This is a genomic window from Microlunatus sp. YIM B11417 (genome assembly GCF_059617205.1).
Genome location: NZ_JCAMPJ010000001.1, coordinates 446522 through 502219 on the forward strand (window position 1 = coordinate 446522; position 55698 = coordinate 502219).

Here is a 55698-nt window from a genome sequence, read left to right on the forward strand (position 1 = left end):
TGGCCGATCCGCGCGCGACCGCCGAAGCCGTCGTGGTCGGCGAGGCCGCCGGCAGCGGCACGGTCAGGTTCCGCACCCGCACCGGCAACGCCGAGGTCGCGCTCCGGGTGCACGGCCCGATGACCAGGCTGGAACCCTTCGCGACCGTGGTGGCCCTGCCCGACGCCGAGTCGACGGCGACGATCACCCTGTCCGCGGTCGACGCGGACGGACACCGGGTGCCGGTCGAGGCGCGCGACGTCAAGATCACCACCGGCGACGGGGTCCGGGTCACGCCCGGCGACGCCGGCGCGTTCCTGATCACCCCGACCATCGGGACCGGGGCCAGCAAGATCACCTTCATCGTGCAGGGGCACCAGGTCACGGTGCCGGTCACCATCGGCTACACCGAGACCGCGCTGGCCGACTTCGCCGATCCGACCGCCTGGAAGGCCCAGACCGCCCGGGCCACCGGGACGCTGTCCGCGGCCACCGGGCCGGAGGGCGGCCCGGCGCTCGCCCTCGACTTCGACTTCACCCAGTCGACTGCGACCCGTGGCATGTACGCGGTGCCGGTGCAGCCGATCCCGGTCGCCGGGCAGCCGCAGGCGCTGACGCTGTGGATCAAGGGCACCGGCAAGGAGGAGTGGCCGCGGATCCAGGTCACCCGCGGTGACGGCACCTCGACCAACCTGGACGGGCCCAACATCGACTGGACCGGCTGGCGGCAGGTGCGGTTCCCGGTCCCGGCCGGCACCGCCTTCCCGCTGACCGTGACGGCGCTGCGCTTCATGGAGATCCGCTCCGACGCCTCGTACCAGGACCGGTTGGAGATCGCCGGGCTGGCCGCCCAGGTGCCGCCGGAGGTGGACCTGCCCGAGCAGCCCGCCCTGCGTGACCCGGTGATCATCAGCCAGGGTTCTGTGGCCGGCCGGCCGCAGCGGATCGCCGTGATGAGTGACAGCCAGTTCGTCGGCCGCGACCCGGACAGCGACCTGGTCGCCGCGGCCCGCCGCACGCTGCGCGAGATCGTGGCAGCCGAGCCGGACCTGCTGGTGATCAACGGTGATTTCGTCGACGAGGCGGCCATGATCGACTTCCAGCTGGCCGAGCGGATCCTGGACGAGGAGGTCGGCACGAAGGTGCCGTACGTCTACGTACCGGGGAATCACGAGATCATGGGCGGCCCGATCGGCAACTTCGAGTCGATCTTCGGTTCCTCGTCCACCCATCGCGACCTCGGCCCGACCAAGATCATCACCTTGAACACGAGCACCGGCACGCTGCACCCGGGTGGCAGCACCGAGCAGCTGCGGATGCTCGAGGCCCAGCTCGCCGAGGCCGCCGGCGACCCGGAGATCACCGGCGTGGTGATCTTCCAGCACCACCCGATCGACGACCCGCACCCCGATCGGGCGAGCCAGCTCGGCGATCGGCACGAGGCCGCGGCGCTGGACCGGCTGCTGGCCCGCTTCCAAGCGGAACAAGGGAAATCGGTGGCCCTGATCAACGGCCACGTCGGCACCTTCTACGCCGAGGCCTCCGGCGGCGTGTCCCGACTGATCAACGGCAACTCCGGCAAGAGCCCGTCCGGTGCGCCGGACCGGGGCGGCTTCACCGGCTGGTCCATGCTCGGCATCGACCCGGCGAAGGGCCCGGTCGCCGGGAGTCATGACCGGCTGGACTGGCTGCGCGTGGAGACCCGGGCCCGGGTGGACGACATCGACCTGACCGTGCCCGGCACGCTGACGGTCGGCGAGACCGCGGCCGCCGGCGCCTCGATCGTTCAGGACGGCGACCGCCGGGTCCCGGTGGCCTGGCCGGTCAGCGCGGCGTGGGGCGGGTCCGGCGTCTGGATCGGCGATCCCCAACGGCGCCGGCCGGACCCGAAGGCGATCGTCGCCTACGATCCGGGCACCGGCCGGCTGACCGCTCTCCGGCCCGGTCTTGCCGAGTTGGTGATCACCGTCAATGGCGTCACGGCGCGGGAGACGATCTCCGTCGACTAGCCTGCGGCCGCACCGGGGATCTCGTCGAGCGAGTGGTACACCGGGATGCCGCGGCCCTCGGCGATCGCGACGTCCTGGTCGGCGCCGCGGGACTCGCCCGGCAGACGGAGCACGGCGTCGCAATGCTGCAGCAGTCGCTCGGCGGTCGGGTACATCACCTCGGCCGCCAGCGGATCGGCCGGTCCGCTCGCTCCCGCGCTCGCCAGCACCGGCAGCGCGACCCATTCACCGATCATGGGCACGTGCCCGGCCCGGAAGATGGGCCACGCCGCTTCCTCCAGCCGCTTCAGGTTCCGAGCCATCAACTCGGGATCCCCTCCCGTACCGGAGGCGTACGGGCCGGCGATCAGGATCAACATAGGCTTGGTCACCATCGGCACAATACAGCAGAAACGTGCAATAACAGGAAGGATTGCGGATGCTGGCTGCGGCACGCAAGGACCTGCTTCTGGAACGCCTGCACCGTGACGGCCGCATCGTCGCGAAGGAGATCGCCGCCGAGCTGGGCCTGTCCGAGGACAGCATCCGCCGCGATCTGCGCGAACTCGACGCCCAGGGCCTGGCCGTTCGTGTGTACGGCGGCGCGCTGCCCGCCTCGCCGGCCGTCGCCGACTACGCCACCCGCGGCTCCGTGGCGCCGGAGAGCAAGCGGCGGGTGGCCGCCGCCGCGGTCGCGCTGATCGAACCCGGCTCCACCGTCATCCTCGACGGCGGCACCACGACCCTCGCGATGGTCCAGGCGCTCCCGAAGACCTTCCGGGGCATGATCATCACGCACGCCCCGACCATCGCCGCGGCCCTCCTCGATCACGAGGCCGAGGTCTTCCTGATCGGCGGGCGGCTCTTCAAGCACTCCGCCGTCGCCTGCGGTGCCGCCGCCGTCGAGGCCGCGGGCCGGGTCAGTGCCGACCTCTTCTTCCTCGGTGTCACCGGCATCCATGCCACGGCGGGCCTGACCACCGGTGACGCGGAGGAGGCCGCCATGAAACGTGCCCTGGCCGCGCGCGCCGCGGCGACCTACGTGCTCGGCAGTGACGAGAAGATCGGCGCCGCCTCGCGCTACGCCGTCCTCCCGCTCGACGCGGTTGCCGGGGTGATCACCGACCTGGCCAGGACCGCGCCCGCCTCACGAGCCCTGGCCAAGGCCGGTGCCGCCCTGGTCCACGCCGGTTAGCCTGCGTGCCCGAAGTACGTGAAGCGATTGAGCTTGTTCCAGTCGACGATCCGCTGCTTGTCCCGCCAGACGCCGGCCCGGTTGGGATTGGCGGGGTCCGCGATCTTGTACTGCCGGTTCGAGTAGCCCACGATCGCGATGTAGTGGCCGGCGTACCGGTTGCTGTCGACCTGGTTCATGTTGATCACGACGGGATGGCCGGCATCGATGCTGGTGCGGACCTTGGCCTGCAGGTCCCGGTAGAGCGTGCCGCTCGGCGAGATCCGAAACAGGTAGCGGTAGGAGAGACCCACATAGCTGAGCCGCCGGTTCAGCACCTTGGCGATCAAGGTCGGGTCCTTGAGGCCCATGTTCTCGCGACTCGGGCCGTCGTACGGATGCAGATTGAGGGACTTGGCCAGGCTGTTCTGGCTGGGAATGGGATCGTTGCGGCGCAGCATCGTCGTGCTGAGGGCGATCCGGGTCGAGGCGGCTGAGCAGTACCAGCTGTTGGGTTGCCGTTGATAGCGGTACGTGACGCCGGCGGCTTCGGCCTCGGTGACCCCGAGGGTCAGGCCGATGCCGGCGGCGGCGCCGCCGATGAGCAGTGATCGACGAGTCAGGTCTGGCATCCGATCCTCCGTTGTCGAGCGATGGGTCGGGAGCCAGCATGGTCGGTTCAGGAGCGGTGGCGTTGCACGATGTTGCAACGGACGGCCCGGTGGCCTGGCGCCGTCAGGATCGGCGCCGAGTTCGATCGAGGAGGAGATCAGGCAGGGCGGCCGGCCACGAGGTTCTCGACCGCCGTCTCGTACGTCTCGTCGAGCTCGAGGCCTGCGTTGGTGTACTCGAACTTGAGCCGGGCACGAACCTCGGGTTCGGGACGGCCGAGGGCGTTCGCTGTCGCGCTGCGGTGCGCTTGCGCGCGTGCCTCGACCTGTTGGTCCTGCTGCCGGGCTCGGGCTTTGGCTTCGGACCGTTTGCTCATCGCCTCACACTACGCTCTCTCGACAAAATCCGGACTCCACGGCTGTCCCCGTCCCGGCGGTGCCCTCCGGTCCGGCAGAATCGGGCCGGACCGATCGACCTGCCTGCGGACGGAGCTGACCGATGAGGACGTACGCCAGACTGCTGGTGCTCGGCGTGGCCGTGGTGGTGACCGGCTGCACGGCCGCACCGCAGTCCGCGCCGACCCCGGGGCCGAGCGCCACCGAACGCCCGGCGCCCAGCGCGAGCCCGACGCCGAGTTCCACGCCGACGCCGACCAAAGCAGCTCCCGCGGCGCCGAAGCTGGATGCCGAGCTGGTGGCGGACGGGTTCGCCGCGGCCGACGACAAGCCGATCGCGGTGACCGAGTCCGGCGTGGTGTTCGCCGGTCCGGACAAGATCGCGTACCTGATGGGAGCCGACGGCACCCAGCAGTGGCGGCTGCCCCGGCAGTTCAACCTGGGCGACGCCGACGAACCCCGGACGATCGATCATGTGGCCGGCTCGTTCGGCGAGGGCCCGGCCGACCTGATCGCGGCCGACTACCGGTGCGACGCCGTCGACTGCATCGGCGAGAACGAGTACGGCGTCGCCGGCTTCTCCACGGAGGACGGCGACCTGCAGTGGTCCCGGTCGATCAGCGGCGACGAGGGACCGATCGCGGTGGCCGACGTGACGGACGACGCGGTGATCGTCGAGCTGCGTACGTCGGACGAGGAGCAGCGAGCGATCACGGCCCTGGACGCCGACTCGGGCGACCGGCTCTGGACGCTGTCCGGTTACGCCGCGAGCTGGGTGAGCGGTGATCATGTCCTGGCCCAGCGGGTGAACGGCCCGGACCTGGAGGACTGGACCCCGGTCGTGGTCGACCTGGAGAGCGGCGAGGTGGTGCTGACCTCGGAGCACCGCGGCACCTGGCGGCGCCCCGAGGTCGACCTCTACGAATCGGCGGAGGATCTCGCCGCCATCGCCGTCCGGCCCGGCGCGGGGGACACGACGAGCCCGCACACCGTGCTGGTTGACCTCGCCCGCGAGCGCCAGTACGAGCTGACCGACGGCTTCCAGGCCCTCGGCTCGCTGGGCCGGGATTCCGACGGCGCCTACTTCGCCTGGCCGGGCCAGGAGAGCGGCACGGTGCTGAGCAGCGGCCTGCCGATCCGCGCCCCGAAGGTCGGCGAGTCGGCCGACCTGGACCAGTTCGGCAACCTGCGCGCCGCCACCGGCCGCTATCTCTGGCTCGATTCCGACACGAGCACGACGGCGATCGACCGCACCGGCGCCCGCCGGCTGGACCCGGTCGAGGGTACGGTCCGCGCCGTCACCGGCGACTGGCTGGTCACCGAGACGGACGGCTTCAACGTCTACCGGCTGACGCCCGACCGCCGCTGATCACGCTGCCGCCGGCCCGGGCAGCGACGATGATCATGATCGCCGATCGCCCGTTGACATGGAACATCATTCTATATATCCCTTGACGCATCCGTGCCGAGAGGGAGTGGACACATGTCGCCACGAAGGATCATCGTCGCCGCCCTTGCCGTCCTGACCGTCCTCGGACTGCTCACCGCGCTGCCGATCCCGGCCGAGGCCGACGACATCCGTACCTTCGACGGCGAGCCACTGGGTGAGCCCCCGTCCGGCTACGTCACGCAGGGCGACGTGACCGTTGCGGCGGCGCCGTTCGGCGCGCCCGGCAACCGGGCGGTGCACCTGGCCGACTACTCCGCCACGCTGCAGACCCGACTGCACCTTCCCGCGGCACCCGCGGCGGCCAGGCATTTCGAGTTCGATCTCGCGATGCACACCACGAAGCAGAATGTGTTCATCGCCGTTCACGCCGACGGCGACAATCCCGCCCTGGGGCTGTACCGGTTCATGATCACGCCGTTGTACGCCTACGGTGGCAGCACCACCGCGCAGGTGCTGGTCTACGACGGCCGGACGTACCTGCGGTTCGCCACCTTCCCGATGCTCACGGCACGTGATCACCCCAGTCGCATCAGCATCGACGCCAGCACCGAGTCAGCCGTCCTCAGCGCCGCGGGCCTGTCGTTCCGGACCACGGTCCGTGCCTCGGGTGGTCGCGCGATCACCAGCCTGGAGCTGGCGTCGAGCGGTTCCGCGGGAGTGGGTTCGGACGCTTACCTGGACAACGTGACGTCGACTGAGCTCGATCCGGACGGACCGGCGCTCGCCGAAGGTGTCCCGGCAACGGGCACGCTCGATTCCTACCTGGCCCAGAGATACCCCGCGTCGACCGTCGTCGCGACGATCGACGCCCCCGGCGTCCGGGCAGCTGACCTGCGGGCCGAGGTGATCGTGGACGGTGTGGCCCGACCGTTCGAAGGCCGCATCTCCGGAACACCGGGACGATTGGAGGTGGCCGCCGCTCTCGAGGCGTACGACATCGGCCTGCACCCGATCACCATCAACGTGACCGATCTGCGAACCGGCGTGATGCGGTCGTCGCAGCTGCGCATCCAGGCCTACGCGCCGAGGCGCGAACGGACGGTCGTCCAGGAGCCGGCCGGAGCAGCCGAGCCACGGTTCCCGGACGCCGTGCGGCTGGCCGACGGGACGATCGTGCTCGCCTACCACCTTGCGGACGGCCATACGAACGCCGACGGCGTGATCAAGGTGGTGCGCTCGTCCGATCAGGGCCGCACCTGGTCGGCGCCGGTGACCGTCGTGGCGACGGAAGGTGCCGACAACCGCGATCCGAAGCTGAGTGTGCTGCGCGACGGGACCGTGCTGCTCACGGTCTTCCGGACCGACTGGTCGACTCAGCCGGCCAGCAACGTCGGCACCTTCGTCTACCGCTCGAGCGACGGTGGGCGCAGCTTTCCCGAGGTCGCCCGGATCGACAGCGCGCAGCCCGGTGCCTGGCAGCACGCGCCGGCCGTGGAACTGCCCAACGGCGACATCCTGCAGCCGCTGTACGGCTGGGGTGCCCGGATCGCCCGGAGCACCGACGGCGGCCGTACCTTCCCGGCGGCGAACGAGACCATGGTGGTCGCGGACGATGATCGCTACGCCAACGGAGAACCCAACCTCGTGCGGTTGCCGAGTGGCGAACTGATCATGCAGATCCGCCGGCACGACAATCTGCTCGGGATCGAGAGCCCGTCCACCATCGTGCGGTCCCACGACGGCGGGACGACCTGGAGCGCACCGGAACCGACCGATCTGCCGGCCTCGTCGGCCCACCTGCTGGTGACCGGCGACGGCTCCGTCCTGGTCACCTACGGCAACTACGAACAGGCGGGCCGGCCGACCTACGGGGTCTTGATCAAGGATCCCTCCGGCCCCTGGACCGGGCTCCGGCCGGTGCCCCTCTACAACTCCGGCTGGGACGACCAGGCCAATCCCAGCACGGTGCACCTGCGCGACGGTGCCTTCCTCACCTTCGGCTTCGACGTCGCTGACCGCACCGTGGTCTCGTTCCGGACGGAGGCCGCCGACTACTCCTGAGCGCATCGGTCCTCAACGGGTTGTGCCACTCGCTGTTCCGGCCAGGAACGTCCGCAATGCTTCTGCGGTCGCGGCCGGTGGCATGGTGTGGTTCTCGCCGCCGGGCACCTCGAGGTGGCGCAGGCCGGGCACCCGGGCCGCCAGCCCGGCCGCCAGTTCGCGCACCTGGGGCCAGGTCTCCTCGCCGTTGATCACGATCATCGGCAGGTCCGCGACCGGGTCCGGCAGGCCGAGCCGGGTGAGGGTCGCGTCGTACACGACCGAGGTCGCCATCGCTTCCAGGTAAGGCCAGCCGGGCGAGGCCTTGATCTGCTCGACCACGGGGGCCGGCAGCCCGATCCCCTCGGTCTGGAACGTGGCGACCGCGTCCCCGCGCCGGCCGGCGATGATCAGCTCGGCCAGCCGGTCCGGCAGGTCGGCCGCCTGGTCCTTGCCGATCGGCGGCTCGTACAGGGCGATCCGGGTGATCGGCAGTCCGGCCGCCGCGGCCCGCAGGGCCAGCACTCCGCCGGACGAGAAGCCGAAGACGGCGGCCGACCCGCCGGCCTCGTCGATCACCGCGGCCAGGTCAGCCAGTTCCCGATCCGTTCCCGCGGCCGGGATGCCGGCCACGGTGCCCTCGTCGGTACTGTCGCCGCGACCGCGCCGGTCATAGCAGATCACCGTGTACGCGTCCTGCAGCAACTCCGCGACCGGGGCGCAGGTGGTCCGATCGTTGAACGCGCCGGAGATGAAGACGATCGGCTCGCCCGAGCCCTTCCGGTCGTACGCGACGATCGTGCCGTCGGCGGACTTCGTGGTTTCCATGATTCCTCCTCATTGGGTGGCTCCAGTAGGGCGACGAGCGGCGACCGGGCCGATGGACCGTGGCCGGAAAACTTCTGTCGACTGTCCATCCGGGCGGTCGGCCGTCCGTCGGTAGGGTGAAGCGATGACTCAGGAGGGTACGATGCGCTACCTGTTGTTGATCAGTGCCGACGAGAGCCGTACCGACGTCCTGGCGACCCCGGAGAAGGGGCGGCAGTTCCACGCCTGGATGGACGACCTCGAGCAGCGTGGCGTGCTGGTGGCCCACGAGGGGCTGCGGCCGAGCCCGCTGGCCACGACGGTACGGGTCCGCGGCGATCAGGTGCTGCTGACCGACGGGCCCTACATCGAGGGCAAGGACCAGATCGGCGGCTTCGCGCTGATCGACGTCGATGATCTTGACGTCGCGATCGAGATCGCCGCCGGACATCCCGCCACCGACTTCGGCCAGGTGGAGATCCGGCCGGTCATCGGCCCGTGACGCAGGAGCCGAGCCCCGCGGTCGCGACCGCGGTGGCCGCGGTCTTCGCGGACGAGTGGGGCCGCATCGTGGCGAGCCTGATCCGGCAGACCGGTGACTGGGATCTCGCCGAGGACTGTGCGCAGGAGGCGTTCGCGCTGGCGCTGCGCACCTGGGACCGGGACGGGATCCCGGACCGGCCGGGCGCCTGGCTGACCACCGCGGCCCGCCGCCGGGCCCTGGACCGGCTCCGCCGGGAACAGGTCGGTCGGACCAAGCTGCGGGAGTTGATCATGACCGAGGGTGACCGCACCGAGGCGTACGACCCGGACCCGGCCGCCTCGCCGCTGACCGACGATCGGCTCCGGCTGATCTTCACCTGCTGCCATCCGGCGCTGGCGTTCGAGGCCCAGGTCGCGCTCGCGCTGCGGACCCTGGCCGGGCTGACCACGGCCGAGATCGCCCGCGCGTTCGGGGTGCCGGAGCCGACGATGGCCAAGCGCCTGGTCCGCGTCAAGGCGAAGATCACTCAGGCCGGGATTCCGTACCGGGTGCCGCCCGATCATCTGCTGCCGGAACGGACCGCGGCCGTGCTCGGGGTGATCTACCTGCTGTTCAACGAGGGCTATGCGGCGACGGCCGGCGACGACCTGACCCGGCCGGACCTGATGGCCGAGGCAATCCGGCTGGCCGACCTCACCGCGACCCTGATGCCGGACGACCCCGAGACCGGCGGGCTGCTCGCCCTGCTCCTGCTGCACCGGGCGCGGCAGGCCGGTCGGATCGGTCCGCACGGCGAGCTGATCGGGCTGGAGGACCAGGACCGGACGCTGTGGGACCAGGCCATGATCGGCGCCGGACTGGACCAGTTGCGCCGGGCGGGCCGCCGGGAGCGCCTCGGTCCGTACCAGCTGCAGGCGATGATCGTCGCCTGTCACGTCACCGCGGCCCGGGCGGCCGACACCGACTGGTCCCGCATCGTCAGCCTGTACGACCACCTGCTCACCCTGGTCCCGTCCCCGACGGTGCGGCTGAACCGTGCGATCGCGGTCGCGATGGCTCAGGGACCGGAGGCCGGGCTGGCCGCGTTGGCGGAGCTGCCGGAGTCCGGCGACCGGGCCTGGACCAAGCAGCACGCGGCGGCCCGGGCGGACCTGCTGCGAAGGGCCGGCCGGACCGAGGAGGCGGCGCTCGCGTACCGCCGGGCGATTGATCACAGCGACAACACAGCTGAACGCGCGTTCCTCACGAAACGCCTTGAAAATTAGGGGATGCGGGGGACCGGCACGCTGCGGGTCATGCGGTCGACCCCGCATCCGTTGGTCAAGACTACCCGCGAATCCTGGCACGCAAGCCGTTACCGGAGATTTGTTCCCGGACCCTCAGCATCGAGGTCGACCCGCCTGGTTTCGGGCAGCGCGAGGACGCAGCCGAGCGAGATCGCGGCGACCACCGCGATGTAGCCGCCGATGGCCCAGGAACCCACCGAGGCCTGTAGCTGAACGGCGATGATCGGGGGCAGTGCGCCGCCCAGCACCCCACCCAGGCTGTACGACAGCGCGGCGCCGCTGTAGCGGTAACGGGTCGGGAACAACTCCGGCAGGAACGCCCCCATCGGCCCGAACGAGAGCCCCATCAGGCAAAGGCAGCCGGCCAGCGCCAGCCAGACCAGAAACAGGTTCCGCGAGTCGACCAGCGGGAAGATCAACAACGCCCAGCCGATCGCGATCGCGGCCGAGATCACCAGCACCCGGCGCCGGCCGACCCGGTCCGAGACGATCGACGAGAACACGGTGGCCAGGCCGAGCACCACCACGGCCAGCAGGACGACGACCAGCATGGTGATCTCGCCGAGCTTCAGCACCTGGGTGCCGTAGTTCAACAGGTACGTCGTCGAGGTGTAGAACAGCGTGTACTGGATCATCATGACGCCGGCGCCGAGCAGCAGGGCGCCCGGCTGGGCGGTGATCAACTGCAGCAGCGGGACCCGGGTCACCTGCTCGGTGGCCACCGCCCGCCGGAACACCGGGGTCTCCGCGATCCGGACCCGGATGTAGAGGCCGATCAGGATCAGGATCGCCGAGGCGATGAACGGGATCCGCCAGCCCCAGGCGGCGAAGTCCTGCTGGCTCATCGACAGCCGGGCGGCCAGGAAGGCGAGGTTGGCCAGGATGAAGCCGACCGCCGGGCCGAGCTGCGGGAACATCGCGTAGAAGCCGCGCTTGTCCGGCGGCGCGTGCTCGGTGGCCAGCAGGGCGGCGCCGCCCCACTCGCCGCCGAGGCCGATGCCCTGGATGAAGCGGAGCACGACCAGCAGGACCGGCGCGAGCACGCCCCAGGTTCCGTAGCCGGGCAGCACCCCGACCAGGAAGGTGCTGCCGCCCATCAGCAGCAGCGAGACGATCAGGATGGTCTTCCGGCCGATCCGGTCGCCGAAGTGGCCGAACAGGGCGGCGCCGAGCGGCCGGGAGACGAACGCGACGGCGTAGGTGGAGAACGCCGCGAGGGTTCCGGTGACCGGGTCCAGGGACGGGAAGAACGCCTGGTTGAGCACCAGGGCCGCAGCGAGGCCGTACGCGTAGAAGTCGAAGAACTCGATCGTGGTGCCGATGAAGCTGGCCACCGCGACCCGACCCATCGGCTCCCGCTCCGCAGAGGGTTCAGACACGGCGGCCACTCTCGCACCGGAACCTGGAGTTGATCAAGACGGGTCCGCGAGCAGCCGGCGGGCCACGGTGCTGTCGGTGATCAACGTCTCGGCCAGTCCGGAGCGCAGCGCGGCGCGGATCGCGGGCATCTTCCACTCGCCACCGGCGACGACGATCACCTGGTCGATCGCCCGCAGCCCCTCCAGTCCGATGCCGAGGGTACGGTCGTCGAAGTCGTGGATCGCCTTGCCGTCGACGTCGAGCAGCGCCCCGCCGACGTCGGCGATCACCCCGCGCCGGAGCAGTTCGGTGCGGTCCGCCTCGCCGATCCCGTCGTGGAACCGCGAGTCCGGCGGCCGCCAGCAGCCGACCGCGGTGACGGCGATCGTGACGGCCGCGAACCGGCCGAAGGCCGAGGCCAGCCGTGGATCGGACCGGAGCGCCTCGGCGGAGTCCGCGGTCGCCACGGTCAACGGCGCGTAGATCGAGTGCGCCTGGCCGCCGGACAGCTCGGCCACCCGGCGCAGCACCTCCACCGGGTTGTCGTTGAGGTTCCCGGGCATCCCGGTGAGCTGGATGATCTCGCAGCCGGCCAGCCTGGTCAGGTGCCGGGCCGCGGCGTCGATCGAGCGTCCGGACGTCACACCGAGGACGTCGTCCTCGGTGACCAGGTCGGTCAGCAACGCCGCCGCGGCCCGGCCGAGCGCGTCCCGGATCCCCTCCGGAGTCTCGTCCCGCGGCGCCGTGACCAGGGCCCGGTCGAGGCCGTATCGCTCCTTCAGTCGCAGCGACAGGTCCGAGTCGACCGCCTCCGGGAGGTCGATCTCGATCCGGACCAGCCCGCTGCTGATCGCCGTCTCCAGCAGCCGGCCCACCTTGAACCGGGACAGGCCCAGCTCCTCGGCGATCTCCACCCGGGTGCGCCCGTTCCAGAAATGCCGCCGGGCGATGTCGGCCATCAACAGCTGCTCGTCCAGGGAGGCCGTCCGCCGCGCCGGCCTGTCTTCCGCCTTGCTCATGTGAGCAGCCTAATGCTTGACGAGTGCTCGAGTGTGAACTATCGTCCGAAATCTCAGGTGAGCGTGATCTCGCTCCTGAATGGCTCATCCGAGCACGATCGACGGAGACAACGTGCGGAGGAGGACGACGTGACCGCTGGTTCCTCGGCGTCGCCGGTGCTGCGGTGCCGGGACGTGACGAAGGGCTTCGGCGGCGTTCCCGTGTTGGCCGGGATCAGCCTGGACCTCGAGCACGGCACCGTCACCGCGTTGGCCGGCGAGAACGGGGCCGGCAAGTCGACGCTGATGAAGATCGCGTCGGGGCAGTACCGGGCGGACCGGGGCAGCGTGATCATCGACGGCCGGGAACTGCATGCCGGCAGCGTCGCCGACGCGCACCGGGCCGGCGTCGCGATCGTCCCGCAGGAACTCGCCTCGATCCCCGAGCTGACCGTGTACGAGAACCTGTTCGTCGGCCGCGAGCTGCGCCGGTTCGGCCTGCTGGACCGCCGGGCGATGATCAAGGAGGCACAGCGGGCGCTGGACGAGTTCGGCGTCGAGCTCCGGGTGACCGCTCGGATGGCCAGCCTGCCGGTCGGCCTGCAGCAGATCGTCGAGATCGTCAAGGCGACCAGGACCGGCGCCAAGGTGCTGCTGCTCGACGAGCCGACCTCGGCGATCTCCGAGCGGGAGGTGGAGCAGCTCTACCGGGTGGTCCGCCGGCTCCGTGATCAAGGTGTCGCGATGGTCTACACGACCCACAAGATGGCCGAGATCCGGGCCCTGGCCGATCGGGTCGTGGTGCTCCGGGACGGCAGCCTGATCCTGGACGAGGCGATCGACGAGGTGTCCGACGCCGACATCGTCACCGCCATGATCGGCCGCGAGCTGGGCACCCTGTTCCCGGAGCTGCCGCCGTCGCCGGCCGCGTCGGATCCCGCCGTCCTGGAACTCTCCGGGCTGCGGGTCGTGGGAGCCTCGGCGCCGGTCGATCTCACCGTACGCAAGGGGGAGATCCTCGGGTTGGCCGGTCTGGTCGGCGCCGGCCGTACCGAACTGCTGGAGGCGATCTTCGGCACCCGGCGGACGCTGGCCGGCCGGATCATGATCAACGGGAACGAGCTGCGCCGCGGCGCTCCGGCCGAGGCGATCCGGCACGGGCTGGCCCTGGTGCCGGAGGACCGCAAGGCCGGTGGCGCGATCCTCGGCATGTCCGTGCTGGACAACGGAAGCCTGCCCCGGCTGAGCCAGTTCTCGATCGCCGGCTGGCTGCGCGGGCGGGACCGGGTCGGCGCGGTCGGCGAGGCCATGCGGTCGGTCCGGCTCCGGTCCCGCGGACTCAGCCAGGAGGTCGGCACGCTGTCCGGCGGCAACCAGCAGAAGGTCGTGTTGGCCCGCTGGCTGACCGGCAAGATCAACGTGCTGCTGCTCGACGAACCGACCCGCGGCGTCGACGTCGGCGCCCGGTCCGAGATCTACCGGATCGTCGCCGACCTGGCCGCCGCCGGCGTCGCCGTGATCATGGCTTCCTCCGACATGCCGGAGATCCTCGGCCTCTCCCATCGGGCGCTGGTGCTGCGGCGCGGCGCAGTCGCCGGTGAGCTGAGCCGGACCGAGCTCTCCGCCCCGGACGCCCAGGCGCGGATCTTCGCGATGGCGGCCGATCTCGACCATCAGCCGATCGAACGAGTCACCGAGGACGTGCGATGAACCAGCCCGCCAAGACCGCGCTCGCCACGGAGCCCGAGGTCGCCGACACGGACACACCGGACACCCTGCTCGGCGGCGAGGCCCGCCGGTTCTCCCGGCAGTGGTGGCTGCAGTTGGCGCTGCGCAACGCGATGCTGATCGTCGTCGTACTGGTGATCTGCTTCTTCAGCTACCGCAGCCTCCGGTTCTCCAGCGTGGACAACGCGGTCACGATCTTGATCGCGGCGGCGCCGTTCGCGTTGATCGCGCTCGGCCAGACCCTGGTGATCCTGACCGGCGGCATCGACCTCTCGGTCGGCAGCGTGATCGCGGTCGCCGCGATGACCGGAGCCGCGGTGGCCAAGGCGAATCCGGGGCAGGTCTGGTTGACGGTGCTGACCGCGGTCGCGGTCGGCCTGCTGGCCGGGGCGATCAACGGGTTCTTCGTGTCGGTGGTCAACGTGCCACCGTTCATCACCACCCTCGGCATGCTCACCGCAGGCTCCGGTGCCGCGTACGCCATCGGCGGCGGCGCCCCGATCAACGGGCTGCCGCCCGAGTTCGGCGCCATCGCCAACACGACGATCCTCGGGCTGCAGGTGCCGGTGCTGGTGATGATCGCCGGGATCGTGATCCTGGCCGTCGTGATGCGGCGGACCGCCTACGGCATGCGGGTGTACGCGGTCGGCGGCAACCGGGTCGCGGCCGAGATCGCCGGCGTGAACACCCGGCGGGTGCTGTTCAGCGTGTACGCGATCTCCGGGGCGCTGGCCGGCCTGTCCGGCGTGATGCTGGCCTCCCGGGTGATCTCCGGCCCGCCGAACCTCGGCCAGGGCTACGAGCTCGACGCCATCGCCGCCGTCGTGATCGGCGGTGCCAGCCTGATGGGCGGCCGCGGCTCGATCTGGGGCACCGCCCTCGGCCTGCTGCTGATCCAGACGCTGAACAACGGGCTGGACATCCTGCTGGTGCCCTCGTACTGGCAGGACGTGATCAAGGGTGTGCTGATCGTCTTCGCCGTCGCGGTGGATGTCTGGACCGCCCGCCGACGCCAGTAACCGTCCCCTGAGCCCGTCGAAGGGCCTGAGCCCGTCGAAGCGCGCTTTCCGTACCGACAAAGGAGTTTCCTCATGCGCAAGCTCGTCCTGGCCGTGATCACCGCGTGTGCGCTGGTGATCGTCTCGGCCTGCGGTCTCGGCGACCCGAACCGTGATCAACAGGGTGGTGCGGACGGGGGCGCCAAGCCGCTCCGGATCGGCGTCACGGTCTACGACATGAGCTCGTTCATCACCGCCGGCAAGGAGGGGATGGAGGCCTACGCGAAGGCCAACAACATCGAGCTGGCCTGGAATGCGGCGAATCTCGACGTGAGCACCCAGGCCAACCAGATGGACCAGTTGATCAGCGCCAAGGTGGACGCGATCGTCGTCGTCCCGGTGCAGGCGGACTCCCTGGAGCCGCAGGTCGCCGCGGCGAAGGCGGCCGGCATCCCGGTGATCGCGGTGAACGCGTCGCTGAACAACCCCGACATCTCCGGCGACGTGCAGCCGGACGACGTGCTGGCCGGCGAGGGCGAGATGCAGATGATGGCCGACGAGCTCGGCGGCAAGGGCAACATCGTCGTGCTGCAGGGCCCGCTCGGGCAGTCCGGCCAGATCAACCGGCAGACCGGGATCGAGAACGTGCTGAAGAAGTACCCGGACATCAAGGTGATCGCTCAGGACACCGCCAACTGGAAGCGGGACGAGGCGGTGAACAAGATGAAGAACTGGATCTCCGCGCACGGCGACAAGATCGACGGCGTCGTCTCGCAGAACGACGACATGGGGCTGGGAGCCCTGCAGGCGTTGAAGGAGGCCGGCATGACCGACACTCCGGTGGTCGGGATCGACGGCATCGAGGACGGGTTGCGCGCGGTGAAGTCCGGCGAGTTCATCGGCACCATGCTGCAGAACGGCACCGTCGAGCTGTCCGCCGGCCTGGCCGTCGCGGCCGCGATCGCGCGCGGTGATCAGGTGGATGCCAAGCCGACGTACATCATGGCCAAGATCACCACCGAGAACGTCGACGTGGCGACGGAGCACGTGGTGACCAAGCGGCAGGAGTTCCTGGCCGGGCTGCCGGAACTGACCGAGAAGAACCTGAAGACCGGAAACATCGCCTACGAAGGAATTCCGGGGCAGAAGGAAGCCGGCCAGTGAGCGGACTGATCACCGACATCGACGTCGACGTCTCCGAACTGCAGGTCCGGCTCACCGGGAAGGTCGCCGTGATCACCGGCGGCGGGTCCGGGATCGGCCGCGCGATCGCCGAACGGTTCGCCGCTTCGGGTGCGCGGGTGGTGCTGCTGGACCGCGATCTGGTGGCCGCCGCCGGGGTGGCCGGCCAGCTCAATGCCGACCGCGCCGAAGATCAGCCGGAGGCGCTGGCGTTGCAGTGCGACGTCGCGTCGAGCGCTTCGGTGGCGACGGCCGTGGCGGCGACGGTCGAGCGGGCCGGGGTGCCGGACATCCTGGTCAACTCGGCCGGGATCGCCCGGCTGGCGCCGGCCGAGCTGCTCGACGACACGGGCTGGGACGCCACTCTGGCGGTGAATCTGACGGGGACGTACCGGATGTGCCGGGAGGTGGGCCGGCGGATGCTGGACCGCGGCCGCGGCAAGATCATCAACCTGGCCTCCCAGGCCGCGTCGGTCGCGATCGCCGAACACGCGGCCTACTGCGCCTCGAAGTTCGGTGTGGTCGGGCTGACCAAGGTGCTCGCCCTGGAATGGGCCGGGCGCGGAGTGACGGCGAACTCGATCTCACCGACCGTGGTGCTGACCCCGCTCGGCATCGACGCCTGGGACAACCCGAAGGGCGAGGCGCACCAGGCCGAGATCCCGGTCGGCCGGTTCGCCAAGCCGGAGGAGATCGCCGCCGTCGCCGCCTTCCTGGCCAGCGGAGCCGCCGACATGATCAACGGTGCCGACCTCGTCGTGGACGGCGGCTTCACCATTCGCTGACCGTACCCACGATCAAGATCAACAAGGCTTCGGCTCCGGGTCAGGGCCGGGATCGGTGACGTAGCTCAACCGGACGGCCAACCGGTGGGCGGCGAAGATCTTGGCTGCCGTACGGCAGGTCCGGTCCGCGTTCGCCGGCGTGGCCCGCAGCGTCACCGAACCGCCGTTCCGCGCAAGAGATGCGTCGGCGAACCGCGGCAGCTCGGCGAGGGCGTCGAAGGCCGCCGGCGGCACGGGCGGACGCGTGATCGCGATCGAGCTCGACGTCGAATGTACGGAAATCAGGTCGGCCTGATCGCCGGCGGCGTTCGCCAGCCCGCGCGTGGCCGGCACCAGGGCGGCTCCGTCGCTCAGCGTGGCCAGGACGGCCACGGACGGGACGGCCTGCAGGGAGAGGAAGACCGACCTGAACCGGGTCAGGTCGGCGGCGTCCAGCCGGAGCAGCACGTCGAGCGGACGGTAGAGACCGGTCGCCGCCTCATAGCCCGATCGGCCCTTGAGGAGTTCCACCGTCAGCACCCCGACGGACAGCTTCCAGCCGGGCGAGCCCGATGATCACGAAGACCGGGATCAGGGCGAGCGGGACGGCGAGCTTCCAGACGAAGCGCTTGAGAAAGCGGCCCAGCGGGCTCTCCTCCGTCGTCGCCAGCAAGTCCTGGAGCTCCGCGCGCTCCGCTGCCGACATCGGGCTCACCGGACTGGTGGTCGGGCTCGTCGGGTCGCTCGGGCAGTGTCGGCCAGGCGTCACCGGGCCGGCGCGGGTGCGGCGTGAGCCGGCCGTCGGCGCCGACGACCCCGCCCGGCTCCTCGCCGCGGTCGCGGTCAGCCATCCGGTCCTCCTGGCATCGACGTGCCCGGCACACTAACCGACGACCGGTCGAGTCCCGCCCCACGGCGGCGTCGACCGGTGGTTGAGCCGCGTGAGAGAATCGAACTCTCGACTTTCGATTTACAAGATCGACGCTCTACCACTGAGCTAACGCGGCCGGCTTTCCCCGGCGAGTCCCGGGGACGGCGCCAAAAGGGTACCTAACCGCTGCCGGACCGCTCAACGCGCGCGGAGGAACAGCTCCAGGCCGTGCAGGTCGTCGGTGTTCACGTGGTCGACGCCGGCGGCGATCAGCTCCCGCCAGAGCGCCTCCCGGGCGGCGCCCGGCTGGTCCGGGGTGGCCCAGAACCGGACCCGGTAGCCGGCCCGGTGGGCGTCGGCGATGATCGTGCGCAGCTTGGTCCGCTCCGCGGCCGGGAAGGTGCCGGTGCCGTCCCAGCGGAAGTGGTTGGTCCAGTTGTCGCTGACCAGCGGCATCAGTTCCGGACCGTAGCCGGAGTCGAGGTCGGACAGTCGGCCGTCGTAGCCGGCGTAACGGTCCGGCTGCTGCTGCATCACGGCCAGCGGCCGATTGCCACTGATCACCGCGGTCACCGCTCGCTCCTCGATGCCGCGCCCGGTGAACCGGCTGAACACCGCGTCGTACTGGCGCAGCGCTCGGTCGATCGCCGCGTACGTCGTCGGGCCGTCGCTCTTGATGTCGATCAACAGCTGGAAGCCGGCGCCCGGTACGGCCGGGTAGATGCTGCCGCGACCCTGTTCGGCCCGCTCGGCCAGCGGATCGAGGTACAGCTTCTCCAGGGTCACGCCCGGCTCGGTCTGATCTTGATCATGGGCGACCCGGAGCTCACCGTCGATCAGCCAGACGTCCGCCTCGACGCTGGTGAAGCCGCGAGCCAGCGCGTCGGTCAGCGGGTTCAGGTGCTCGTAGTCGTTGTGGGCATGGGCCTGCGGCAGCGGCTCGACCTTCGGCGCCCGGTAGCTGCGGGGCAGCCGGATTCCTTGATCATCGAGGACGGTGCGCAGCCGGTCCGGGTAGTCGGTGATGATGCCGTCCACGCCGAGCTTGATCAAGGAGGCCATCGTGGCCGGGTCGTCGACGGTCCACGGAACGATCTTGATCCCGGCCCGGTGCGCCGACCGGACCATGGCCTGATCGACGTACGGCTCGTAGTTCGGATCGCTGATCTTGCCGTTCTGCGGGAAGCCGTGCACGGGCGAGACCGCATCGGCGTCGAACGACTTGACCGCCTTGATGAGGTCACCGTCGAAGTCGTCGATGTCGATCCCGCCGAGCCACGGCGACCTGCCCGGCTGGTCGGTCTGCAGGAAGTCGCGGTTGGTCAGCGCCACGATCGGCAGCGACGGCGCGACCTCGCGCATCCGCATCAGCGCGCCCCAGTCGAAGCTCTGGATCGTCACCTGGCGGGCGATCCGGGCCCGTCGCACCTCGGCGGCGACCACCTGGACGAACTGTTCCCGCGGCGCGGTCTCCTGCGGCGCCCCGGCCTCGACCTTGGTCTCGATGTTGAGCTTGACCTGATGCGCCCGGTAGGCCTTGACCAGCGCGAACACGTCCCGCAACTCCGGCATCCGGGCGCCCGGGTCGAGGGCCTGGCCGGGATGTTCGGCCAGCCGCTGGCTGCCGCAGTCGAGCTGCCGTACCTGCGCCAGGGTGAGGTCCTTGACCCACTTCCCGACGTACGGGAACTCCGGATCCCCCTTCGTGTACGGGGCCGTGTCGCGGCACTTCGTCCCGGACACCTTCCGGTCGTGGGTGACCACGGCGTGCCCGTCCTCGGTGATCTGGACGTCCAGTTCCAGCGTGCTCACGCCGAGCTCGAGGGCCCGGGAGAAGCTCGCGATCGTGCTCTCCACGGTCAGGCCGAGCCCGCCCCGGTGCGCCTGCAGGTCGAACCGACCCGATCTCGGCTCACCGGTCGACGGCCCGATCCCCCACAGGGAAAGGCCTATGGTCATGATCAACACCAGCGCCCCGCGCGCGATCATCGTCACGAGGCCACCGTGACCGGTCCCGGCCACAGCCACCCGAACTCGACATGACGGCCAGTCGACGGGGTGGTGAGTGTTGTCGATCCTGCGCCGGTGTCGTCCGTACGGCGGTGTTGGGGGCCCGGCACCGGCGAGGAGAGCCTACGATCGGGTGATGCTTCCTGTCGCGACCAAGCCGATCGAGGTGCTGAACCGGGTCTTCGGCTACGACGCGTTCCGCGGCGACCAGGCCGAGATCATCGAGCACGTCACCGGCGGCGGGGACGCGCTGGTGCTGATGCCGACCGGCGGCGGCAAGTCGCTCTGCTACCAGATCCCGGCGCTGGCCCGGCCCGGTGTCGGGGTCGTCGTGTCGCCGCTGATCGCGCTGATGCAGGACCAGGTCGACGCCCTCCGCGCGCTGGGCGTCCGGGCCGGCTTCCTCAACTCGACCCAGGGGCCGGAGGAGCGGCGGGACACCGAGGCGGCCTTCGTCGCCGGCGAGCTGGACCTGCTCTACCTGGCGCCGGAGCGGCTCCGGGTCGAGTCGACGCTGCGGCTGCTGGACCGCGGCAGCATCGCACTGTTCGCGATCGACGAGGCGCACTGTGTCGCCCAGTGGGGGCACGACTTCCGGCCGGACTACCTGGCCCTGTCCTCGCTGCACGAGCGCTGGCCGGACATTCCGCGGATCGCGCTGACCGCGACCGCCACGGAGGCGACCCGGACCGAGATCGCCTCCCGGCTCGACCTGACCGAGGCGCGGCACTTCGTGGCCAGCTTCGACCGGCCCAACATCCAGTACCGGATCGCGCCGAAGAACGAGCCTCGCCGCCAGCTGATCGACCTGCTCAAGACCGAGCACGCCGGCGACGCCGGGATCGTCTACTGCCTGTCCCGCGCGTCGGTCGAGAAGACGGCGGAATTCCTGGTGGGGCAGGGCTACACAGCACTGCCGTACCACGCGGGGCTGGACGCGCGGACCCGCAGCGAGAACCAGGCCCGGTTCCTCCGCGAGGACGGCGTGATCATGGTCGCGACGATCGCGTTCGGGATGGGCATCGACAAGCCCGACGTACGGTTCGTGGCACACCTCGACCTGCCGAAGTCGGTCGAGGGCTACTACCAGGAGACCGGCCGGGCCGGCCGCGACGGGCTGCCGTCCACCGCCTGGCTCGCGTACGGGCTCTCCGACGTGGTCCAGCAGCGGAAGATGATCAACGAGTCCGAGGGCGACGCCGCGCACCGGCGCCGGCTGTCGCAGCACCTGGACGCGATGCTGGCGCTGTGCGAGACGGTGGAGTGCCGGCGCACCCAGCTGCTGGCGTACTTCGGTCAGCGCGGCGAGCCCTGCGGCAACTGCGACACCTGCCTCACTCCGCCGGAGACCTGGGACGGCACGGTCGCTGCGCAGAAGGTGCTGTCCACGGTCTACCGGCTGGACAAGGAACGGCGGCAGCGCTTCGGCGCCGGCCAGATCGTCGACATCCTGCTCGGCCGCCGGACCCCGAAGGTGGAGCAGTTCTCCCATGATCAACTCTCGGTCTTCGGGGTCGGCACCGAGCTGACCGAGGCGGACTGGCGGACCGTGATCCGGCAGCTGCTGGCCCAGGGCCTGCTCGCCGTCGAGGGCACCTATCAGACGTTCCTGTTGACCGAGGCCAGCCGCGGCGTGCTGTACGAGAACCGGACCGTCTCGCTGCGCCGCGACCCGCCGAAGCAGGCTCGCACCCGGACCCGTACCTCCTCCGGCAAGGCGCCCGCGGTCGAACTCGACGAGGCCGCCGCCCCGATCTTCGAGCAGCTCCGGGCCTGGCGGGCCGGTGTCGCCAAGGAGCAGGGCCTGCCCGCGTACGTGATCTTCCACGACGCGACCCTGCGCGAGATCGCCACCCGCGCCCCGAGCTCACTCGCCGAGCTGGGCACGATCAGCGGGGTGGGGGAGAACAAGCTGGCCAAGTACGGTGAGCAGGTGCTCCTGGTGCTCGGTCACGGGGACGCCCCGCCCGCTGATCATGAAGTGCTCCCGCTCGACCCCGAGCCGTCATCATGAGTCGGGCCCCCACAGGCCGGCGATGGGCACGGCGGTGATCCGGTCGCCCAACTGATAGGTCATCGGCCCGGAGTGCAGGATGATGCCGGCCAGGAAGCGATCACCGTACTCGTCGCGAAGCCAGGCCAGATGTCGTCCTTCCGAAGCCTTTGGCGCGCCGGCCTTGACCTCAATCCCGATGATCTTCTGCCCGCCCAACTCGATCACGATGTCGACTTCGTGGCGACCCTGCTCCTGGCGAAGGTGATAAAGGCGAGGTCGGGCTCGGCTGATCGGTAGCTCGGCACGAAGTTGCGAAAGGACGAAGCTCTCGAGAACCCGGCCCAGCAGGTCACCATCGGCCATCACCGCGCGACGGTCGACTCCGGTCGCACCGGCGAGCAGCGCGACGTCGGTCAGATGCCGTTTGGGGCCACGCACCAGGCGCTTCAGACGATTGGTCGTCCAGGCGGGCAACGCTTCAACGACGAGCAGGTTGCGCAACAGTTGCTCGTACGCGGAGGCCGTTCGCTTGTCCACGCCGGCCGCCTCGGCGACCGTGATCTGGTCGACGAATCCTGCGGTGTTGAGGGCGAGGGCCTCGAAGTAGCGGCGCAGCCGGTCGGGATCGCGGCCAGGGTCGAGATCCGGCGCATCGCGAGTGATGAGCTGCTCGACGTAGCTCTCCAACCATCGGCCGACACTTCGGACAGGCAGGCGGAGCAGCGGCTCGGGGAACCCACTGCCCAGCGCCAGGTCGAGATAGCCGGCCAGGTCTGGTGTCTGGGCGGGCATGGTCAGCCCGCCGCCTCCGGATTCGGCTACTCTGTCGATCCAGGATCGGCCAACGGTGAAATCCATCGATTCGGCGACGGTCATTCCAAACATGGGTACTGTGATCACGCGGCCGGTGCCCGGCCAGGTCTCGGCTGCCAGACTGGCCCGGACCGAACCCGTGATCAGGAAACGCCCCGGTCGTGGATCCTGATCGACCGATCGCTTGACGGCTCCCAGGATTCCGGGAACGACCTGCCACTCGTCGACGAGGACCGGCTCAGCCAGCTGGGCGAGGGCGGAGTCCGGATCGGCACGGAACGCAGCCGCTTCGATCGCCCGATCCAGTCGGACGATGCTCCGCGTCAATCGGGCCGCCGTCGTCGTCTTACCCGTCGCCCGAGGTCCGGTGATCACCACCGCGGGGAAATCCTCGATGAGTTCCCGCAGGAGGTTGTCGACCATTCTGGGTCGATAGGTCATCCATTCCTGATGTTCCGATTCCACAGAGTTGAATGTACTTCAACCACACTGCCTGATGTACTTATTCTGCAGGTCGCCACTGGGCCGGGTCCGTGGATTCGCGACGGGTCATGAGGGCGACGAGGGCGGCGAGGATGATCATGGCGCCGAGTTCGATCATGGTCGCGAGGTCGCCGTCGGCGGGGAACAGGGCGCCGGCGGCGTTGAAGCCGGCGTGGGCGGCGACGGCGGCCCAGACGCCGCCACGGAGGTGTTCGGTGGCGTACAGGATCACGTAGCTGAACGGGATCATCGAGACGAAGAAGGCGGCCGCACCGAGGGACAGCAGGCCGGTCTCGTGCTGGCCGGTGCCGGGCAGCAGGAAGAGGGGCACGTGCCAGAGCGCCCAGGCCGCGCCCAGGACGAGCGCGGTCAGGGCTCGCGACCACCGCTGCCGCAGCCGCGGCTGCAGCCAGCCGCGCCAGCCGAACTCCTCCGCCAGCGGCCCGGCGACCAGGGTGTACGCGAGCACGGCCAGCGGGCCGCCGACGCTCGCGGTGACGGTGACGGCGTGTGCTCCGAGCAGCGACAGGTTGCCGCCGTGGATGATCAGGGCGGCGATCACCGGGGCGACGGCGCCGAGCGCGAGGCCGGCGACGATCCCGTACCAGGTGATCGGCCCGGTCCGCCGTCGCTCCTGCCGGAATCGCAGCCACAAGATCAACGCCGCCAGCGACGGGCCGCTGGCGGCCACCCCGAAGGCCAGCTGCCCGGCGCCGGTGCCGATGTCGACACCGACCATCCCGAGGGCGGCCCAGGGGAGCCAACTGAGCAGCAGGGTGAGCACGCCGAACTGGACGAACCGGCGGCTCGGCGTGCCGCCAGCGAGTCGCGGAGCGGCCGTGGTCTCGGTGATCGACATCCGGGGGTTCCCTTCACGCGGAGTTCTGGAATCCCTTCGACGGTAGGGATTCCGGCCCGCGGATGCGCTGAGGGCGACCGGCGTCTTCGGGGTGGGGTTAGCCCCTGGCCGGCAACCGCTCGGTGAGCTGGGCCAGTTGCTCCCGGGTCGCGGCCAGGAAGCTGTTCTCGCGTTGCAGCGCCCGCTGGTAGCTCGCCAGCTCCTCGTCGGAGATCGACTCCGAGAAGGTCCGGAACTCGGTCAGGTCGAGCCTCCGGTTCAGCTCGTGCACGGTGTCGCGCCAGCGGTGCAGCAGGGTGACCAGCTCGCTGTCCCGCGGCCCCGCCAGGACCCCGGACACCAGCGCCACGTCGACCGCCGAGACGACCAGCCGGGGATAGATCTGCCGCCTCCGGCCGGCGCCGGAGAACCGTTCGTCGCCCAGCAGCCGCTCGTTGACGGCGAGTTCGTCGGTCACCGCGGCGAGCACCTCGCGGCGCCGGTCTGCCTCCCGGGACAGCCGGTCGACGAAGATGCCGGTCAGCCCGGCCACCAGGGTCAGCGTGTTGACCGCGGGCTCCCAGCGGTTGTTCTCCGGCACGAAGAACCAGATCACGCCGAGCACGAACGCCACCCCGAGCAGCCCGTACGTCAGCACGGTGACCGCGGTCCGGCGCAGCGACGCGTCGATCACGGACGGTCCCACATCTCGTCGGCGACGGTACGCCGGACGCCCTGGGCTCCCTTCGGCGCGAGCAGCAGCAGGTCCAGGCCGAACGGGGTCGGCCGGCGGGTGTGCCGGAACTGGGAGTGCGCGCTCTCCACCAGCGTCAGCTCGCAGGCGGCGAGCAGCCGGTCCAGCCGCTCGGCGGAGAACTTCCGGGTCGTGTAGAGCCGGATCGTGTCGCCGATCGGCAGCGCCAGCTCGGTGTGGTCCGGCAGTTCCATCCGGATCTCGGCGTCGGTGTCGTTCTCGTACAGCACCTTGACCAGCAGCGCGTCGTCGTCCTCGATGAAGCCGCGGAACTTCACCCGCTCATGATCGACCTGCAGGTTCGTGTTGTAGCGCAGCGCGCTGGTGACGAACTCCGCGAAGGCCCGGGTCTCGTGATACTCGTCGGCGGCCTCGGCCGCGGCGTCCTCGTCGATCCGGTTCGTCGTCGCGACCTCGAGCAGCAGCCGGTCCTGCGGGCGCAGGGCGCGGGTGATCGTGGCCAGCGCCTCCTCGTCGTTCTCGAAGTTGGCCAGCGTGTTGCCGGTCAGCGCGTAGAGCACCGGCTCGTCGTCGACCAGCCGGTCCAGCATCTCGCGCAGCTCGTCGAGGTTGTCGGCGATCGAGAAGTCGAGCTGGATCGGCAGCACCTGGGCCATCGGGAACCTGATCCCGCGCAACGGCTCGAGCGTGCCCAGCCGGAGCATCTCCGAGCTCATGTCGACCGGCAGGTAGTAGATGTCGGACCGGGCCCGGTGCAGGTCCTCCAGGATGGTCCGGTCCTTCTGCCCGGTGCCGACGCCGAGGCTGACGAAGTGGTAGCCGTCGCCGTCGATGTGCCGCCGGAGCTTGCGCCAGTGCCGGAGGAACGACTCCGTACCGGCCTTCATCACCAGATAGAACGGGTCACTGCAGGCGTGCGCCCAGGCGATGGTCGGTCCGATGCCCCAGTACGAGAAGCCGGAGCTGATCTGCTTGCCGTCGCCGGTCTCGGAGTAGCCGCCGCGCAGCTCGCCGGTCAGCGTCGCGAGCTTGTCCGTCTGGTCCTCGCCGACCAAGATCAACGACCAGGAGAAGTCGTCGTCGGCCAGCGCGCGTTCGAGCTTCCTGATCACCGGGATGGGTTCGGTCACGGCCCCGCCTCTCCGTCGATGGCTCGATTGCCCGCTGGTACGAGATTAGAGGCCGGGACCGCCGACGAACGCGATTCCGGAGCCGGTCAGCTTCGGCTCTCCCGCGTCGGCCGGGACGAACGCTGCCTCGCCGCGGGTCAGGCTGAGCTCCTGGCCGCCGCCGGTGATCACCACGGTGCCCCGGGCGGCCAGGACGACCCGCCCGGAATCGCCGGCCGGCAAGGGAATCGTGGCGTCGGTCGGTTCCAGCCGCCAGAGTCCGAACTCCGGCGCCGGGGTCCGGTACCGGAACAGACCCGGCGACTCCTCGACGACCGGCACCAGTTCGACCGGGCGCGGTGTGAAGTCGAGCACGGTGATCAACTCGTCGACGTCGAGGTACTTCGAGGTCAGGCCGCCGCGCAGCACGTTGTCGGAGTTGGCCATGATCTCCACCCCGGTGCCGCTCAGGTACGCGTGCAGATTGCCGGCCGGCAGGAAGATCGCCTCGTACGGGCCGTAGTTGACCCGGTTCATCAGCAGCGCGGCGATCACGCCCGGGTCGCCGGGATAGTGGGTGGCCAGCTCGACCGCGGTGGTGCCGAACTCGTCCAGGTCACGCTCCCGGCCGTCGGTCGCGGCCGCGACCACCTCGTCGACGATGCCGCGGGACTCCTTCGGCAGCCGGAGCACCCGGCCGAACACCTCGGCCAGCGCCTCCGGGCCGCCGTCGGCCAGCGGCGCCACCAGTTCCAGCGCCGAGTCGACGCCGAGCCGCTCGAAGAACCCGTACGTCTGCACCGGGTCGCGGAACCCGCACAGGGCCTGCACCGGCGCCAGCGCGCAGAACGCCTCCGGCTTCGGCCAGTCGTCCCGGTAGGTCCGGTTCGGGGCGTCCCGGTCGATCCCGGCCGCCTCCTCGCGGGCGAAGCCGATCTCGGCCTGCTCCCGCGACGGATGTGCCTGCAGGGACAGCGGGCGGGCGGCCGCCAGCACCTTCATCAGGTACGGCAGTCGCGGGCCGAACCGCTCGACCGAGGCCGCCCCGATCCGGTCCGCCGGCGCGGCGGCGAGATGGTCGGCCAGAACCTCCCGGTCGCCGGAGTCGGGGTCGCCGACCCAGCTCGGGCCCTGCGGGTGCGCGCCCAGCCAGAGCTCGGCCTGCGGTTCCCCGGACGGCGTCGTACCCAGGAATTCCGGGATCGCGGTGCTGGATCCCCACGGGTACGGCTGGATGGTTCCGGTCAGTCTCTTGATCATGGCGAGTTCAGTCGTCATCAGGGCTGGGCGACCTCGACGCCCGCGATCCAACGGTCAAGGGTGCGCATGCTGGCCAGCGTCGACTCCCAGGGCACCATCGGCGAGAACTGCTCGCCGGCCCGCAGACAACGCATGACCTCCTGCGCCTGGAACGTGTAGCCGCCGCCCGGCCACTGGCCGATCAGGATCTCCGGCTTGGCGTCCCGGTCGGTGCCGCGGCGCAGGGCCAGTTCCGGCGGCCGGATGAACTCGTCGATGATCAACTGGCCGTTGGTCCCGAAGATCTCCAGCCGGGTCGGCAGGTTGGCCTCCAGGCTGCAGGTCACCGATGCCGTCGCGGCCGGACGGCCGTCGCGCGGGTAGTAGCCGAGCAGGGCGGAGGCGTGGGTGTCGACGTCGGACTTGGTGAGGTTGCCGTACCCGATCACCCGGTCCGGCTCGCCGAGGAACAGTTCGGTCAGGTGGACCGGGTAGACGCCGAGGTCGAGCACGCCGCCGCCGGCCTGCTCCGGGTCCAGCAGCCGGTGCGAGTCCGGACCGTCGAAGGCGAACCCGAACGAGGCCGAGATGTGCTTGATCTGGCCGATCTCACCGGCGGCGACCAGGTCGACGGCCTGCCGGATCAGCGGGTTGGTCCGGGTCCACAGGGCTTCCATCAGGAACAGCCCACGCTCGCGGGCCCAGGCGATCAGCACCTTGGCGCGCGGCTCGGAAACGGTGATCGGCTTCTCGATCAGGACGGACTTGCCGGCTTCCAGGCAGATCCGGGTCGACTCGAAGTGGTCGCTGTGGACGGACGCGATGTAGACCACGTCGACGTCCGGGTCGGCGGCCAGTTCGGCATAGGAACCGTACGAGCGGGCGAAGCCGTGCTGGCGGGCGAAGGCGTCGGCCTTCTCCTTGGAGCGTGACCCGACGGCGACCAGTTCGGCCTCGTCCGGGAGCAGCGCCAGGTCGGACGCGAACACGCCGGCGATGTGGCCGGCCCCGAGAATCCCCCACCCGATGCGATCCGTCATGCCCACCATCAAACCGCATCCGGACCGTCTGTGGTGCTCGGGTGAGGCGGACTTGGGAACCGCTTGCTACGCTCGGCCACGGCCGTCGCGGACGTCCCGGCCCGGTTTCGCCGGGATTCCGGGGCTCGCGGGGGCCACGGCGCGGTGAATGACATGGCTGTGATTCCGCCCTACTATGAGGAACATGGTCGCCGCGACGAATCCCCAGCAACACCCCGTCGACCCCACGGAGACGTTGAGCGAACGCGATTCCGACATCCTGGCCTTCGAGCGCCAGTGGTGGAAATTTGCCGGCGCCAAGGAGCAGGCGATCCGGGAACGCTTCGGCCTGTCCGCGACCCGCTACTACCAGGTGCTGAACGCTCTGATCGACCGTCCGGAGGCCCTGGCCCACGATCCGCTGCTGGTGAAGCGGCTGCGCCGGCTGCGGGCCAACCGCCAGCGCGAGCGCTCGGCCCGCCGGCTCGGCATCGACCTCAACATCGACGCTTGACTCCTCGCTGAGCTTGCCGGAGGGCGGGCCCGTTGAGTGCGTACGCGGCCGAACTGGCCGACCTCTGGCAACTGACCCTCGGCCCACGCCTGCCCGGCGGTTCGGCGGGCGAGGTCCGCTCCGTGACCAGGGCCGACGGCACGCCCGCGGTCCTGAAGATCTCGAAACCCCACCGCGAGGCCCGGTACGAGCCCGATGCACTGGCCGCCTGGAACGGCAACGGCGCGATTCGCCTGCTGGACCGCGACGACACCGGTTGGGCCATGCTGCTGGAGCGCTGCGAGCCCGGAACAACGCTGGCCGCCGCCGGTCCGACGGTGGCGCTCGACGTCCTGATCGAGCTGCTGCCGCGGCTCTGGATCACGGCCGACGGACCGTTCGACACCCTGGCCGAGGAGTCCCGGCTCTGGCTCGACGACCTGCCGCGGGAGTGGCAGGAGTCCGGCCGCGCCTACGACCGCCGCCTGCTCGACGCCGCCCTGGAGTTGCTCGCCTGGCTGCCCGGCAGCCAGGGGGAGCAGGTGCTGGTGAACCAGGACCTGCACGGCGACAACGTGCTGGCTGCGGAACGGGAGCCGTGGCTGCTGATCGACCCGAAACCGCTGCTCGGCGAGCGCGAGTTCGCGGTCGCGCCGATCGTCCGCTCCGGCGAACTCGGCTTCTCCCGGGCCGAGGCGGTGGGACGGCTGGACCGGCTCTGCGGCGACCTCGGCCTGGACCGCGACCGCGCCAAGGGCTGGACCATCGCGCAGACCATGGCCTGGGTGATGGACGAGGACGGACAGCCCTGGGCGGGCTCGCTCGAGCTGGTCAGGTGGTTGCTGGCGGACTGACGTACCCGCCGCTCTCCAGGCCGGCCTGCCGCTCGAAGAAGTTGCCGAGGGCGCGGTCGCCGGTGCAGAGCATCGACCAGCCCAGACAGGCCGAGTACGCGAGCAGGAACGGCAGGCCGAGGCAGTAGAGCCACTGCCAGGTGTGGCCCTCCTCGTGCTCGAGCAGCCGCGGGTTGCGGCGCAACTGCTCGTCCCAGCTCTCCCGCGCGATGACGACGTTGCCGACCGTGAAGGCCGCCGCGTACGGGAAGCCGAGCCGGTACCCCTCCGCCAGCAGCAGCCCGCGCGGGCCCGAGGTCACCCGGGCACCGCCGATGCGGGCCGCCAAAAGCCCGAACGGCGTGGACAGATTGATCGCGTTGCCGATCCGGCGCAGCTGATATCGCAGCTCCATCGGCCCTCCGCTCCGCCGCCTGGTCCACCATGTGGGCACTGGTCTTGCGATCCGAGAAAGGATTCGGGATTCCTCCGTCTCGGACCTTACGCTGACAATCGCTCCTTCATACGGGGCACTCATCAAGAGGGGATGAGGGATTCGGCCCTGAGACTCCCCGGCAACCGGCCGACCGACGGACACGGTGCCACTTCCGACTCGGCGACAGTCGACCGAGAAAGATGACGAAGGACGTGATCGCGTGACCACGGCTACCGCCACCGAAGCACCCGCCGGCTGTCGACCCGGAGCTTTCGGCAACGCCACCCATCTGATCTGCCGGGCCTGTGGCGCCACCGGCCCGCTGGGCCCGTTCTATGCCTGCGTGGAGTGCTTCGGCCCGCTCGAGGTCGGGTACGAGTTCCCGGCCGTGACCCGGGCCGACCTCGAGGCCGGCCCGAAGAGCATCTGGCGGTACGCGCCGCTGCTGCCGGTCCCGGCCGACATCGCCACCTTCCGGTCCACCGACCCCGGCTTCACCCGGCTGGTCGACGCGCGCAACCTCGCCGATGATCTTGGTCTGCGGCAGCTCTGGGTGAAGGACGACTCCGGCAACCCGACCCACTCGTTCAAGGACCGGGTGGTCGCGGTCGCCCTGTCCGCGGCGCGCGAACTGGGCCTGAAGGTGCTGGCCTGCCCGTCCACCGGCAACCTGGCGAACGCGGTCGCCGCGGCCGCCGCCCGGGCCGGCATCCGGTCCGTCGTGCTGGTCCCGGAGAACCTGGAGCGGCAGAAGATCCTGGCCTCGGCCGTCTACGACACGACCTTGATCGCGATCGAGGGCACCTACGACGACGTGAACAAGCTGGCCAGCGAGATCGCCGGCGAAGAGGAGGGCTGGGCGTTCGTCAACGTCAACGTGCGGCCCTACTACGCCGAGGGTTCCAAGACGCTGGCGTACGAGATCGTCGAGCAGCTGGGCTGGCGGATCCCGGACCAGATCGTCATCCCGGTCGCCTCCGGTTCCCAGCTGACCAAGATCGACAAGGGCCTGCAGGAGTTGATCAAGCTCGGGCTGGTCGACGAGAAGCCGTACAAGATCTTCGGGGCCCAGGCCACCGGCTGCTCGCCGATCGCGCAGGCCTACCGGGCCGGCCACGACGTGGTCCGCCCGGTGAAGCCGGACACGATCGCCAAGTCGCTCGCGATCGGCAACCCGGCCGACGGCCCGTACGTGCTGGACACCGTGCGCCGCACCGGCGGCGTGATCGCCGACGTCGACGACGAGACCGTGGTCGCCAACATCCAGCGGCTGGCCCGGACCGAGGGGATCTTCGCCGAGACCGCGGGCGGCGTGACCGTCGGCGTGACCGCGAAGCTGATCGCCGACGGCGTCCTGGACCCGGAGGCCGAGACCGTCGTGATCAACTCCGGCGACGGGCTGAAGACGCTGGACGCGGTCGCCGACAAGGTCGGCCCGAAGACCACCATCCCGCCGCGTTATGAGGCGTTCGAAGATTTCTGGAAGGATGAGCGTCCATGACGGCATCGGTACGCATCCCGACCATCCTCCGGACCTACACCGGCGGCGCCAAGGAGGTCACCGCCGACGGCGCGACCCTGGCCGAGGTGCTCGACTCGCTGGAGTCGGCCCACCCCGGGATCAAGGAACGCGTCGTCGACGAGGCCGGCGAGTTGCGCCGCTTCGTCAACGTCTACGTCGGTGACGAGGACGTCCGGTTCGTCGGCGGCCTGGACGCCAAGGTCTCCGACGACGCCAAGATCTCGATCATCCCCGCGGTCGCCGGCGGCTGACCGCCGGGACCTGATCACGGGGCGGTGAGCGCCTCGGTCGGCGACAGCCGGGAGGCCCGGACGGCGGGGTAGAGCCCGGCCAGGCAGCCGATCACCAGGGTCGCGCCGAGGCCGAGTCCCATCGCCCACGGCGGCACCACGGTCGGCCAGCCCTGCAGGTTGGCGTACGTGGCGGTCACCCCGATACCGAGCAGCAGCCCGGCGGCGCCGCCGATCGCGGACAGCAGCAGCGCCTCGACGAGGAACTGGGACCGGATGCTGCCCCGGGTCGCCCCGAGGGCCCGCCGCAAACCGATCTCGCCGCGGCGTTCCAGCACCGAGATCACCATCGTGTTGGCGACCCCGATCCCGCCGACCAGCAGCGCCACCGCGCCGAGGCCGAGGAGCAGGCTGTTCAGGGTCGTGTCGGCGGCCTGCTGGGCGGCCAGCGCGTCCGAGGGCCGGGAGACGTCGACCTCGTTCGGCGCCGCCGGGTTGGCGGTGTTGCCGAGTACGGCCTGGACCTCCTCGACGTACGGCTGCGCGGCCCGGGTGTAGATCGTGGTCGGGTAGCCGTCGAAGCCGAGCAGCTCGATCGCCCCGGTCCAGCCGACGATTGCGGCCGTGTCGAACTCGGGCGACAGCGTGACCGGCGCCAGGATGCCGATCACCGTGAACCACTGCCCGCCGAGGTAGACCTGCTGATCCGGCCCGACCGACCCGACGCCGAGCCGTTCGGCGGCGGTCGCGCCGAGCACGACGACGGGGTAGCCCTCGGTGGCCTCGTCGAGGAAGGTCCCGGCGGCCAGCTCGCCGCCGAGGGTGGTCAGCAGTCCGGGCTTGGCTGCGACCACGCTGATCCCGCCCGACTCGGCCTCCGGCACCAGATCGTTGCGGTAGACCTTCGCGCCGCTGATCACCCCGGTGGCGCTGACCGACTCGACCGGACCGATGTTGTCGATCATGGCGGTCGACTCGACGGGCAGGTGGGACTGCTCGCCGAACAGGTTCTGGCCCGGGCTGACGGTGAGCAGGTTGGTGCCCAGCTCGGCGATCTGGCGGTTGAAGTCCTCCCGGCTGGAGCTGGAGATGCCGATCACCGAGATCATCGCGGCGATGCCGATCGCGATCCCCAGCGCGGAGAGCAGGATCCGGGTCGGCCGCGCCCGCAGGCCCGCGCCGCCGACCCGGACCAGGTCGCCGAGGCTCAGGCCGGCCGGCGACAGTCGGGCCGGGCCCGGGGTGCCGTCGTTGATCATGATCGTGCTCCTTCGGTACGGGCGTCGGCGATCAGCTGACCGTCGCGCATCTCGACCCGGCGCGGCAGCGACGCGGCGATGTCCCGGTCGTGGGTGATGATCACGACCGTGGTGCCGCCCTCGTGCAGCTCGCGCAGCAGCGTCATCACGCCGGTACCGGCCGCGGTGTCCAGGTTTCCGGTCGGTTCGTCGGCCAGCAGCAGGGGTGGATCCCCGATCACGGCCCGCGCGATCGCGACCCGCTGCCGTTCGCCGCCGGACAGTTCGTGCGGCCGGTGATCGATGCGGTGGCCCAGGCCGACCCGGTGCAGGGCCCGCTCGGCCCGGTCCAGCCGGATCCGTCGCGGTACGCCGGCGTACAGCATCCCGTCGGCCACGTTGTCGATCGCCGGCACCCCGGCGGCCAGATGGAACTGCTGGAAGATGAAGCCGATCGTCAGCGCGCGCAGCACCGACAGCTGCCGGTCGGAGAGCCGGCGGACCCGGTAGCCGGCGAGGTCGACCTCGCCGGAGGTCGGCCGGTCCAGCGTGCCGAGGATGTTGAGCATCGTCGACTTGCCGGAGCCGGACGGCCCGACGATGCCGATCAGCTCGCCGGCTCCGATCTCCAGGGAGACCCGGTCCAGCGCGACGACCCCGCCCTCGTACGTCTTCGACACCTCGTCCAGCCGGACCACCGGAGCCGCCGGCAGGGTGATCATGACGCCACCCCGACGACCGTCCCGGCGGTGAGGCCGGAGCCGCTGATCTCCACCATGCCGCCGGCGAACATGCCCGTCTTCACCTCGACGTAGTCGACCTGGCCGCCGTCGACCACCTGGACGCCGTAGCCGCCGCCGGACAGGGCGACCAGGGCGGTGACCGGGACGATCAACACGTCGGTCGCCTTGCCGGTGATCAACTGGACCGTGACCGGCGCCGCCTCCAGAGTGCCGAGGGCCTTCTGGTCCTTGATCGTCACCGTGACCGGGATCGTCGTGTCGCCCTCCTCGTCGGTGCTGGCCACGGCGCCGATCTCGCTCACCGTGCCCTTGACCTTCGAGCCGTTCGGCAGCACGACGGTGGCCGGGTTGCCGACCTCGACGTACTGCTGCTTGTCCACGGGCAGGTCGATCTCGACCACCCTCTCGGTGCCGGTGTAGCCGAGCACCTCGGCTCCCGGCGCGAGCCCGGCGCCGACCGTGGTCTTGACCTCGGTGACCCGGATCGGGCCGGTGGCGACCGCGTACTGGCCCGGGGCCACCTCGCCGTTCTCCGGCAGGCCATGATCATCCTGCCAGTCGTAGACCGCCTCAGTGGTCGACGAGCCGAAATAGGAGTCGACCTGGATCTCCTTGTAGCCAAGGGCCTTGAGGTTCTTCTCCAGCTGCTTCACGTCCGCTCCCGAGTCCCCCTCGCTCAGGGTCCGGTACGGCGGCAGCTTGCCGGTGAACAGCTGCACCGGGTCATTGTCGATCTTGTAGACCGGATCGCCGGGCTTGATCACCGCACCCGGCTGGGGGAGCCAGGTGATCGTGCCGTCGGCCTTGCCGGTCAGCGGCGTCACGGGCCCGTACGACAGCGTGCCGGCGACCGACTGGGTCTGGGTCAGCGTGCCCTCGGTGATCTCGGCGGTGGCCGGCGGCAGCCCGGTGCTGGACGCCTCGACCTGCGGTGCCGAGCCGCCGAAGCCGAGCGCCGCCGCGGTGACGACGGCGCCGGCCGCCAGCACCGCGCCCGCGATGATCACCCGGCGGGTCGCGCGTCTCATTGGTCGCTCCCGGCCAGGATGTGCTGGCACGCCTCGGACGCCTTGCCGAACGCGGGATCGTTGCGATCGATGCCCGGGAACATCCCCTCGCCGCTGCCCGGCTGCGGGTCCGGGAAGTCGGGCATCCCGTTCTTGCGCATGCACTGGGCGAATTCGAGGTAGGCGTCGAGCTCGGTGTCGTCGCCCTGGCCGCGGATGCCGCCGGGCAGCAGGTCGCCGCATGCCTCGTGCGCCTCCTTGAACGCGGCGCTCTCGGGATCGACCGAATCGCCGACCGTCGGCAGTCCCGTCTTCGGGTCCGGGTCCGCCATGTCGATGCCGTGCTCGCGCATGCAGGCCGCGTAGGCGTACGCATCCGGGGTCGGCGGTGCTGTCGTACCGGAACCCGGATCCTTCGAGCCCGGTGTGCTGCTGCCGGGAGCGCCGGGCTCCGACGAGCTCGGGCCGGCGGCACCGGAACTCGGCCCCGCGCTGGGGATCCCGCCGGAGCCGCTGGTGCTGGGAGCACAGCCGCCGGCCAGCACCGCGACGCCCAGGGTCAGCGCGAGCAGCGCACCGGACACGGCCCGGGCTCCGAGGTTGATCTTCATGATGGTCCTCCTGATCGCGGTGACGATCACCGCTCGTGATCAAGTCGAGCCCGCGGCGGATAACCGGGCCGTAAGCCGGGACGCCCCGGTTATCCGCCGGTTATCCGGCCCGCGGGCTCACAGGCGGCGCAAGGGGGACTCACAGCGAGGCCTGGTTATCCCGCGGTTACCTGGGCTGCAGCAGAATCGGCCTCCGGAACGGAGAGAGGGGTGGGGCGGATGCGCATCCTCGTGGTCGAGGACGAGCCGGTGCTGGCGGACACGATGGCCGAGTGGCTGCGGCGGGAGTCGTTCGCGGTCGACATCTCCTACGACGGGGAAGGCGCCCTGGAACGGATCGGGATCTACTCCTACGACGTGGTCGTGCTGGACCGGGACCTGCCGGGCATCTCGGGCGACGAGGTGTGCCGCCGGATCGTCGCCGACGGCGTGATCACCAGGGTGCTGATGGTCACCGCGGCCTCGGCGGTACGGTCCCGGATCGAGGGCCTGGCGATCGGCGCCGACGACTATCTGATCAAGCCGTTCGCCTTCCTCGAACTGTCCGCCCGGGTGCACGCCCTGTGCCGCCGCACGTCGGCGCCGGTCGCCCCGACCATCGAGCGCTCCGGGATCCGCTGGGATGCCGGCCGGCGTGAGGCGTCCCGCGACGGCGTACCGCTCAGCCTGACCAACAAGGAGTTCGCCGTGCTCGGCGAACTGCTCCGCGCCGGCGGCACGGTGGTGTCCGCGGAATCCCTGCTGGACAAGGTGTGGGACGAGCACATCGACCCGTTCACCAACACGGTCCGGGTCACCGTGATGAAGCTGCGCCGCAAGCTGGGCGAGCCGGCCGTCGTCGAGACCGTACCCGGCGTGGGCTACCGGATCCCATGATCATCCGGCGACCCCGGCTCGGCCTGCGCGGCCGGCTGACCCTGCTCTACGGCGGGCTGATCCTGGCTGCCGGCGCGCTGATCCTGATCGGGATCTACGTCGTCGTCGGGCAGCGGCTGGACCAGGAGCTCGGCAGCGACGCCACCGAGGCGCGGATCGCGGCGCTGCGGGAGCGGGCCGCCGCGAGCGGCGACTCCACCATCGTGCTGCCGGACGGGTCGACCGTTCAGCTGGACGTGTTGATCACCCAACTCGAGGAGGACCGGGCCGCACTGCGGGACGCCGCGCTGGCCGCGCTGCTCTCCCAGGGGGCCGTGGTGGTGCTGGTGGTCGCGGTCGCGGCCGGCGCGGGCGGTTGGATCATCGCCGGCCGGGGTCTGCGGCCGCTCGACCTGATGACGGCGACGGCGGAACGGATCGCGCGCTCCACCGGGCCGGAACGCAACCTGCACGAACGGATCGGCCTGGCCGGCGCCGGGACGGCACGCAACGACGAGGTCCGGCGGCTCGCCACGGCGTTCGACGCGATGCTCGACTCGCTGGACCGCGCCTTCGACGGCCAGCGGCACTTCGTCGCCAACGCCTCGCACCAGTTGCGTACGCCGCTGGCGGTGCAGCGGGCGACGATCGAGGTCGAGATCACCCGGCCCGGAGCGGCGCCGGCCACCGTCGCCCTCGGCCACCGGCTGCTGGAACAGATCGAGACCAACGCCCGGCTGATCGACGGCCTGCTGGTGCTGGCCGAGAGCGAGAACCGGCTCGAGCAGGTCGAGCCGCTCGACCTGGCCGAGACCGCGGGCGCCGCGGTGGCGTCGGTGCAGCAGGCCGACCGGTCCGACCTGGTGATCAACACCGACCTGCGCCCGGCGCCCGCGTCGGGGGACCCGCTGCTGCTCGAGCAGCTGATCCGCAACTTGGTCGAGAACGCCTTACGCTACAACGTTTCCGGCGGCACGGTCATGATCGGCACCGGTCTCGCCGATGATCATGCCCTGGTCCGGGTCGAGAACACCGGCCCGGTGATCGATCCGGCCGACCTGCCCGGCCTGCTGGAGCCGTTCAACCGAGGCCCCGGGCAGCGCCGCCGGACCGAGGCCGGAACTCCGGTGGCCGGGCACGGCCTGGGCCTCGCCGTCGTCTCGGCGATCACCGCGGCCCACGGCGGCCGGCTCGACCTGACGCCCCGGCCGGGCGGCGGACTCACGGTGACCGTCAGCCTGCCCCGCGCCGAGGACCCACGCGCACTGAGCTTGTCGAAGTGCCAAGCCTGATCGGGCCCTGCCCTTCGACAGGCTCAGGGAACGTCTTCGGCGTCCGGCTCTAGGGGTTCGTGGTCCGCGACGACCTGGTGGTGGCTCGCGGTCTCGTCCCACCGGCTCAGAGCCAGTCGCGCCGCCGGCTCGACGACCGCCCGCTCGTAGCCGTCGCCGGCGAACCCGCGGACGGCGTCCAGGTCGTCGAAGAACGTGATCGACGTGAAGATCACCTCGTCGCCCACCTGCCGGCGCAGCAGCCGGGCGCCGCGGAAGCCGGGCACCGCGGCCAGGTGCTCCCGTACCTCGGAGTCGTAGTGCCGCTGGTAGTCGTCCGCCGATTCCGGCGCCGCCCAGCCCTGCCAGGTCCGGGCGATCATTTCCGGCTCCGCGGATCCCCGGCCGGCAACGGCACCGGCTCGCCGAGCGGCACCGGGATGCCCGGGTCGGGCCGGCCGTCAGCCGTCCAGTTGATCTTCTGGGCCCGGATGGTCCGGGGCTCGCCGCAGTCGGTGCTGTCCGGGTAATCCCTTGCGTGGTAGACGATCCAGTCCTCGGTGCCGTCCGGCGAGGTGAAGAAGCTGTGGTGGCCGGGACCGTACACGCCGTGCTCCGGGCTCTTGCTGAAGATCGGCTCCGGCGTCTTCGTCCAGGAGGCCCGATCGGCCGGATCGCCGCCGGTGTAGCTGAGCAGGCCGACGGCATAGTCCGGGGTGCCGCACTGGGCCGCCGAGAAGGTGAGGAAGATCTTGCCGTTCCGATAGATCGGGTACGGACCCTCCTGGGTCTCGCCTTCGCCGATCTTCTCCCACTCGTAGGTCGGTTCGGAGAGGATCCGCGGCTCGGCGGCCAGCGTCCACGGATTGCTCATCGGGGCGATGTAGAGCTTCTGCGCGCCCGGGGCCGGGATGCCCGCGTACACGTAGTAGAGCTGCTTTCCGACCTCGAGCACGGTGCCGTCGATGCTGAAGATGTCCGGTCCCTGGAGCTGTGCCTTGAAGGTGTACGGGCCGAGCGGACTGGCGCCCTGGCTCTCCGCGACGAAGTTGCGGTGCGTGGAGATGTCGCCGCCGATCTGTGCCGTGTAGTAGAGGTACCAGCGGTCGCCGAAGCGGTGCAGCTCCGGTGCCCAGATGTTGTCCCGGTACGGGGTCGGGGCGGTGCTGGCGTCGAAGACGACCGTCGGCGTGGCCGCGCCGAGGGTGGCCAGCGATCGCGAGGACGACACGGTCACCACGTTGGACGCGGTGGTGCTGGCCAGGAAGTACCGCCCGTCGTGGAACGCGAGCCAGGGGTCGGCGCCGTCCCGGATCGGGTTGGTGAACGTGCCGGTTCGGGCTCGGTCCGTTCCATGATCGTCCGCCGCGATGGCCGGTGTCGCGGGCGCGCCGGCGAGCACGGCGATGATCATGGTGGCGAGGACGGTGCGCAGCGGTCTGGTCATGATCGGGTCCTCCTGGTCAGTTGGCGTACGCGACGGAGACGGGACCGGAGCCGGTCAGGGTCCAGCCGCTGTCGTCCTCGAAGCCGCCGTTCCTCAGCCCGAGGCCGATGGTCCGGACGTTGTCGATCTTGTAGTCCAGGACGTCCAGCCCGGAGACGGCGCCGGAACCCGAGCACAGCCGATACTCGATCTTGACCTTCTCCTTGCCCCGCACGAATTCCGTGATGTCGATCGGGCCTTGGTGATCGGAACCCTGGAGGTAGAACCAGGGCCAGCCGTCGCCCACGTCGCGGTTCCAGATGTTGACGCCGTCGATCAGCAGTTGCTTGAAGTAGCGGCCGTGCAGCCCGCCGATCGGGTCCGTGTGCCAGAAGTCGATCTCGTAGCGCGGCGAGTCCGGATCGACCGGCATCGTCTGCGCCGCCGCGGCACAGGTGTTCGGTGCGACGTCCACGCCGCGCGGGACGGTGAAGCTGAGCCGCCCGTTCCCGGTCATCGCCCGATTCGCCGGGCTGATCACGAGCCCGGGAAAGGTCGGCTCGGTCAGTGGCGTGTGCGTGGTGCCGCGGAGCTCGGCGTACCCCTTGCTGATGGCGTTGAAGATCTTCGCCGGCCGGGCCGGCGAGTAGATGTCGATGTAGGGGTGCAGCTGGGTGGCGTTGCGGCTCATCCGCCAGCCGCCCGGTCGTTCGAAGCCGCCGTTGGTGATCTTGATCCCGCGGCCGGTCACGACGTCGAACCGGGTGTCGTTCGGCGAGAACGTGACGCCCTGTTGGTGATACAGCCGGAACGTGATCTCGGCCGACGACTTGCCCGCCAGCAACGAGGTCACGTCGACGGTCTCGTCGTGCCAGACCTCCTCGGTGTCGCTGGTGAAGTCCCGGCTCCAGACCACCTTCCCGTCGACCAGCAATTGCTTGAGCTGGTAGCCGGCGTCGCCGCCCTCCTGGTAGTCGGTGTGCTTGAAGCTGATCGTCTTCTGCTTCGCCTTCGGGTCCACTGCGACCCGCTGCGAGGCGGCGGCGAAGTGGCCCGGCGAGGTCGGCACGTTGTTGCTGATCGAGAAGCTCAGGCTGCCCATCCCGGTGTGTCCGCGGTAGTCGGTGCCGGGCTGCTGGCTCAGTGCGTCCAGCGGGGCGCCATAGGCCATGATGCCTCGCAGCCTGCCGTCCAGGAGGTACGGCTTCGCCCGCCGCAGCACCTCGGCGACGTAGCGTTCATCGGGATGGACGATGCCGTCGAGGAAGCGGCCGAAGTAGCCGAGCAGGACCAGTTCCTTGCCGGCCTTCTCGGTGATCGAGAGAACATGATCAAGTCCGGCCTCGACCTGGCTCGGGTCGATCGTCGACCCGTAGACGAAGTAGACGTAGATGACGCCGTCGACCGTGCCCGCGATCCGTTCCATCGCGTGATCGGTGATCTCGCCCGGATACAGCGTGACGTACCACTTCAGGTCCGGATTGATCGCGTGCTGGGCCTTTTCGATCTTGGTCAGGTAGTCGTTGGTGAACAGCGCCTGATTGACCGGCCCGCTGAGGAAGTCGTCGATCGCCCAGGACTTCACGTTCGGGTGCTTGAGGGACAGCTTCGCGATCTCCTCCGCCCAGCGGACGAAGTCCAGCTCGAACGGCCGGGAGCACCGGCCCGCGACATGCGGCCTGTCGTTGAGGAAGCACTCCGACGGCGGCACCAGGTAGACCATCACGTCGATCCCGGCGGCCTCGGCGGCCGGCACGAACTCGGTGACCAGGTCCTCCCAGTCCTTGGCGCTCTCCCAGATGTCGTAGGTGAACATCGTGACGTTCAGCTGCCGCAGCCGCTTGATCATCGCCGGGGTGTCGATGTGACGGTAGCCGTCGGCCCGGGGCTCGGCCTCGCGAATCGTGGCCGCGACCGTGTTGCCGCCGTTCTTGGCGGTGAGGAACGCGCCGGTGGGAAGCCGGTCCGGCCCTCCGCCCGGCAGTTCGCCCGGAGCCGCCACGGCCGCCGGTGGGGCTAGGGCGGCCAGCAGGGCCACCAAGATCAGGAGAATCGACCAGGAACAGCGCCGTCGCCGCATGGGAATCACCCTATATTCCAAATATCGAAAATTACTGCGATATTGTGAATCGTAATGAAGGTGGTTCCGCGGGGGCAAGGGTTCGGCTCGAACTTGGCACGATTTCGATAACGCTGTTATTTCCCGCCAGGCCCGATGCGCGATGACGCCGCGTCAGCGCCGGGTCAGTGCGAGGTCAGTGACGCGGCCTAGCGTCGCCGGCGTACGCACACACCGACTCCAGCTCGTCGAGACGAGGTGGGCAGAAGGGAGCGAACGATGACGAAGATCGTGCGCAAGGCGGGACGACGCATGATCCGAGCCGGCCTGGCCGGTGCGGTGGCGATCGTCGCCGCAGCAGGATTCCAGGTGGCCACGGCGACCGGGGCGGCGGCGGAACCACCGGGCTGCTCCGCCCAGGACTACCTGGACAAGACCGACATCCTGGGGCCGGACCGGGCCCTGTGCAACGGCGACTATCTGCTCCGGATGCAGGGCAACGGGGACCTCGTGCTGCGGCACATCCCGACCGGTCGCGCCTGCTGGCACTCCAACACCTCCGTGCCGGGGGTGTCGGCGACCTTCACCCCCGGCCGGGGCACCGGCCCGGCGGGACAGTTCCGGCCGTACCTCCAGGTCGGGGAGCACAAGATCTACGGGGACAACAACATCCTGGATCTCGGGAACACGGCCAATCTCAACGGCAAGGGTGAACTGTGGGTCGGCTATCGCCTGGTCGGCAGATGCTGAACCGCTGAGCCCGGCGCGGCCTCCTCCGGCCCCGGATCGAGGCGTCACCTCTGCAGCGACACGCCGACGGAATCGCTGCTTTGGTGACCGGTCGGCGGGGACCGGGGGAGGGCGTCGGCGGCGAGGGGCATGATGGCGGGCATGTCGGAGAGCGTGAGGGTCAGCAGCCGGACCGCCGAGCAGTTGGCGGCGACCATCCGGGCCGTCGCCGGACCGGACGCGGTGCCGCGGGCGGACCAGGTGCGTGCGGTCGAGGAACTGGTCGACCACCGGAAGCGAGTGCTGGTGGTGCAGGCGACCGGCTGGGGCAAATCGGTCGTCTACTGGGGCGCGACCGCCGCGCTCCGGCACGGCGAACGGCCGGCCGGGCCGACACTGGTGGTGTCACCGTTGCTGGCCCTGATGCGGGACCAGATCGCTGCCGCCGAACGGGCCGGGCTGCGGGCCGCGACGATCAACTCGACGAACTTCGACGACTGGGACCCGATCTTCGCCGCCCTCGCGGCCGACCAGCTCGACGTCCTGCTCATCTCGCCGGAACGCCTGGTCAACCCCCGCTTCGCGGCCCGCCTTCCGGAGCTGCTGTCCCGCTGCGGGATGCTCGTCATCGACGAGGCGCACTGTGTCTCGGACTGGGGCTTCGACTTCCGGCCGGACTACCAGCGACTGACCCGGACGCTGCTCGAGCTGGCGCCCGGCACGCCGGTGCTGGCCACGACCGCGACCGCCAACGAACGGGTCACCGCCGACGTCGCCCGGCAGCTCGGCGAGGACACCGTGACGCTGCGGGGCTCGCTGGCCCGGGCGTCGCTGCGGCTGTCCGTGGTGCCGGAGCTGTCGCCGCTGGAGCGCTATGCCTGGGTGGCCGAGGCGCTCCGGTCCTTGCCCGGCTCCGGCATCGTGTACGTGCTCACGGTGGCCGAGACCGAGCGGGTGGCCGGCTTCCTGCAGAGCCAGGGTCTCGACGTCGAGGCGTACTCGGGGCAGACCGAGAACCGGGAGCAGCTGGAGGACCGGCTGCGGGACAACCAGGTGAAGGCGCTGGTGGCGACGTCGGCGCTCGGGATGGGGTACGACAAGCCGGATCTCGCCTTCTGCATCCATCTCGGTTCGCCGGCCTCGCCGGTCGCTTACTACCAGCAGGTCGGCCGGGCCGGCCGGGCGCTGGACGACGCCGTCGCGGTGCTGGTGCCGGCCGAGTCCGACGAGCGGATCTGGGACTACTTCGCGACCGCGGGCATCCCGGTCGAGGCCCAGGTGGAACAGATCCTGGACGTGCTGGCCGACGGCCCGGCCGGGCTCGGTGCGATCGAGGCCGCGACCGGGCTCCGCCGAGGGAGGCTCGAGTCCACGCTGAAGATCCTGGCCGTCGACGGCATCGTCGAGCGGGACCGCAGTGACTGGGTCGCGACCGGGAAGCGCTGGTACTACGACCAGGAGAAGTGGGACGCGCTGCGCCAGGTGCGGTCCGCCGAGGCCGGGCTGATGCGGTCGTACGCGCACGGCGAGGGCTGTCTGATGCGCTTCCTGCAGCAGGCCCTGGACGACCCGGACCCGCAGCCCTGCGGGCGTTGCTCGGTCTGCACCGGCGAGCTGCCGGCCCCCGGCGCCACGCCCGACCAGGAGTTGATCATCGCCGCCCAGCGGTTCTTCCGCGGCCAGGACACGATCGTGGAGCCGCGCAAGCAATGGGCCGCCCGGCTCGGCGACCGCAAGGGCAAGATCAACTTCCTGGCGCCCGGCCGCGCCCTGGCCTTCGCCGACGACCCGGCCTGGACCGACGCCCTGCGCCGGCTCTGGCTCCGCGACGAACCGGTCGACGGAGAGATCCTGGACGCCGTCGTCGCCGTCCTGAAACGCTGGGCCCGGGACTGGGAGCGGCCGACCGCCGTCGTGCCGATGCCGTCCCGCCGCTTCCCGGCCATGATCGAATCGGTGGCCCGGCACGTCGCCGAGGTCGGCCGGCTGCCGTACGTCGAGGCGCTCGCGGTCTCCGGTCCGCGCCCGGTCGAGGATGCCTCGTCGTCGGCCCGCGCCACCGACCTGCTGGCCCGCACCACGCTGCTGCCCGGCGTCACCTTCGACGGCCCGGTGCTGCTGGTCGACGACACCGTCCGGACCCGCTGGACCGTGACCGTGGCCGGCGCTCTGCTCGCCGACGCCGGCGCGACGACCGTGATGCCGCTGGCGTTGCACCAGTTGCCGTGATCACGCGCCGGCGTCGCGGTGCAGAGCCACGAGTTCCGGGACGCCGCGGCGCAGCAGCTCGGCCGGGCTGCCGTCGGCCGTGACGCGCCGATCGGCGATCACCACGACCCGGTCGGCGATCTCGACCGTGGAGAGGCGGTGTGCGATGACGATCGCCGTGCGGCCGCGGAGCAGGTTGCGCAGCCCGGTCTGGATCGCCCGCTCGGTCGGTACGTCGAGCGCCGAGGTCGCCTCGTCCAAGATCAGCACGGCCGGGTCGGCGAGCAGGGCGCGGGCGAAGGCCAGCAACTGGCGTTGCCCGGCGGAGAGCCCGGTGCCGCGGGCCTGGACCTCGGTCGCGTAGCCGTCCGGGAGGCGCTCGATGAAGGCGTCCGCGCCGACCGAGCGGGCCGCGGCGACGAGGTCGTCGTCGGTGGCGTCCGGGCGGCCGAACCGGAGGTTGTCGGCGATCGTACCGGCGAACAGCTGGGTCTCCTGGGTGATCAGGTTCACCGACCTGCGGAGCTCGGGGTCCGAGACCTGGCGAAGATCAACTCCGTCCAGGGTGACCTGGCCGGCGTCCGGATCGTGCAACCTGGCGATCAGCTTGGCGATCGTCGACTTGCCGGCCCCGGTGGCGCCGAGCATCGCGGTGGTGCTGCCGGCGGGCAGGTCGAGTTCGAGCTCGTCCAGCACCGGCACCGTGCGTCGGGCCGCCGGGTAGGCGAAGCGGACCGCCTGCAGCCTGATCCGGCCGCGAACCGGCCGCGGCAGCGGGGTCGGCTGCTCCGGCTCCGGTACGTCGTCCGGCGCGTTGATCACCGCCGCGACGCGTTCCAGCCCGGCGACGGCGGACTGCAGGGCGTCCACGAAGCCGGTCAGGCTGAGCACCGGGCCGAACAGCTGGGCGACGTACAGGATGAAGGCGGCCAGTACGCCGAGCTGCAGGCTCTGGTCGGCGACCCGGAAGCCGCCCGCGACCAGCAGGACGGCGGTGGTGAGGCCGAAGATCAACTCCATGGCCGGGAAGTACACCGTGCCGAGTCGGACCTGCCGCTCACCGACGGCCCGGCTCCGCTCGGACAACCGCGTGTAGCCCGCCGCCTCGTGCGGTTCGCGGTTGTACGCCTGCACGGCGTGGATCCCGTCCAGGGTCTCCACCACCTGACCGGTCAGCGCGGCCGTGGCGGCCTGATGATCACGGTAGGCGGCCGCCGAGCGGAGCGAGTACCAGGCGGTCAGCACCGCGAGCGGGACCAGGGCCAGCACCGTGATCAGCGCCAGCAGCGGATCCAGCACGATCATCACGACCATGATCACGATCACCGTGAGCACGGCCTGCAGCAGGCCGGTCAGCGCGGTCCCGAAGAGGGCGTCGACGGTCGCGATGTCCGAAGTGAGTCGGGCCGTCACCTGACCGACGCCGAGTCGATCATGAAAGCCGACCGAATGCCGTTGCAGGCGATCGAAGACCCGGGTGCGCAGCGTCAGCAGCACGTCCTGGCCGAGCACGCCCGCGCGATTGACCCAGAGCCGGTTCAGCAGCCCGGACAGGACCGCCGAGCCCGCCAGCGCGGCGACCACGCCGATCACCGGCGCGATCCGGCCGGCCAGTCCCTCGCTGAGCCCGACGTCGATGGCCACGCCGACCAGCCACGGGCCGGTGACGGACACGGCCGTCTGCAGCACCGCCAGCAGGAGCAAGATCGACAGGGCCGCGCGGTGCGGGCGCAGCAATGCCCCGAGCAGGGCGACCGCCGGTGCCGAGCCGCGGGACCGACGTACGGAATCGAGGGCGGATTCAGTCATCGTGACCGGCCTCCGGACCGGGGTGGCCCAGCATCAGCGATCGGTACGCGGCGCTTCGCCGCACCAGCTCGTCATGGGTTCCGCTGTCGACGATCCGGCCCTCGTCGAGCACCGCGATCCGGTCGGCCAGCCTGGCGGTCGACAGCCGGCGCGCCGCGATGATCACGGTCAACGGGTCCAGCACCGGCCGCAGGTCCTGTTCGATCGCCGCTTCGGTCCGGACGTCCAGCGCGGAGATCGGGTCGTCCAGCACGAGAACCGACGGCCGGCCGCTCAGCGCGCGGGCCAGGGCGAGCCGCTGTCGCTGCCCGCCCGACAGCGACAAACCCTGTTCCTCGACCGCGCTGTCCAGCCCGTCCGGCAGTCGCTGCACGAAGTCGGCCCGGGTCAGCTCCAGGGTCCGGCGCAACTCGTCCTCGCCGACCGTGGGCCGGCCCGCCGTGAGGTTCTCCCGTACCGATCCCGAGAACAGCACCGCGTCCTCGAACGCGACCCCGACCCGCTCACGCAGCTCGGCAAGCCGGAGCCGGGTCACGTCGACGCCGCCGACCGACACCCGCCCCGACGCCGGATCGGCCAGCCGCGGCACCAGGGCCGCCAGCCGGGACTTTCCCGACCCGGTGGCGCCGACCAGGGCGACCGTCTCACCGGGCCGCACCTCGAGGTCGATCCGAGCGTCCGGCCGGTCCTCGTCGAGGACCACGCCGTCGAACCGTACGGCGAGCCCGCCGGCGGGCAGCGGCCGTGGATCCGTCGGCTCCCGCAGCCCCGGCTCGGTGTCCAGCAGGTCCAGCACCCGCCGGGTCGCCGCCGAGGCCAGTTGGGTCTGGGCCAGCAGCCCGCCGGCCACCATCACCGGCCGGGTCAGCCGGAAGTAGAACGCGGTGAACGCGACGAAGCCGCCGACGCTGAGCACCCCGGCCGTGACGGCCGCGATGCCGCCGGCCACGACACCCGCCAGCACCAGGATCGGGTAGCCGACCAGCACCGAGTCGAAGGAGGCGAACAGTCGCATCAGGCTCAGCTCGGCGTCCCGCAGCCCGTGCGCGCCGACCAGGAACCGGTCCAACATCAGCTGCCGTCGTCCGTACAGCTTGATTGCCCGGATCCCGCGGACCGACTCGGACGCGACGGTGGTCAGCCGGTCGGTCCGGCTGCCGGCCTCGACGGCCAGACTCTCGTAACGGTGGGCGAAGGTCCGGCTCATCGCCACCATCGGAATCATGGCGACGAGCACCAGCGCCCCCAGCGCCGGGTTGAGCCACAGCAGCATGGCGGTGACGAACACCAGCGTGAACACCGTCGAGATCAGGTACGGCAGCACGAAGCTGAAGTAGGAGCCGACGGTGTGCAGGTCGCCGGTGGTCCGCGCGATCACGTTCCCCGATCCCGAACGAGCCTGCTGCTCGGGGCTCCAGCGCAGCGCCTGCGCGTAGCAGGCGACCCGGAGATCGTGCTCCAGTCGCACCGAGGCCAGCATCGCGCGTCGGCGGAGCACGTACATCAGGGTCTGCACCAGGCCCAGGGCGAGCATCGCGGCGCCGTACCCCCAGATGCCGGCCGGGTCCCCGTGCAGGATCGGCCCGTCGATCATCGCGGCGATCAGCAACGGCTGCGACATCTGCGCGCCGAGCGCCAGCACGTCGGTGATGATCATGATCACCACGTCGCGCCGGTACGGCCGCACCCACGGCAGCATCCGCCGCAGCGGTCCACGCCGATCCCGCTCGCCCATGACTGGGGAGTGTACTAAGTACACTTCTCGGGTGGGTAGCCGATTCTCCGAGATCGTCAGGGCCGGCCTCGCCGTCGCCGGCCGGGACGGCCTGAGCGCGGTCTCGATGCGTGCCGTCGCCGCTGAGGTCGGCTTCACCACCATGGCCCTGTACCGGCACCTGCCGAGCAAGGAGGCCCTGCTCGACGGCATGGTCGGCGCCCTGCTCGGCGAACTCGACCTGCCCGACCCGGCCGATCCTTGGCAGGCTCGGCTCCGCCACGTCGCCCTCGAACTCCTCGCCCTCGGCCGCCGCTACCCGACCGTGATGCCGCTGCTGCTGACCCGTCCCTATGTCGCGCCGGAGGCCGTTCGGGTGGTCCGGGTGATGTACGGCATCCTCGACGACGCGGGCGTCGACCCGGCCGAGCTCTACCGGGTCGAACGATTGATCAGCACCCACCTGCTCGGCTACTGCGTTTCCGTGGCCAACCAGGCCTTCTGGGCCAGTGAGCCCGACACTCCGGCCGTCGAGACGGCACCGGTCGAACGTGTCGATCAAGATCATCGGACGGACCGCTGGCGGGCCGAGCTGGAGCGGAACCTGGAGTCGCTCGGCCAGTTGATCATGGCCGAACGGACCCACTAGCCCGTCCGGTTCGTAACGGCTTCGGAACAAGATCGACTCCCACCACCCCTTGACCCATGCCCGGACGCGCACGTAGCGTTGCCAATCAATGAGAGTTAACTCCCACTGAGTGAGAGTAGCGAGCGAAGGGGACCGGGGATGACGACAGAGGTCAGGCCGGCCGCCGCGCTGGATCAGGTGTCGAAGAGCTATCCCGGCGGCGTGCAGGCGGTCGATCGGGTCAGTCTCGAGGTGGCCAAGGGCGAGTTCTTCTCCCTGCTCGGCCCGTCGGGCTGCGGCAAGACGACCAGTCTGCGAATCCTTGCCGGGTTGGAGATCCCGACCGAGGGTCGGGTGCTGATCGACGGAAAGGACGTCACTCGGCTGCCGCCGAATCGGCGGCCGACGAATCTGATCTTCCAGAAGCTCGCCCTGTTCCCGCACCTGTCGGTCGCCGACAACATCGCCTTCGGCCCGCGGCTGCAGCGTAAGTCCCGCCGCGACGTGAACGCGAAGGTCGCCGAGATGCTCGAGCTGGTCGAGTTGCGGGGCTTCGAAGCCCGGCTGCCGTCGGAGATCTCGGGCGGCCAGCAGCAGCGGGTCGCGATCGCCCGGGCGCTGGCCAACGACCCGGCGGTGCTGCTGCTGGACGAGCCCCTGGGTGCGCTGGACCTGAAGCTCCGCGTGCAGATGCAACTGGCCCTGAAGCGGATCCAGCGGAACTCCGGGACCACCTTCATCTTCGTCACCCATGATCAGGTCGAGGCGATGACGATGTCGGATCGGATGGCCGTCATGCACGACGGCCGGGTCGATCAGGTCGGCCCGCCCGAGCAGCTGTACGCCAAGCCGGCCACCACTTTCTGTGCCAGCTTCCTGGGCGACACCAACCTGATCGGCGACACCGAGCCCGATCGCGCGTTCAAGGCCGACGGGCTGCGCGGGCACGCCGGCGAACTGGTGTCGATCCGGCCGGAGCGCCTGATCATCTCGGGCTCCCGGCCGGACGAGGGCGCCGGCGTCGCGGCCCGGGTCAGCCAGCTGACCTTCCAGGGTGCGACGGTCCGAGTCGTCGCCACCACCCATCACGGCCGTGACCTGCTGGTCGACGTGCCGGCGCACGCGGCGGGTGATCTCGTCCCGGACCGGCCCGTGTTCGTCAGCTGGCCGGACGACGCGGTCGTCACGCTGCCGAAGTAGTTCCTGCGGACAGTCCCGTTCGAGAGGAAAGTCCATGATCAACTCAAGCGTCACCCGCCGCGGCCTGCTGGCCGGCGCCGCGGGCCTCGCGGCCGCCTCCACGCTCGGCGCCTGCGCATCGGGCAAGAAGCCGAACACCGGCGGCTCCGGCAGCAAGCTGACCATCACGGTGACACCGTTCGCCGGCGCGGACCTCGGCGTCATGCCGAAGGAGTTCGCCAAGGAATACATGGACAGCCACCCGAACGTCGACATCAAGCTCGACGACACGCTGCTGTTCACCAAGCAGACGGCGCAATGGGCCGCCGACAAGACCAAGCCGTTGTGCAACCTGGCCTTCAGCAACGCCGGCTCGACGGCGGCGGGCAAGGCGACCGGCATGTACATGAAGCTGGATCCGGCCCAGATTCCGAACTCCGGCAAGGTTTCCGAGGACCTGACCGACCCCGACTGGGTCGGCATGCCGCTCGGCGCCGACCAACTCGGCCTGCTCTACAACACCGAGGGCCTGTCGCCGGCGCCGACCAGTTGGAGTCGGCTCTGGGCCGAGGACATGACCGGCAAGCTCTGCTTCTTCACCATGCCGTGGGAGGCGATCGGCATGGCCTCGGTGCTCAACGGCGGGGACTGGACCGACTTCGATCCCGGCTTCGAGATCTGGGCCTCCCGGGCCAAGAACATCCGCACGATCGTCAGCGCCAACCCGCAGTACCTCAACGTGCTGTCCACCGGCGAGGCCGTTCTCACCTCGCACTACCACGGCACCAGCCAGGTCTGGAAGGCCGGCGGCGCACCGCTCGAGTTCGCCTCGCCGGAGGAGGGCACGGTGCTGGTCCCGGTCGGGGTCAACATCAACGCGGGTTCCAGCGAAGATCAGATCGAGGTCATGTACGACATGATCAACGAGATGCTGTCGCCGAAGTGGAATCAGCGGTGGGCCGACCTGTCGCTGGAGATGCCGGCCAACGGAGAGGTGGAGCTCACCGACAAGCTCAAGGCCTATCCGGCGATCGCGAAGGGGATGGACCAGAAGTTCCAACTGGTCGACTGGGCCGTGCTCGGGAAGAACACGGCCGCGTGGACGAAGCGCTGGGAGTCGGATGTCGTCGCGAAGATTTGACGCCCTGCGCGGCAGCGGACTGTCCCTGACCCTGCCGAGTCTGATCTTGCTGGTGGTCGTCTTCCTCGCCTCGATGGAGACGATCGGCGAGTTCTCCTTCCACGAGTTCGTCCCGAACGGAGACAACGTCGTCGGCAGTCTGCACAGCTGGCGGACGTTCCTCGCCGATCCGGCCACCTGGCGGGTGGTCGGGGAGACCCTGGCCGTCGCCCTGATCGTCACCGTCGTGCTCGCGGTCGTCGGCTACCTGACGGCCTACGCCCTCTTCTCGATCAGACGGACGGTCCGCCGCAACGTCGGCCTGTTCGTCGTGTTCTCGTCGCTGATGTTCTCCGGGATCGCCTCGGTCTACGCCTGGCAGCTGCTGCTCGGCCGGGCGGGCATGATCAACTCCGCGCTCGGCGTGCTCGGTCTCGGCCCGTTCGATCTGCTCTACACACGGATCGCGGTCGTGATCGCTCTCGTCCACACGCTGCTGCCGATCATGGTTTTCCCGATCTTCAACACGCTGGGTCAGATCGACGGGGCGCTGACCGAGGTCGCCGATGATCTTGGTGCCTCCCGCTGGCGTACCTTCTCGAGGGTCACCCTGCCGCTCAGTGCGCCGGGACTGCTGGCCGGCTGCCAGCTGGTCTTCGCGATCTCGATCTCGGCCTTCGCGGCACCGGCCCTGCTCGGCGGCGGCCGGGTCCAGGTGCTGTCGACCACCGTCTACAGCCTGGTCAACGTGTCCAACTTCCCGGTCGCCTCCGTCGCCTCGCTGGTGCTGCTCGTGGTCGCCCTGCTGTCGGTCGGCGTGTTCGGGCTGATCCAGCGACGGCTGCCGCGGGCCGATGCCGGCGGGGTGACCGCGAACCCGCCCAAGCCGCGCGGGGTCCGGGTCCTCGGCGGCTGGCTGGGCCTGGTCTACGTGTTCCAGTTGATCACGGCCTTCATCGTGATCGTCAGCTCGTTCTCCTCGGTCTCGTACGGCCAGTGGCCCCCGCCCGGCTTCTCGCTGCGCTGGTACACCAACCTGGCCGAGCAGGACGGCGTGCTCGCCGCCACCGTCTCCAGCCTGGTCGTCGCCGCCGCCGTCACGGTGCTCGCGGTGGTGATCGGGATCCTGGCCGCGGTCGGGCTGACCCGGCACCGGTTGCCGGCCGGCCCGTTGATCAACGCGGCGATCCTTTCGCCCACCGTGGTGCCGAAGGTGGCGTTCGGCTTCGCCGTCTTCATGCTGGTCTACCGGCTCGGCCTGGAGCCGGGTCGGGTGGCGCTGGTGCTGACCCACCTGGTCGCCTGCATCCCGTTCGTGGTCGTGGTGGTCTCGGCGGGACTGTTGCGGGCCGACCGGACCGTCGAGGACGCCGCTGTTGATCTTGGCGCGCACCGGCTGCGGGCGTTCCTGTCGACGACGATGCCGCAGATCCGGCCGTCGGTCGCGGTCGGCGCGCTGTTCGCCTTCCTGGTCAGCTTCAACGAACTCGACCTGTCGCTGTTCCTGCTCAACGCCGACACCAAGACGTTGCCGGTGTGGATGTTCAACTACCTCAACAACTATCAGGACCCGACCCCGGCGGCCCTGTCGACGATCATGGGCCTGACCTCGGTCGTGGTCGCTCTGGTCGCGGTCCCGTTCGTGGTCCGCCGGCGGCGTGGCACGACGCCCGCCGGCCAGGCCCTGGGACTGCCGGGAGGACGATGATGACCGAACCACGACTGAACCGGCGGCTGCGGGCGCTCTGTGATCTTGACGCAGCCTTCCTGCGCGAGTACTCCGGGCTGCACGAGGAGTACGACGGCACGGTGATCGACCTGTCGCCGGCCGGGGTCCGGGAGCGGCGGAGCCGGCTCGGCGGCGACGCGTTCCCGGATCCGTTCGACGAGGCCCAGGTGGCGGCCACCGAGAACGCGATGCGGACCAGGTTCGGCGTCGTCGAGCAACACCGCCGAGACCCATGGGTGCACCTGGAGGCGCTCGACCTCTCCCAGTACGACCGGCCGTACGCCCCGGAGCCGGACCGCGCGGCGGCTCGGGACCGGCACCTCGCGCTGTGGCCGGACGTCGTGGATCATGCCGTCGCCTCGCTGGACCTGGTCCACCCGGCGGTCGCCGCGATGTTCCTGCCGGCGGTACGGGGCGTGGCCGGCAGCATCCCGGGCGACGCGGGCGAACCCGCCCGGGCGGCCGCGACGGCGGCGGCGGAGCGGTTCGCGGGTCACCTGGCCGGGATCGCCGAGCAGCCGGCCGAAGATCATCACCTGCTCGGCGCCGACGCGCTGCGGTCGCTGCTCGGCTGCGAGGACCTGATCACCGTCGAGCTCGACGAGCTGTTGGCGACGGCGGAGGCCGAACAGGAGCGGATGCGGGCCGTCCTGGACGACGCGTTGATCAAGCTCGGCGCCGGAAAGGATTCTGCCGACGAGGCCGTACGGGGATTGAAGGCCGATCATGGCGACTTCGGTGCGGTGCTGGCCGAGACCCAGACGGCGGTCGACGCCGCGACCGCCTTCGTCACCGAGCGCGGCCTGATCGACGTCGTCGACGCCGACTGCGAGGTGGCCCCGGCACCGGCCTCGCGGCGCTGGGGCGTGGCCCGGGTCAGCTGGCGGGCGCCGTGGGAGAGCTGCGGGCACTCGTACTTCCACGTCACACCGCCGGACCCCGCCTGGAGTGAGACCGATGCCGACGCCTGGCTGCGGCGATTCAACCGGTCCGTCGTCCCGGTGGTCGCCGTCCACGAGGTGACGCCCGGCCACTGCAGCCACGCCCGTGCGATGGCGGCGGCGCCGACGGCGGTGCAGCGCACGCTCTGGTCCGAACTGTTCTTCGAGGGCTGGGCGCACTACGCCGAGGAGATGTGCTGGGAGGAGGGCTTCGCCGCCGCCGACCCGCGCTACCAGGCCGGGATGGCGATGGACGCGCTGCTCCGGATCGCCCGGGTGCGGTGCGCGGTCGGCCTGCACACCGGTGCCCTCACGCTCGACGACGCGGTCGCGCTGCTGGCGCGGGACGGTTTCGTCGACGGCCCGATGGCCCGGTCCGAGGCGGTCCGCGGACTGTGGGAGCCGAGCTACATCCGTTACACCTGGGGCAAGGTGCTGCTGCGCCGGCTCCGGGAGCGGCTCCGCGAGCGGTGGGGGAGCGGCTTCACGCTGCCGCGATTCCACCGGGAACTGCTGGCCCACGGCTCGCCGCCGGTCGGGTTGATCGCCCGCGAACTGGGAGTGTCGCTGTGACCCCCGACAAGCCGGCCGCGGACAAGGTGAGCTATCAGGCCCGGGTGTTCACGGTGCTCGAGGCTGCGCTGGAACTGTCCGATTCGAGCCGGCCGGCCAGCGAACTGACCGAGCGGCTAGGCCTGCCGTTGTCCACCACCTCGCGGCTGGTCAACTTCCTGGTCGCCCAGGGCATGCTGTCGCTCCGCAGCACCGGCGGGTACGGGCCCGGCCCCCGGATGTTCCGGCTGGCCATGCGCACGCTTGATCAACTTCACGAGTCGGATCAGCTCGACCGGGTGACCCGGGAGCTGTCCAAGCACACCGGGGAGAGCGTCAGCATCGGCCTGATCGTCTCCGACAAGATCGTTCTGGTGTCCCGCTGCGAGCCGGACGCCTCGCTGCGGGCCGTGGCCCGGGTCGGTGACCTGATCCAGCCGCACACCTCGGCGATGGGCAAGGCGATCCTGGCCGCCTGCACCGATGATCATCAACGCCGGATGGTCGAGGCGGCGGAGGGCGAGGTGCCGGCGTCCGTGCTGGACGAACTGTCCGGTGAGCTCGCCGAAGTGCGCCGGGTCGGCTACGCGGTCGACGAGGAGACCTACAGCCCGGGCCTGCGCTGCCGGGCCGCCGTGATCCTGGGCCCGGGCGGGCGGCCGGCCGGCGGCATCTCGATCGCCGGGCCCGCGGCCCGGTACAGCCGTGAGCTGGCCGACGCCGGGGTCGACGAGCTCAAGGCGCAGGCCGCCGCCCTCTCCTCGATCGTCGAGGCCCACTGAGACCGGAACGCCGACGAAGATCAAGGAGATCAACATGAGCGTGACGTCCATCAGTCCTGCCGACCTGCACGCCCGCGCCCGCGCCGTGGTGCCCGGCGGGACGCACTCGAGCACCCGCGCCCGGGATCCGTACCCCTGCTATGCACAACGGGCGGAGGGCGCCTGGCTGTGGGACGTCGAAGGCACCCGGTGGACCGACTTCGGGATGGGCAACGCCGCGGTGATGTTGGGCCATGCCCACCCGGTGATCACCGACGCGGTGGTCCGCAGCGTGACCGACGGCCTGACCTGCGGCACCGAGACGGCGACCGCGGTCGAAGCGGTCGAGACACTGCGGACGATGATCCCGGACTTCGGCCTGGTCCGGTTCGCCGTCACCGGCACCGAGGCCCTGATGCACGCGCTGACCGTGGCCCGGCAGGCGACCGGACGGGAGCGGGTCGCCAAGGCCGAGGGCGCCTACCACGGTTGGGTTGACAGCCTCTGGGTGTCCACCTGGGGCACCGCGGAGGCGATCGGGCCGGCGGACCGGCCCGCGTCGCCGCCCGGCTCGGCCGGCCTGTCCCGGGCCGCGGCCGACACGGTGGTGTTCCCGTTCAACGATCTGCCGGCCACCGCGGCGATCCTGCGCGAGCACGCGGCCGACCTGGCTGCTGTCGTGCTCGAGCCCGTCATGATCGACATCGGCTTCATCCCGGCCGAATCGGCTTATCTGCAAGGACTTCGGGAGCTCACGGATGAGCTCGGCATCGTGTTGATCTTCGACGAACTGCTGACCGGCTTCCGGCTCGGGCCGGGCGGCGCCCGGGCCCATTACGGCATCACGCCGGACCTGACCACCTACGGCAAGGCGCTCGGCAACGGCTACCCGATCGCGGCCGTCGAGGGTCGGGCCGAGCTGATGGCCCTGACCGACACGCTGGCCGGCGGCCCGGTCCAGTGGGTCGGGACCTTCAACGGGCACGGCAGTGCGGTCGCGGCGGCGGCTGCCGCCCTGCCGATCCTGGCCACGGGCGAGCCGCAACGTCACCTGGAGGCCCTGACCGACCGGCTCCGGGACGGCTTCGTCGACCTGGCCCGGCGGCACCGGGTCCCCGTGCTCGTCGCGGGGATGGGCGGCCACTTCCAGCCGTACTTCGTGCCCGCCGCACCGCGCGACTACCGGGAGGCGATGGCCACCCACGCCGAGCGTTATCTGCACCTGGTCCGGACCGCCGAACGGCACCACCTGCTGCTGCCGCCGAAGCCGCTGCTGCACGGCGCGCTCGGCGCCGCCCACACCGACGCCGAGGTGGATGCGCTGCTC

51 protein-coding genes, 1 tRNA gene and 1 riboswitch (2 of these 53 only partly in view) are annotated in these 55698 nt (G+C 70.5%); of the genes, 26 read left to right on the plus strand and 26 right to left on the minus strand.

Translation table 11 applies throughout. The annotated features are described in order from the left end of the window. On the plus strand, window positions 1-1988 hold the 3' portion of the coding sequence (locus AC6CCG_RS02165; RefSeq protein ID WP_496652802.1) for a phosphodiester glycosidase family protein. 1363 nt of this gene lie to the left of the window's left edge; the window shows 1988 of its 3351 coding nt (coding positions 1364-3351); its start codon lies off the left edge, out of view; its stop codon occupies window positions 1986-1988. Here AC6CCG_RS02165 and AC6CCG_RS02170 read toward each other — a convergent pair. Continuing rightward, on the minus strand, window positions 1985-2362 hold the full coding sequence (locus tag AC6CCG_RS02170) for a DUF4406 domain-containing protein (protein WP_496652803.1): 378 nt from the start codon (window positions 2360-2362) through the stop codon (window positions 1985-1987). The two genes, AC6CCG_RS02165 and AC6CCG_RS02170, sit on opposite strands and share 4 nt — an antisense overlap. A 44-nt stretch (window positions 2363-2406) precedes the next feature. Between AC6CCG_RS02170 and AC6CCG_RS02175 the strand changes: the two genes are divergently transcribed. Further along, on the plus strand, window positions 2407-3162 hold the full coding sequence (locus AC6CCG_RS02175; RefSeq protein ID WP_496652804.1) for a DeoR/GlpR family DNA-binding transcription regulator: 756 nt from the start codon (window positions 2407-2409) through the stop codon (window positions 3160-3162). On the opposite strand, the gene AC6CCG_RS02180 is transcribed toward AC6CCG_RS02175, so the two are convergent. Continuing rightward, a complete protein-coding gene (locus tag AC6CCG_RS02180) occupies window positions 3159-3773 on the minus strand; it encodes a C39 family peptidase (RefSeq protein ID WP_496652805.1) in 615 nt (204 codons plus the stop codon). The two genes, AC6CCG_RS02175 and AC6CCG_RS02180, sit on opposite strands and share 4 nt — an antisense overlap. Window positions 3774-3910: 137 nt before the next feature. After that, window positions 3911-4129 (minus strand): hypothetical protein, encoded by a 219-nt coding sequence (locus tag AC6CCG_RS02185; RefSeq protein WP_496652806.1) that lies wholly within the window; start codon window positions 4127-4129, stop codon window positions 3911-3913. A gap of 122 nt (window positions 4130-4251) precedes the next feature. Here AC6CCG_RS02185 and AC6CCG_RS02190 point away from each other — a divergent pair, with 122 nt between their 5' ends. Further along, the gene (locus AC6CCG_RS02190; protein WP_496652807.1) at window positions 4252-5517 is read left to right on the plus strand and encodes an outer membrane protein assembly factor BamB family protein; all 1266 of its coding nucleotides are present in this window, start codon (window positions 4252-4254) and stop codon (window positions 5515-5517) included. 114 nt (window positions 5518-5631) lie between these two features. Continuing rightward, window positions 5632-7599, plus strand: a complete 1968-nt coding sequence (locus tag AC6CCG_RS02195) for a sialidase family protein (protein WP_496652808.1) — start codon at window positions 5632-5634, stop codon at window positions 7597-7599. A 12-nt stretch (window positions 7600-7611) separates the two neighbouring features. Here AC6CCG_RS02195 and AC6CCG_RS02200 read toward each other — a convergent pair whose 3' ends face one another. Next, window positions 7612-8406 (minus strand): alpha/beta fold hydrolase, encoded by a 795-nt coding sequence (locus tag AC6CCG_RS02200; RefSeq protein WP_496652809.1) that lies wholly within the window; start codon window positions 8404-8406, stop codon window positions 7612-7614. A gap of 124 nt (window positions 8407-8530) precedes the next feature. Here AC6CCG_RS02200 and AC6CCG_RS02205 point away from each other — a divergent pair, with 124 nt between their 5' ends. Next, the gene (locus tag AC6CCG_RS02205) at window positions 8531-8887 is read left to right on the plus strand and encodes a YciI family protein (protein ID WP_496652810.1); all 357 of its coding nucleotides are present in this window, start codon (window positions 8531-8533) and stop codon (window positions 8885-8887) included. Then, entirely contained in the window at window positions 8884-10134 is a 1251-nt protein-coding gene (locus tag AC6CCG_RS02210) for an RNA polymerase sigma factor (RefSeq protein WP_496652811.1), read from the plus strand. Before AC6CCG_RS02205 ends, AC6CCG_RS02210 begins: the two co-directional genes overlap by 4 nt. Before the next feature lie 89 nt (window positions 10135-10223). Here AC6CCG_RS02210 and AC6CCG_RS02215 read toward each other — a convergent pair whose 3' ends face one another. Together AC6CCG_RS02215 and AC6CCG_RS02220 are read right to left on the minus strand one after the other, a co-directional pair. Then, on the minus strand, window positions 10224-11534 hold the full coding sequence (locus AC6CCG_RS02215; protein WP_496652812.1) for an MFS transporter: 1311 nt from the start codon (window positions 11532-11534) through the stop codon (window positions 10224-10226). Window positions 11535-11567: 33 nt separating this feature from the next. Continuing rightward, window positions 11568-12533: a sugar-binding transcriptional regulator gene (locus AC6CCG_RS02220; protein WP_496652813.1), complete on the minus strand. Its 966-nt coding sequence runs from the start codon at window positions 12531-12533 to the stop codon at window positions 11568-11570. A 129-nt stretch (window positions 12534-12662) separates the two neighbouring features. Here AC6CCG_RS02220 and AC6CCG_RS02225 point away from each other — a divergent pair, with 129 nt between their 5' ends. The 4 genes from AC6CCG_RS02225 (at window position 12663) to AC6CCG_RS02240 (ending at window position 17205) form a co-directional block, all read left to right on the plus strand. Continuing rightward, a complete protein-coding gene (locus tag AC6CCG_RS02225; RefSeq protein WP_496652814.1) occupies window positions 12663-14222 on the plus strand; it encodes a sugar ABC transporter ATP-binding protein in 1560 nt (519 codons plus the stop codon). Beyond that, window positions 14219-15259: an ABC transporter permease gene (locus AC6CCG_RS02230; RefSeq protein WP_496652815.1), complete on the plus strand. Its 1041-nt coding sequence runs from the start codon at window positions 14219-14221 to the stop codon at window positions 15257-15259. Before AC6CCG_RS02225 ends, AC6CCG_RS02230 begins: the two co-directional genes overlap by 4 nt. A gap of 72 nt (window positions 15260-15331) precedes the next feature. Continuing rightward, on the plus strand, window positions 15332-16402 hold the full coding sequence (locus AC6CCG_RS02235; RefSeq protein WP_496652816.1) for a substrate-binding domain-containing protein: 1071 nt from the start codon (window positions 15332-15334) through the stop codon (window positions 16400-16402). Further along, the gene (locus tag AC6CCG_RS02240) at window positions 16399-17205 is read left to right on the plus strand and encodes a GolD/DthD family dehydrogenase (RefSeq protein ID WP_496652817.1); all 807 of its coding nucleotides are present in this window, start codon (window positions 16399-16401) and stop codon (window positions 17203-17205) included. Before AC6CCG_RS02235 ends, AC6CCG_RS02240 begins: the two co-directional genes overlap by 4 nt. A gap of 18 nt (window positions 17206-17223) precedes the next feature. On the opposite strand, the gene AC6CCG_RS02245 is transcribed toward AC6CCG_RS02240, so the two are convergent. The 4 genes from AC6CCG_RS02245 to AC6CCG_RS02260 form a co-directional block, all read right to left on the minus strand. Next, entirely contained in the window at window positions 17224-17715 is a 492-nt protein-coding gene (locus AC6CCG_RS02245) for a hypothetical protein (protein WP_496652818.1), read from the minus strand. After that, entirely contained in the window at window positions 17684-17890 is a 207-nt protein-coding gene (locus AC6CCG_RS02250) for a hypothetical protein (RefSeq protein WP_496652819.1), read from the minus strand. The genes AC6CCG_RS02245 and AC6CCG_RS02250 overlap by 32 nt, the downstream gene beginning before the upstream one ends. Before the next feature lie 229 nt (window positions 17891-18119). Further along, a tRNA-Thr gene (locus AC6CCG_RS02255) sits at window positions 18120-18191 on the minus strand. A 62-nt stretch (window positions 18192-18253) separates the two neighbouring features. Further along, complete coding sequence (locus tag AC6CCG_RS02260; protein WP_496654381.1) at window positions 18254-20044, minus strand: glycerophosphodiester phosphodiesterase family protein; 1791 nt, start codon at window positions 20042-20044, stop codon at window positions 18254-18256. 157 nt (window positions 20045-20201) lie between these two features. Between AC6CCG_RS02260 and recQ the strand changes: the two genes are divergently transcribed. Beyond that, on the plus strand, window positions 20202-22079 hold the full coding sequence (recQ, locus tag AC6CCG_RS02265; RefSeq protein WP_496652820.1) for a DNA helicase RecQ: 1878 nt from the start codon (window positions 20202-20204) through the stop codon (window positions 22077-22079). Here recQ and AC6CCG_RS02270 read toward each other — a convergent pair. From AC6CCG_RS02270 to AC6CCG_RS02295, 6 genes are all read right to left on the minus strand, one after another. Next, complete coding sequence (locus AC6CCG_RS02270) at window positions 22074-23339, minus strand: ATP-binding protein (protein WP_496652821.1); 1266 nt, start codon at window positions 23337-23339, stop codon at window positions 22074-22076. The genes recQ and AC6CCG_RS02270 overlap by 6 nt on opposite strands. A gap of 37 nt (window positions 23340-23376) precedes the next feature. Beyond that, window positions 23377-24216: a CPBP family intramembrane glutamic endopeptidase gene (locus tag AC6CCG_RS02275; RefSeq protein ID WP_496652822.1), complete on the minus strand. Its 840-nt coding sequence runs from the start codon at window positions 24214-24216 to the stop codon at window positions 23377-23379. A 97-nt stretch (window positions 24217-24313) separates the two neighbouring features. Next, on the minus strand, window positions 24314-24889 hold the full coding sequence (locus AC6CCG_RS02280; RefSeq protein WP_496652823.1) for a hypothetical protein: 576 nt from the start codon (window positions 24887-24889) through the stop codon (window positions 24314-24316). Further along, complete coding sequence (locus AC6CCG_RS02285; protein ID WP_496652824.1) at window positions 24886-26040, minus strand: L-histidine N(alpha)-methyltransferase; 1155 nt, start codon at window positions 26038-26040, stop codon at window positions 24886-24888. The genes AC6CCG_RS02280 and AC6CCG_RS02285 overlap by 4 nt, the downstream gene beginning before the upstream one ends. Before the next feature lie 45 nt (window positions 26041-26085). Continuing rightward, window positions 26086-27297: a mannose-6-phosphate isomerase, class I gene (gene manA / locus AC6CCG_RS02290; protein WP_496652825.1), complete on the minus strand. Its 1212-nt coding sequence runs from the start codon at window positions 27295-27297 to the stop codon at window positions 26086-26088. Further along, window positions 27297-28298: a Gfo/Idh/MocA family protein gene (locus AC6CCG_RS02295; RefSeq protein WP_496652826.1), complete on the minus strand. Its 1002-nt coding sequence runs from the start codon at window positions 28296-28298 to the stop codon at window positions 27297-27299. Before AC6CCG_RS02295 ends, manA begins: the two co-directional genes overlap by 1 nt. Before the next feature lie 184 nt (window positions 28299-28482). Here AC6CCG_RS02295 and AC6CCG_RS02300 point away from each other — a divergent pair, with 184 nt between their 5' ends. Further along, complete coding sequence (locus tag AC6CCG_RS02300) at window positions 28483-28791, plus strand: DUF3263 domain-containing protein (RefSeq protein ID WP_377489014.1); 309 nt, start codon at window positions 28483-28485, stop codon at window positions 28789-28791. A 32-nt stretch (window positions 28792-28823) separates the two neighbouring features. Continuing rightward, on the plus strand, window positions 28824-29624 hold the full coding sequence (locus AC6CCG_RS02305) for an aminoglycoside phosphotransferase family protein (protein WP_496652827.1): 801 nt from the start codon (window positions 28824-28826) through the stop codon (window positions 29622-29624). Here AC6CCG_RS02305 and AC6CCG_RS02310 read toward each other — a convergent pair. Next, the gene (locus tag AC6CCG_RS02310) at window positions 29602-30018 is read right to left on the minus strand and encodes a hypothetical protein (RefSeq protein WP_496652828.1); all 417 of its coding nucleotides are present in this window, start codon (window positions 30016-30018) and stop codon (window positions 29602-29604) included. The genes AC6CCG_RS02305 and AC6CCG_RS02310 overlap by 23 nt on opposite strands. Before the next feature lie 116 nt (window positions 30019-30134). Next, a riboswitch (SAM riboswitch) is annotated at window positions 30135-30246 on the plus strand. Window positions 30247-30259: 13 nt separating this feature from the next. Between AC6CCG_RS02310 and thrC the strand changes: the two genes are divergently transcribed. Together thrC and AC6CCG_RS02320 are read left to right on the plus strand one after the other, a co-directional pair. After that, a complete protein-coding gene (gene thrC / locus AC6CCG_RS02315; protein WP_496652829.1) occupies window positions 30260-31540 on the plus strand; it encodes a threonine synthase in 1281 nt (426 codons plus the stop codon). Continuing rightward, window positions 31537-31812: a ubiquitin-like small modifier protein 1 gene (locus AC6CCG_RS02320; protein WP_496652830.1), complete on the plus strand. Its 276-nt coding sequence runs from the start codon at window positions 31537-31539 to the stop codon at window positions 31810-31812. Before thrC ends, AC6CCG_RS02320 begins: the two co-directional genes overlap by 4 nt. A 14-nt stretch (window positions 31813-31826) precedes the next feature. Here the strand turns inward: AC6CCG_RS02320 and AC6CCG_RS02325 are convergent, their stop codons facing one another. The 4 genes from AC6CCG_RS02325 to AC6CCG_RS02340 are packed head-to-tail and all read right to left on the minus strand — an operon-like array spanning window position 31827 to window position 35390. Beyond that, window positions 31827-33050, minus strand: a complete 1224-nt coding sequence (locus AC6CCG_RS02325; RefSeq protein WP_496652831.1) for an ABC transporter permease — start codon at window positions 33048-33050, stop codon at window positions 31827-31829. Next, on the minus strand, window positions 33047-33751 hold the full coding sequence (locus AC6CCG_RS02330) for an ABC transporter ATP-binding protein (protein WP_496652832.1): 705 nt from the start codon (window positions 33749-33751) through the stop codon (window positions 33047-33049). Before AC6CCG_RS02330 ends, AC6CCG_RS02325 begins: the two co-directional genes overlap by 4 nt. Beyond that, complete coding sequence (locus tag AC6CCG_RS02335; RefSeq protein WP_496652833.1) at window positions 33748-34800, minus strand: efflux RND transporter periplasmic adaptor subunit; 1053 nt, start codon at window positions 34798-34800, stop codon at window positions 33748-33750. Before AC6CCG_RS02335 ends, AC6CCG_RS02330 begins: the two co-directional genes overlap by 4 nt. After that, window positions 34797-35390 (minus strand): hypothetical protein, encoded by a 594-nt coding sequence (locus AC6CCG_RS02340; RefSeq protein WP_496652834.1) that lies wholly within the window; start codon window positions 35388-35390, stop codon window positions 34797-34799. Before AC6CCG_RS02340 ends, AC6CCG_RS02335 begins: the two co-directional genes overlap by 4 nt. A 219-nt stretch (window positions 35391-35609) precedes the next feature. Between AC6CCG_RS02340 and AC6CCG_RS02345 the strand changes: the two genes are divergently transcribed. Continuing rightward, complete coding sequence (locus tag AC6CCG_RS02345) at window positions 35610-36266, plus strand: response regulator transcription factor (RefSeq protein WP_496652835.1); 657 nt, start codon at window positions 35610-35612, stop codon at window positions 36264-36266. After that, window positions 36263-37537 (plus strand): sensor histidine kinase, encoded by a 1275-nt coding sequence (locus tag AC6CCG_RS02350; RefSeq protein ID WP_496652836.1) that lies wholly within the window; start codon window positions 36263-36265, stop codon window positions 37535-37537. Before AC6CCG_RS02345 ends, AC6CCG_RS02350 begins: the two co-directional genes overlap by 4 nt. Window positions 37538-37560: 23 nt before the next feature. Here the strand turns inward: AC6CCG_RS02350 and AC6CCG_RS02355 are convergent, their stop codons facing one another. The 3 genes from AC6CCG_RS02355 to AC6CCG_RS02365 are packed head-to-tail and all read right to left on the minus strand — an operon-like array spanning window position 37561 to window position 41022. Further along, a complete protein-coding gene (locus tag AC6CCG_RS02355) occupies window positions 37561-37899 on the minus strand; it encodes an antibiotic biosynthesis monooxygenase family protein (RefSeq protein ID WP_496652837.1) in 339 nt (112 codons plus the stop codon). After that, complete coding sequence (locus AC6CCG_RS02360; RefSeq protein WP_496652838.1) at window positions 37896-38963, minus strand: glycoside hydrolase family 43 protein; 1068 nt, start codon at window positions 38961-38963, stop codon at window positions 37896-37898. Before AC6CCG_RS02360 ends, AC6CCG_RS02355 begins: the two co-directional genes overlap by 4 nt. Before the next feature lie 16 nt (window positions 38964-38979). Continuing rightward, window positions 38980-41022, minus strand: coding sequence for a hypothetical protein (locus AC6CCG_RS02365; protein WP_496652839.1), 2043 nt, complete (start codon window positions 41020-41022; stop codon window positions 38980-38982). Between the two features lie 258 nt (window positions 41023-41280). On the opposite strand from AC6CCG_RS02365, the gene AC6CCG_RS02370 reads away from it, so the two are divergent. Both AC6CCG_RS02370 and AC6CCG_RS02375 read left to right on the plus strand, forming a co-directional pair. After that, complete coding sequence (locus AC6CCG_RS02370) at window positions 41281-41751, plus strand: hypothetical protein (RefSeq protein WP_496652840.1); 471 nt, start codon at window positions 41281-41283, stop codon at window positions 41749-41751. 141 nt (window positions 41752-41892) lie between these two features. Beyond that, complete coding sequence (locus AC6CCG_RS02375; RefSeq protein ID WP_496652841.1) at window positions 41893-43959, plus strand: RecQ family ATP-dependent DNA helicase; 2067 nt, start codon at window positions 41893-41895, stop codon at window positions 43957-43959. Here AC6CCG_RS02375 and AC6CCG_RS02380 read toward each other — a convergent pair whose 3' ends face one another. Then, the gene (locus AC6CCG_RS02380) at window positions 43960-45747 is read right to left on the minus strand and encodes an ABC transporter ATP-binding protein (protein ID WP_496652842.1); all 1788 of its coding nucleotides are present in this window, start codon (window positions 45745-45747) and stop codon (window positions 43960-43962) included. Beyond that, complete coding sequence (locus AC6CCG_RS02385) at window positions 45740-47482, minus strand: ABC transporter ATP-binding protein (RefSeq protein ID WP_496652843.1); 1743 nt, start codon at window positions 47480-47482, stop codon at window positions 45740-45742. The genes AC6CCG_RS02380 and AC6CCG_RS02385 overlap by 8 nt, the downstream gene beginning before the upstream one ends. 31 nt (window positions 47483-47513) lie before the next feature. On the opposite strand from AC6CCG_RS02385, the gene AC6CCG_RS02390 reads away from it, so the two are divergent. The 7 genes from AC6CCG_RS02390 to AC6CCG_RS02420 all read left to right on the plus strand — a co-directional run. After that, complete coding sequence (locus AC6CCG_RS02390) at window positions 47514-48110, plus strand: TetR/AcrR family transcriptional regulator (protein WP_496652844.1); 597 nt, start codon at window positions 47514-47516, stop codon at window positions 48108-48110. Between the two features lie 138 nt (window positions 48111-48248). Next, window positions 48249-49289: an ABC transporter ATP-binding protein gene (locus tag AC6CCG_RS02395; RefSeq protein ID WP_496652845.1), complete on the plus strand. Its 1041-nt coding sequence runs from the start codon at window positions 48249-48251 to the stop codon at window positions 49287-49289. A gap of 34 nt (window positions 49290-49323) precedes the next feature. Beyond that, window positions 49324-50409 (plus strand): ABC transporter substrate-binding protein, encoded by a 1086-nt coding sequence (locus AC6CCG_RS02400; protein ID WP_496652846.1) that lies wholly within the window; start codon window positions 49324-49326, stop codon window positions 50407-50409. After that, window positions 50390-52096 carry an ABC transporter permease subunit gene (locus AC6CCG_RS02405; RefSeq protein WP_496652847.1) on the plus strand — a complete coding sequence of 569 codons (1707 nt, stop codon included), beginning with the start codon at window positions 50390-50392 and terminating at the stop codon, window positions 52094-52096. The genes AC6CCG_RS02400 and AC6CCG_RS02405 overlap by 20 nt, the downstream gene beginning before the upstream one ends. Continuing rightward, window positions 52093-53631: a DUF885 family protein gene (locus AC6CCG_RS02410; RefSeq protein WP_496652848.1), complete on the plus strand. Its 1539-nt coding sequence runs from the start codon at window positions 52093-52095 to the stop codon at window positions 53629-53631. Before AC6CCG_RS02405 ends, AC6CCG_RS02410 begins: the two co-directional genes overlap by 4 nt. Further along, window positions 53628-54392, plus strand: coding sequence for an IclR family transcriptional regulator (locus tag AC6CCG_RS02415; RefSeq protein ID WP_496652849.1), 765 nt, complete (start codon window positions 53628-53630; stop codon window positions 54390-54392). Before AC6CCG_RS02410 ends, AC6CCG_RS02415 begins: the two co-directional genes overlap by 4 nt. 34 nt (window positions 54393-54426) lie before the next feature. Continuing rightward, window positions 54427-55698 carry the 5' portion of an aspartate aminotransferase family protein gene (locus AC6CCG_RS02420; protein WP_496652850.1) on the plus strand. Its footprint extends 45 nt past the window's final position, so the window shows 1272 of its 1317 coding nt (coding positions 1-1272); it begins with the start codon at window positions 54427-54429; its stop codon lies off the right edge, out of view.

Excerpts from the sequence above, each read along its gene's own strand:
- AC6CCG_RS02170 (WP_496652803.1), bottom strand. The coding sequence starts at position 2,362 with ATGGTGACCAAGCCTATGTTGATCCTGATCGCCGGCCCGTACGCCTCC.
- AC6CCG_RS02175 (WP_496652804.1), top strand. The coding sequence starts at position 2,407 with ATGCTGGCTGCGGCACGCAAGGACCTGCTTCTGGAACGCCTGCACCGT.
- AC6CCG_RS02180 (WP_496652805.1), bottom strand. The coding sequence starts at position 3,773 with ATGCCAGACCTGACTCGTCGATCACTGCTCATCGGCGGCGCCGCCGCC.
- AC6CCG_RS02185 (WP_496652806.1), bottom strand. The coding sequence starts at position 4,129 with ATGAGCAAACGGTCCGAAGCCAAAGCCCGAGCCCGGCAGCAGGACCAA.
- AC6CCG_RS02190 (WP_496652807.1), top strand. The coding sequence starts at position 4,252 with ATGAGGACGTACGCCAGACTGCTGGTGCTCGGCGTGGCCGTGGTGGTG.
- AC6CCG_RS02195 (WP_496652808.1), top strand. The coding sequence starts at position 5,632 with ATGTCGCCACGAAGGATCATCGTCGCCGCCCTTGCCGTCCTGACCGTC.
- AC6CCG_RS02200 (WP_496652809.1), bottom strand. The coding sequence starts at position 8,406 with ATGGAAACCACGAAGTCCGCCGACGGCACGATCGTCGCGTACGACCGG.
- AC6CCG_RS02205 (WP_496652810.1), top strand. The coding sequence starts at position 8,531 with ATGACTCAGGAGGGTACGATGCGCTACCTGTTGTTGATCAGTGCCGAC.
- AC6CCG_RS02220 (WP_496652813.1), bottom strand. The coding sequence starts at position 12,533 with ATGAGCAAGGCGGAAGACAGGCCGGCGCGGCGGACGGCCTCCCTGGAC.
- AC6CCG_RS02230 (WP_496652815.1), top strand. The coding sequence starts at position 14,219 with ATGAACCAGCCCGCCAAGACCGCGCTCGCCACGGAGCCCGAGGTCGCC.
- AC6CCG_RS02235 (WP_496652816.1), top strand. The coding sequence starts at position 15,332 with ATGCGCAAGCTCGTCCTGGCCGTGATCACCGCGTGTGCGCTGGTGATC.
- AC6CCG_RS02250 (WP_496652819.1), bottom strand. The coding sequence starts at position 17,890 with ATGTCGGCAGCGGAGCGCGCGGAGCTCCAGGACTTGCTGGCGACGACG.
- AC6CCG_RS02260 (WP_496654381.1), bottom strand. The coding sequence starts at position 20,044 with ATGATCGCGCGCGGGGCGCTGGTGTTGATCATGACCATAGGCCTTTCC.
- recQ (WP_496652820.1), top strand. The coding sequence starts at position 20,202 with ATGCTTCCTGTCGCGACCAAGCCGATCGAGGTGCTGAACCGGGTCTTC.
- AC6CCG_RS02275 (WP_496652822.1), bottom strand. The coding sequence starts at position 24,216 with ATGTCGATCACCGAGACCACGGCCGCTCCGCGACTCGCTGGCGGCACG.
- manA (WP_496652825.1), bottom strand. The coding sequence starts at position 27,297 with ATGACGACTGAACTCGCCATGATCAAGAGACTGACCGGAACCATCCAG.
- AC6CCG_RS02295 (WP_496652826.1), bottom strand. The coding sequence starts at position 28,298 with ATGACGGATCGCATCGGGTGGGGGATTCTCGGGGCCGGCCACATCGCC.
- AC6CCG_RS02300 (WP_377489014.1), top strand. The coding sequence starts at position 28,483 with ATGGTCGCCGCGACGAATCCCCAGCAACACCCCGTCGACCCCACGGAG.
- AC6CCG_RS02310 (WP_496652828.1), bottom strand. The coding sequence starts at position 30,018 with ATGGAGCTGCGATATCAGCTGCGCCGGATCGGCAACGCGATCAATCTG.
- AC6CCG_RS02320 (WP_496652830.1), top strand. The coding sequence starts at position 31,537 with ATGACGGCATCGGTACGCATCCCGACCATCCTCCGGACCTACACCGGC.
- AC6CCG_RS02325 (WP_496652831.1), bottom strand. The coding sequence starts at position 33,050 with ATGATCAACGACGGCACCCCGGGCCCGGCCCGACTGTCGCCGGCCGGC.
- AC6CCG_RS02330 (WP_496652832.1), bottom strand. The coding sequence starts at position 33,751 with ATGATCACCCTGCCGGCGGCTCCGGTGGTCCGGCTGGACGAGGTGTCG.
- AC6CCG_RS02335 (WP_496652833.1), bottom strand. The coding sequence starts at position 34,800 with ATGAGACGCGCGACCCGCCGGGTGATCATCGCGGGCGCGGTGCTGGCG.
- AC6CCG_RS02340 (WP_496652834.1), bottom strand. The coding sequence starts at position 35,390 with ATGAAGATCAACCTCGGAGCCCGGGCCGTGTCCGGTGCGCTGCTCGCG.
- AC6CCG_RS02345 (WP_496652835.1), top strand. The coding sequence starts at position 35,610 with ATGCGCATCCTCGTGGTCGAGGACGAGCCGGTGCTGGCGGACACGATG.
- AC6CCG_RS02350 (WP_496652836.1), top strand. The coding sequence starts at position 36,263 with ATGATCATCCGGCGACCCCGGCTCGGCCTGCGCGGCCGGCTGACCCTG.
- AC6CCG_RS02355 (WP_496652837.1), bottom strand. The coding sequence starts at position 37,899 with ATGATCGCCCGGACCTGGCAGGGCTGGGCGGCGCCGGAATCGGCGGAC.
- AC6CCG_RS02360 (WP_496652838.1), bottom strand. The coding sequence starts at position 38,963 with ATGACCAGACCGCTGCGCACCGTCCTCGCCACCATGATCATCGCCGTG.
- AC6CCG_RS02365 (WP_496652839.1), bottom strand. The coding sequence starts at position 41,022 with ATGCGGCGACGGCGCTGTTCCTGGTCGATTCTCCTGATCTTGGTGGCC.
- AC6CCG_RS02370 (WP_496652840.1), top strand. The coding sequence starts at position 41,281 with ATGACGAAGATCGTGCGCAAGGCGGGACGACGCATGATCCGAGCCGGC.
- AC6CCG_RS02375 (WP_496652841.1), top strand. The coding sequence starts at position 41,893 with ATGTCGGAGAGCGTGAGGGTCAGCAGCCGGACCGCCGAGCAGTTGGCG.
- AC6CCG_RS02380 (WP_496652842.1), bottom strand. The coding sequence starts at position 45,747 with ATGACTGAATCCGCCCTCGATTCCGTACGTCGGTCCCGCGGCTCGGCA.
- AC6CCG_RS02385 (WP_496652843.1), bottom strand. The coding sequence starts at position 47,482 with ATGGGCGAGCGGGATCGGCGTGGACCGCTGCGGCGGATGCTGCCGTGG.
- AC6CCG_RS02395 (WP_496652845.1), top strand. The coding sequence starts at position 48,249 with ATGACGACAGAGGTCAGGCCGGCCGCCGCGCTGGATCAGGTGTCGAAG.
- AC6CCG_RS02400 (WP_496652846.1), top strand. The coding sequence starts at position 49,324 with ATGATCAACTCAAGCGTCACCCGCCGCGGCCTGCTGGCCGGCGCCGCG.
- AC6CCG_RS02405 (WP_496652847.1), top strand. The coding sequence starts at position 50,390 with ATGTCGTCGCGAAGATTTGACGCCCTGCGCGGCAGCGGACTGTCCCTG.
- AC6CCG_RS02410 (WP_496652848.1), top strand. The coding sequence starts at position 52,093 with ATGATGACCGAACCACGACTGAACCGGCGGCTGCGGGCGCTCTGTGAT.